Raw genomic sequence first — 57,671 nt, 5'->3', positions numbered from 1 at the left:
GGCGGCTGGCTGTCGCGCCAGTACGCCCTCACCGCGCTCGCCCAGCGCCGCCTGCGCCTGGGCCGCCACGACACCGAGGGCAGCACGCGCCGCCCCGGCGACGACCGGCTGGACGCCCAGGCCCTGCTGCACTGGTCGACCCGGCCCGGAGCCCTCGAACGGCTCCTCGCCCTGCGCGGTCCCGAACGCGCCGGGCTCACCGCCTACCTCGGCGAGGACGACCAGGCAGGCCTCGCCGGACGCGCCCTGCTCGCCCTCGTCGACGCCGAACGCGGCACCGACGCCGTCGCCTTCGGCCTCGTCTGCGCGGCGCTGTGGCAGCACGCCGGGCCCACCCCCGAGACCTACCGGGCCCGGGGCCGCGCCGAACGCTACTTCGGCGACCAGCCCCCGGCGACCGGCGACCAGCTCGACGCCCTGGTGACCGTCTTCGGCCGGGCCGCCGAGGAGTACGTGATCACACTGCTGGCGGCCGGACACCGCACCGGCGGCACCGACGCCGACCAGGCCCGTGAGGCACGCCGTACCACCGGGATCGTGCTCGACCGGGCGTTCGCCCTGGCCCGCCAGTTCGGGGCGGAGGACGCCGTGGCGGCGAGCCCCGTCCTGCGCGGCGGACTCGAGGCCCGGTTCACCGCTGTCGGCCGGGCCCTCGCGGCCGGCGACACGAGTGCGGTGGCGGACGCCGTCCGCCGCCTGGAGGACCATCGGCTCGCTGCCGAGCCGGGGGAGTTCGCCCGCATCGAACGGGCCCGCATGGGCCAGCGCCTCGGCCGCTGGCTGGCCGGCGACCCGCCCGCCGACGCCCACACCGTCGCCGACGCAATCAAGCGGCATGTAGCCGAGACCGGATGGGCGGATCTCGCCCTGGAGCACATCGAGGCCGGTGGCGACCCGGACCCCGTCCTCAAGGCCGCCTACGACACTCTCGGCACTCGCGTGCGGGAACGGCGCCGACAGCTCGACGCGTCCTTCGCCCGCTCCCTGGCCGACTGGACGCAGGCCGGTACTCAGCCCGGTTCCATGCTCACCGTCGAGACCTTCCTCGACCGAGTAGTCGGCCCGGTCGTACGGCGTACTGGGGAACGGCGGGTACTGCTGCTCGTACTCGACGGCATGAGCGCCGCCATCGCCAACGAACTCGGCGAGGAACTGCGACACTCATGGGCCGAGTTCGACCCGCTGCCCGAGGGCGACACCCCGCACCGGCGGGCAATGGCCGCCGCTCTGCCCACCGTGACGGCCGTGTCCCGTACCTCGCTCTTCGCGGGAACGCTGATGAAGGGCACGCAGGCGGACGAGAAGCGGCTCTTCCCTGCACTGAAACTGTGGGGCGGTGCCCCCGCCACCGTCTTTCACAAGGACGACCTGCGTACCGAGACCGCGGGTGACACCTTCGGTCCGGCGCTCACGGAGGCGCTGGACGACGGCAGGACCCACGTCGCCGTCGTCCTCAACGCCATCGACGACCGGCTCGCCAAGGAGCAGAAGCTCGGTGACGGTGCCTGGCGGATCGACGACGTACCCGGCCTGCGCGAGCTGCTGCGGGTGGCGGCCACCCAGGGCATGGCGGTCGTGATCACCAGCGACCACGGCCATGTCGTCGACCGGCACGGCACGAAGGTCGACACCGCAGGCGATCCCGCCTCCGCCCGCCACCAACTGCCCGGCGCCGGCCCGCTCGCCGAACGGGAAGTGACGCTGTCCGGGCCGCGCGTGGTCTGGCCCGAACCCGGTGCGTCTGTCATCGCCCTGTGGGACGCCGACTCCCGCTACACCGCCCTCAAGGCCGGCTACCACGGCGGCGCCTCTCTTGCCGAGGTCGCCATTCCGGTGCTCGCCTTCCTGCCGTTCGGTGCCGAGCCTCCCAAGGGCTGGCGCGAACTGGGCGACCAGCGGCCGGTGTGGTGGGCTCCGGAGGAGACCGGTAAGCCGCCACTGCCGGATGAGCACGCCGCTCGGTCGGGGACCGCCAAGGCCTCCGCTCCCAAGAAGCCGACGGCGAGGACCAAGAGGGACCAGGCCCAAGTCGCCCGGATGCACCACGGGGCGCTCTTCGACGTGGCGCTAACGCCCGGCGGAGATGACGCCCTGGTCACCCCGGCCGTCGTCTCCCGAACCGAGAACCTGGTGACGGCACTGCTCGACTCGGAGGCGTACCAGGCGCAGCTCGGCGGACTGGCCCGCAAGCCGCAGCAGGAACAGGTCCACAAGGCGCTCGCCGCCCTGCTGGACGCGGGCGGCACCTTGCCCGTGACCGCGCTCGCCCAACGGGCAGGCATGCCCGTCGCCCGGGGCGACGGCTTCGCCGCCGTCCTGCGGCAGCTCCTCAACCACGACGGTGTACAAGTCCTGGAGCCCCTGCCGGACGGCCGCACCCTGCGGCTCCACGAGGCCTTGCTTCGCGAACAGTTCGCTCTCGGAGTGGGCTGAGTAAGCGGTCCCCGCCGTGCGGGTCCCGGACCCGCACGGCTGCCACAGCACGCGACGGGCGAGGGCCGTTCCCGTCACTCTGAGAGACGTCAATGGCCCCGCCGGTTCACGTTATGGCGCGAATTCCCGCAGTACCTTCGCGAACGTCGTCAGCTGGTCGAGCATCTCCGGCGGAAGCGGCTTCTCGTCGAAATGGGCGATCCGGTTGCGGATGTCCTTCACCCGCTTCAGCAGACCGATGAACTGCTCCCGCGGCATACTGGGCCACTTCAGGGCCTCCCAGTTGCGGTCGGCCCGCTCCGCGAAGGACTGCTTGGCCTGGGCGCCGTCCAAGAGGCGCAAGTAGTCACCGAACATGAGGTCCGACACCTGGCCGGTGCGATGCTCCGCCTTCTTGTTCGTCTGGACCGCCTTGACGGCCTCGGAGTCCAGTGCCGCGCCCAGACAGCGGCGCAGCAGCGACTCGATCTCGCCCACGATGAAGAACGGGCGTGCTGCCCCCTCGAAGCGCTCCGTGACGTCCGAGGCGGTGACGATGCCCGACAGGCAGCCGTCGTCGCCGCGAACGAGCAGGTATCCGTGCTCACGGATGACCGGGAGGGCGGTGAAGAACTCCTGGCGGGCGTCTGCGACGGGCAGCGAGTCCTTCTCCATCGCGTTGTCCAGCGTCGCCTGCTTCCCGGCCTCGTACATCTTGGCCACGGACCCCCAGGTGACCACCCCGTGGACCTGCGCCATGCCCGTGGTCACCGGCACCTGGGAGAGGCCCTTCGTACGCATCAGGAAGGTCGTCTGGGACAGCGGCGTACCGGGACCCACGGACACCAGGCCACGCCGCGCCGACGGCATGTCGCCGAGCAGCAGCCGCTGTGGCAGGGCGTGCGAGGGCAACGCCTCGTCCGCCTCGTCGGCTTCGCTCTCCGGCTCGGCGGGCGTGCGCTGTGCGGGCACCGAGGCCAGTGGCACCACGTCGACGCTGCTGCGCAGACCGCACACGGCGAAGTCCGGCAGAGTGGTCAGCCCGGCGTCCGTCAGTGCCTGCGAGATGCGGTGCACCGACCGGTGGTCGCGGACCCTGACCTGGAACAGGTCGAGGATCTCCTGCACGGATACCGTCCTGCCCTTGAGCGAGGTGACGTCCCCCTCGTGCGACCTGGTCGTCATCAGGCGTCCGCCTCCGGCAGGTCACGGAGCATCGTCCTCTTGCCCATGGCCGAGTGGACGAGATCCTGCAACTGCTTGGAGCGGTCACGGTAGAAGCGCTCGTAATCGTTCTGCCGCAACGCGTCCGGATCGATCAGGTGGGTCGTCAGGAGGTCGTCGAACCACTCGGGGCGCATGTCGGACGCTGCGATCATCGTGGACAGGTACGACGACGGCGCCCCCGTCATGTCCATCGCCGCGCGGTAGGACAAGGGCGTCTTGTTCACGATCGAACCCGTGGGCAGCCCTCCGCTGTTGCCCCGACGGAACCACGACTTGGGGAAGATCTGCCGGATGTCCACCCCGTACTCGTCCAGCCTGCCGGGACTGAGCGGGGCACTGGTGTGATGCCAGTCCACCGCCCCCTGTTTGATCAGCAGCGCGTAGATCCCCTTGTAGGCGGCGCTGTTACGGGTGGTGAGGGTGTCGAGGCGGTCGGCGAAGAAGAACGCCTCCGTGACAGTCTCGGGTGCCCTCTCGTCCTGCGCGATCCAGGGGACGAGCTGCTCGACGTCCTTGGTGAAGCGGGTCTCCGTGGAGCCGCCGTACATCTCACCGAGGACCCCGCACCAGTACCACTGCTCGATCTTCTCCTCCGCCCCCAGACCGTCGGTCGTCGTGTCGAGGATGGCGCGGACCGCCGCGAGCGGCACGAGCTGCGTCTTGTACGGAAGGTCTGCCGGGCGGACGATGCACTGCCGCTCCAGGAAGTCGCCGACCCAGGTGAAGGCGTCGGCGAGCTTGGGCGCCAGGCGAACGAAGTCGGCCAGCGGCAGGTCCAGCAGGTCGCGGCGCTTGCAGGACACCGTGGTCCCGACGCCCTGCTGCTTCCGCTCCCAGGTGCGCACCAGCGCGATGGCCTGCAGAAAGTCGATGCTGCTCAGCCCGTTCTCCAGGCCGCTGTCGAGCCGCCCGAAGACCGGGTACTTGCTCGCCAGCGCCTGTTTGATCTCCCGCCACACCACCGGCAGCTGGTAGTAGTCCCCGGTCCGTTCCACGTACTCGCGGTCACCGGCATAGGTCGCGGTGAGCAGTTCGAAGACGTTCAGCGGCACGCCGCCCGTGTTGACCCGCTCGAACACCGCGCAGACGGCGTCCATGGAGGTGGATGCGGCCAGCCGGATCATCGGGACCTGGAACGCGCGCACCTGCTGGAGGACCGCCTCGTCGAACTGGCCCCACAGATCCCAGTTCCGGTCCTCGTCCGCCTTGATGTAGACCTTCTTCCACTCGTTCACCCGCTGGGCGTCGAAGACGAAGTGGAGGGGGAAGAGGCCGGCCGCGCACTCGGCCTCGGTGGTGCTCAGATCCAGCACCACGGTGCGATTGAAGTCCGTCCGGAGCACCTTGTCGGCCGGGACGGACACGATGGCTTCGTCACGGTCCGAGGACGGCCCCACGGCCTTCGCGATGTCGACGTAGTACCACCGCTGGATGGGCTTTCCCCGGGAGTCCGCCGTCTCCACCGGAGCGTCCAGCCACAGCGCCTGGAAGAGCGAGGTGAGACGCTGCTGCCCGTCCAGCAGCAGGAGATCGGCCTCCGGGTCCCCGTCCGGCCGCGCGCCGGTGAGGGTTCGGGAGCGGAAGCGGGTGGCACCGCCGGTCTGCAGCGTCATCACGACACCGAGCGGGTAGTCCAGCGTGACCGTCGCGATGATCGCCCGGATCCGGTCGTCGTCCCACTTCCAGTTCCGCTGGAAATCGGGCAGTTGTAAGGAGCCCGAGGCGACATCCGCCAGAACGTCCTTGAGCTTCACGTTGTCGAGGGCCGCCATGTGACTCCACTCCCCGCCCTGATGTCTGTACGGAGAGTGATTCCAGCAGCGCAGCCCGGTGCCAGTCAACCGATTCACGGAAGATGAGAACCGCGTCGGTACGACCGGCGCCGAAACGACGCACAAGGGGCGGCAGTGGCTCGAAGGATGGAACACTGGTACGCGTGAGCAACACCGGACCAAATCGTCCCGCACAGGTCAGCGCCGCCCGCCGCCGCACCGTCATCGACGCCCTGCGGCGCGGTGCAGTGCCCGAGAGCGGGCTCGATCTGCTCGCCACCGGACTCGACCGGTTCGAGGCCGCGTTGGACGCGGAACTGGACACCGTCGCCTCCGGTGGGTCGGTGTTCAAGGCCGTACGCGGTGAGTACGGGTCCGGCAAGACGTTCTTCACACGGTGGCTGGGGGAGCGGGCCAAGCGGCGGAACTTCGCCGTCGCCGAAATCCAGATCTCCGAGAACGAGACACCACTGCACAAGCTGGAGACCGTCTACCGACGGCTCACCGAGCGGCTCACCACCTCCAGTTTCCCGCCCAGCGCGCTGCGGCCTGTCGTGGATGCCTGGTTCTACGCCCTGGAGGAGGACGCACTCGCCGCCGGCGCGACCGAGGAGGCGCTGCCCGGCGAGGTGGAGAAGCTGCTCGTCGCGCGGCTCGCCGAGGTATCCCGGCACGCCCCGTCCTTCGCCACCGCCCTGCGTGGCTACCGGGCCGCCCTCGCCGACGGCGACGAGGCGACCGCCGCGGCCGTACTGGCGTGGCTCGGCGGCCAGCCGCACGTCGCCGCCTCCGCCCGCCGGTCCGCCGGGGTGCGCGGCGACCTCGACCACTTCGGTGCACTCGGCTTCCTGCAGGGCCTGCTCACCGTGCTGCAGGACTCCGGGCACACCGGGCTCTTCGTCGTTCTCGACGAGGTCGAGACGCTCCAGCGGGTGCGCTCCGACGCCCGGGACAAGGCTTTCAACGCGCTGCGGCAGCTCATCGACGAGGTGCACTCCGGCCGCTTCCCCGGCCTGTACCTCGCCATCACGGGCACCCCCGCCTTCTACGACGGCCAACAGGGCGTGCAGCGCCTAGCCCCGCTGGCCCAGCGGCTCGCCACCGACTTCACCACCGACCCGCGCTTCGACAACCCCCGCGCCGTCCAGATCCGGCTGCCCGGTTTCACTCAGGAGTCCCTGGTCGGTCTCGGCATCACCATCCGGGACCTGTACGCGGACGCCGCCGCGTCGCCCGAGCGCGTGCGGAAGGGCGTCGACGATGCCTACGTCGCCGACCTCGCCCGGGCCGTCGGAGGTGCGCTGGGCGGAAAGGTCGGCGTGGCGCCCCGGCTGTTCCTGAAGAAGCTCGTCGGGGACGTCCTGGACCGCGTGGACCAGTTCGACGACTTCGACCCCCGGCAGCACTACAAGCTGACCGTCGCGAGCAGCGAACTCACCGACGTGGAGCGGAACCTGGCCGCCACGGTCACCGGCGGTTCCGTCTCTGCCGACGACATCGACCTGGAGCTGTGATGGCGGACGACGACAGCTCGTCCGAGGTGGAAGGGGCCGACGTACTCGACCGGCTCGATCCTGTCGTCCTGCACCACATCGTCAACACCCTCGGCTGGCCGGATCTTCGCCCCCTCCAGCGAACGGCGATCACGCCGCTCATGGACGGCGAGGACGCCGTCCTGCTGGCACCGACGGCCGGCGGCAAGACCGAGGCGGCCTGCTTCCCGCTGCTGTCGGCCATGGTCGAACAGCGGTGGACCGGCACCTCGGTGCTCTACCTCTGTCCGCTGAAGGCACTCCTCAACAACCTCGTCACCCGCGTCGACACCTACGCCCAGTGGCTGGGCCGGCGGGCCGCCCTCTGGCACGGCGACACCAAGGAGTCACAGCGGCAGCGCCTCCGCAGCGAGGCACCGGACATCCTGCTGACCACGCCCGAGTCGCTCGAGGCGATGCTGATCGGCGTCAAAACCGACCACGCACGCCTGCTGGGGAAGGTACGGGCTGTCGTCGTCGACGAAGTGCACGCGTTCGCCGGGGACGACCGCGGGTGGCACCTGCTGGCCGTACTGGAGCGACTGGAACGGGTCACCGGGTGGCCCATCCAGCGCATCGGTCTGTCCGCGACCGTCGGCAATCCGGAGCACCTGCTGCACTGGCTGCAGGGCGCGAAGGGTGGGAGCCGTACCGGGCGGGTTGTCGCGCCGGGCGTGAAGCTTCCTGATTCCGCGGGGACAGGCGCCCGCCGGGGGGACACCACCGGACAACTCCCCCGACCGGCCGGTGAAGTGGAACTCGACTACGTCGGCTCACTCGACAACGCCGCCAAGCTCATCGCCGCCCTGCACCGAGGCGAGAAACGCCTCGTCTTCTGCGACTCCCGCCGCCAGGTCGAGGAACTGGGCGCCGCGCTCCGTGCCCGCGACGTCACCGTCTTCCTGTCCCACGCCTCACTCTCCGTCGATGAACGCACCCGCTCCGAGCAGGCCTTCGCCGAGGCACGCGACTGCGTCATCGTCTCCACCTCCACTCTCGAACTCGGTATCGACGTCGGCGACCTGGACCGCGTCATCCAGGTCGACGCCCCGTCCACCGTCGCCTCGTTTCTGCAGCGCATCGGCCGCACCGGCCGACGCACCGGCACGGTGCGCAACTGTCTCTTCCTCACCACCCGGGGCGACACGCTCCTGCAGGCGGCCGCACTCCTGCTGCTGTGGTCACGCGGATGGGTGGAGCCGGTGCTGCCGCCGCCTGACCCACGCCATCTCGTGGCTCAGCAACTCCTCGCTGTGACACTGCAACAGCACACGCTCGGCGACCAATTGTGGGATCGCCAGTGGAACGGCCTCCCGCCGTTCGACCGGTCCGCCGAGCCCATCCTTCGCCACCTCACAAAGGAAGGCTTCCTCGACAACGACGGCGGCCTGCTGTTCGCCGGTCCCGAGGCGGAGCGCCGCTTCGGCAAGCGTCACTTCATCGAACTGACCGCCTCGTTCACAGCACCGCCGCAGTTCACCGTCCTGTCCGGCCGCAGTGAGATCGGCCGCACCGATCCGAGCGTGCTCACCGAGGAACGCCCGGGCCCTCGCCGTCTGCTTCTCGGCGGACGCAGCTGGCAAGTCACGTACATCGACTGGCTGCGCAAGCGCGTCTTCGTCGAACCCGCCGACGGCGGAGGCGTCGCCAAGTGGATGAGCGGCGGCATCGCCGGGTTGTCGTACACCCTGACCCGCGCCATGCGCGAGGTCCTGCTCGGCGAGAACCCGCCCGTGTCACTCACACGACGCGCCAAGGCGTGCCTGGCGGAGCAACGGGAGAGCGACGCAGCCGACACCGTGCATCCCGCCGGCACGCTGGTCACCAGCACGGGCGGCGATGTGCGCTGGTGGACTTGGGCGGGCTACCGCGCCAACGCCACTCTTGCCTCCACCCTCCAGTCGGTCACCGACCCACTGCAACGCCCCACCGACTGCTGGCTGCGCCTCCGCGAGGGCATCACCCCCACCGACTGGCGAGCAGCCCGAGAGGATGTGGGAGAGGGTCTCGTCCTGCCGGACGTCGACCCCCGTGCCGTACGCGGCTTGAAGTTCGCCGCCGCACTTCCCGAACGCCTGGCGGTCGCCACGGTGGCCGCCCGCCTGGCCGACTTCGAAAGCGCGCGGGCCGTGTTGTCGGAGTCCGTGCGGTTCGTTGCCTCCAGCGATCGCGACTGAGGCGTGTGACGTGCGCAGCCCCAGGCAGACTCCCTATGCCAGGTCAGGGTAGCTTCGGGCCTGCCTACCTGCTCGGCCCCTGCACGCGCTCGGTGACCCCGAGATCCCTACGCATCTCGTCGCGCAGGTCGGTCAGCCTGTCCCAGAGGCCCTCCAGCCGTCGACTCAGTTCTTCGACGGTCTCCTCTCGCCGGGGCTGCCCCGAGTCCAGGCGTTTGACAAGTCCGTAGATGGAGCGCAGCGTACCGTTGGCGGCTCCCAGGACGGGCAGTACCTCATCGGACACGATCATGTGGGACTCCGCGTGCTGGACAACGTATGCACCCCAGCGTTCCTCGAGTTCGATTCTCCGCGCCTCCTCGAGAGTGCCGTCCCGCCGCAGGTCGTACATACAGCCTGCGAGGGCATCCCGGGCCGCTCGTGCCCCCGCATGCAACCGTGCGTATGCGGCACGTCGTTCCTCAAGCAGACGGTTGTCCCACTCGCGGATCCGGTCCTCCCGGCGGTGCCGCTCAAGGCGCTCTTGTTCACGAGACCAACCACGGTCAGCACCACGCTGCGTGAGAAGTACGCTCCCCAGGGAAACCCCACCCCCGAGCACCGCAGCAGCGAGTGCCAGCAATGCCGCGCCCATGATTCCTCCTTCATCCGGAATGGCGTGCGTAGTGCCGTGGTCACCCGGCTGAGCCCTCCACCGGAAGGAGCCCCGAGGTGCCGGAGATGACCAGCCCTCTGCCGATCAGCTCCTCGATGTCCTGATCGAACGCGGCTTTGATGTCCGGTCCCAGACGCAGCCAACCGAAGAAGCGGGCCGTCTCCCTGGCCAGTTCCTCGCGGCGCATGCCAGGCGATTCCGACAGCACGCCGAGCAGAGCGATTCGGCGTTCCGCGGGTGGGACCTGTGAGACCTTCTTGCGGTCGAAGTCCGGGGTCGGAGTGCGGGCAACGGTCACCTCCCGGTCGGGCAGGTCCCACACGGTGCCGGACCGCACGGCCTTCTGCTTCTTGCGCAGGCGTGACAGAGCGTCGCGCACGCTGCTCTGCACGATCTGCCCTGAGCGGTCGAGCAGCCACGCACTACGGACGCGCCCGATCAGCACGTCTTCTTCGATGGGGCCTTCCATCGTGATGATATGGCTGGCCACTTCGGCCACCACCGCCTTGGCCGCAGGATCGCGCAGATCGACACCGGGAAGTCCCGCCGCCGTGGACAGCGTGTCCTTCAGCTCGTACAACTGCTCCCATCCCAGGGCACGGTACGGACTGCTCCACTCGGAGCGGTCGGACTCGGCCACCGGAACGATCGCGATCTCAGGCGACGTCTTCTCGGGTGTGGAGACTGGCTCGGACTCGGGTGCAGGTGCGTATGGGTCAGCCGCACAGGCCGCCTCGACGGCCTCGCGCAATCTTCGCTGCGCGTCCTTACGGTTGCGGTACCAGTCGGTGCCCCAGATCCGGTGGAGGTGCCACCCCAGGCCGCGCAGGATCTCCTCCCGCAGCCGGTCGCGGTCGCGCGCGGCACGGGACGAGTGGTACATCGCACCGTCGCACTCGATTCCCAGGGCGTAGGCTCCGGGAGCCCCGGGGTGCCGGACCGCCATGTCGATACGGAACCCCGCCACGCCCACCTGGGGCTGCACCTCGTAACCCCAGTCGCGCAGGACCGCCAGCACGTCCTCTTCGAACGGGCTCTCCGGAGCCGCCTCCCGGTCGGGTGCGGCCGTGGCCAGAACGGTGGGCCCCTGTTCCGCGTACTGGAGATAGCGCTTGAGGTGCTGGACGCTCTTGTTCGCGCTGTCCGGCAGGTCCGCACCGTGGAAGGACGCCACGACTTCCACCCGGTGTCTTGCTCGAGTGACCGCCACATTCAACCGCCGCCAGCCCCCCTCGCGGTTGATCGGGCCGAACTGGGAGCGCAGCTTGCCCTGCGCGTCCGGGCCGTAGCCGATCGACAGGATGATCACATCGCGTTCGTCACCCTGCACGGTCTCCAAGTTCTTGACGAAGAAGCCGCCCAGCCGGTCCTCTGTGAAGTGCTCGTCGAGGTCGGGCCGCGCCTTGCGAGCCTTGACGACCGCATCCTCCACCGCCTCGGCCTGGGCTTTGGAGAGCGTGACGATGCCCAAGGTCAGGCGAGGGCGAGTAGAGAAGTGGTGGATGACCCGCTCGGCCACCAATTCGGCCTCGGCGACGTTGTCACGCCGGTTGCTGCGATCGTAGACCCCGTCGGCCTTGTAGAACGCCACCCCGACGTCTTGGCCGTCCGTCACCGCGCCCGGGAAAACGACCATCGAGTTGTCGTAGAACTCGTGATTGCTGAAGGCGATCAGGTTCTCGTGACGGCTTCGGTAGTGCCAGCGCAGTGACATCTCGCGCAGCACCCCACTCGCCTTGCAGGCCTCGAGGATGGACTCGAACGAGTCGGGGGTGTCCTCGTCCCACTCGTCGTCATCGTCAGAGTCACCGCCGGCGCTGAAGAACGAAGTAGGTGGGAGCTGCCTCGGGTCACCCGCCACAATCAGGGCATCGCCGCGGTAGACGGCGTTAACGGCGTCCTGCGGAAGAACCTGCGACGCCTCGTCGAAGATGACCACGTCGAAGTGGAAGTCCGGCGGAAGATACTGGCTGACCGTCAGTGGGCTCATCATGAAGCACGGCTTCAGCCTCTGGACGACGTCGCGTGTTTCGTCCAGGAGCCGGCGTACCGGCATGTGTCGTCGCTGCAGCTTTGCCTGACGACTCAGAATCGCGGCCTGGCCGGTCGTTGCTCTACGAGGACGCCGTGCGTTGCAGGCGGAGATCACTGTCGCATGGGCAGCCTGCACCAGCCCACGGTCCAGTCGGCGATAGCGCTCCCGCAACTGATCATGGTCGGCGGCACGGACCAAGGAGAGACGACTGTCGGTGGCCAACTGGTGCTCGACCCAGGCACGCAGCACGGTGCGTTCCACGGCCACCCGGAACAGCGACGCCGGTACGCCGCGCCCCGCCAGCTGGGTCGGCAACTCTTCCAGGCCGTAGCCGGCGAGGACCTCGCGGCCCTCGGCGGAACGAATCCAGGCGTCCGGTCCGTATGGGTCGTCGGCCATATGGCTGAGCAGAGTTTCCGCGGTCGGAATCCCGGTCTCCAGCTCGGCACGGACCTCCGCTGCGCGCGCCGGTGCGAAGTGACTGATGAGTACTTCCCTGCGATCCAGCCAGTCCTGGTTGCGGCGCTCCACCGACGAGTCGGATGACGTCTGCATCATCAGGTGCGCGGCTTCGGGAGTCAGGGCAGCCGCCGTGCCGTTACCGGAAGCGGTCCGCCTGGCATTGAGGGCCCAGTCAAGGGCGCTGTTGACGGATTCGCGCAACGTGCGAGTGCATTGGTACAGGTCGCCAAGGAGCCGACGGTGCTCCTCCTCCGACTTCAGGAAGTCCTCCTCGGCGGCACGCGCAGCCAACACCGCCGTCACAGAAGCACGGGCTCCGCCCAAGGTCAACCAGTCGGAACTGCCTTCCGCGGGACCGGTGGCACGAGCCACAGAATGGATCAGGGACGCCGTTTCGTCGAGTGGGTCGAGATGCGCGCGCAGCCATGACATGGCCTCGGTGAGGGTACGTGATCGCAGGCCCGAAGCGGCAGGTGTCAGCGCCGGTGCATTGGTGAAGGCCTCCCAGTCGGCGCACAGTGTCCGCAGGCGGGCGGCCGTCTCGAGCAGCCCCGCGGCGGCCGGCCGTCCGGCACACAAAGCGCGCACGACACCGCTCCGCCGTGCAGGATCCGAGAGGATCGGCCCGGCAGACCGGTGGGCGTCGGAAGCGGCGGCGAGAGCCGCTGCCAGAGCAGCGGTGCGAGGACGGTCGTCCGGTGCGTATTCGCCGAGGATCTCAGCAGCTCCACGAGCGGTTGGCTGCTTCTTCGGTCCGTCGCTCGTTGCGGGTACCCGCCGGGCACGGCGCAGCAGCTCGCTTTCAGCCGTCGCGCCACCGTCGGGGTCCGGCCGATCACCGAGACGACTGTCCAGTCCGGCGTACCAGGAGCAGAGCAATGTCCGGTCGTGGGGTTCCTGGGACGCGAACGTCGCAACTTCCCGCTGCGCCGCGTACGCGGAGGCAATGGCCGTGCGGGCCGAAGCCAGGGTGTGCCCCATGCCCTCGGCGAACTCCCTGCGACCGAGGGACTGGACAGCCTCGATGAGACTTGCGGCGCTTTCCAGCGCCGGTACATGAGACCGCAGCCACGTGGCTGCCGCCTGCGGACCGAGAAGTTCGAGCACGGTGCAGTGCGAACTCAGCCGTGGCTCGCGCAGCGCCGCCTCCCACGTACTCAGCGCGCTCTCCAGGCCGTCTCCGCACGACTGGAGTTCGCTGTCAGGAGTGGAACCGTGGGCCAACTGTGCGACCAGCCGCCGACGACGGATCGGGTCGGCCACCACCGTTGGAGCGAGCCGGTGGGCGGCTTCGGCCTGGTGCAGAGCGCCGTCCAGCGCCCCGAGATCGGGCAGTCCGTCACTGACATGGCCGCCGAGCAGCTCCGTATGCTCGGTCATCTTGGCCCGTACGGACTCGTGCGCACGCTGCCAGGCGGCTGCCTTGTCCAGATCCTGCTGCAGGCCGCTCTGCCACGATCCCCCGATGCTCACCCCACCGACGAGCTTCCGGTCGGCCCGCACTTGTGAGGAGAGTCCCGCCACGAAGCGCCGGCCGTTCTCCGAGAGCCTGCTCACTGCATCGGTCAGACCTGCCGTGTGGGGCGTTGCGGGACCGAACAGTACCTCTGCCGCCTGGCGCGCTCCGTCGAGGTTGTCCATGAGAAGGTGCAGGTCCCCCACGACCCGGCGTGCCCGCGGCAGTACCGCAGGGTCGAACCAGGCTTCGGGCGCTCGGTGCGTGGCGGTGGACAGGGCGATGAGGTCCGCTACGAATCGGACCTCGGAGGCGGTGTCCGGCAGCCCGTTTCCCAGCAGGGCTGCGGCGTTGGCGGCCCACCGCGAGGCGTCTTCCAACACGTCGGCGAGGGCACCCCAGTGGGAGGCCAGCGAACGGGCCTCGTCCCGGCCGAGGACGGTGAGATCGGCCCCGGGCGGCTCCAGGTCCCCGAGTGCGGCCTCTGTGGCCTCCGGCTGCTCAGGCATGTGCGGCGGCATGTCCGCCCAGCCAGGTCCGGCTTGTTCCAGCGCGGCGGCCCGGGCGGCGACCGTACGGTCACGCCGGTTCTCGAACTCGTGTAGCGCAGTGGCCACCAGGTCGAGGGCCGTCTGCTCGGCAGCGACGAGGCCTTCTGGGGAGAGCCACGCTTCCAGCGGACGATAGCGGGCGGCGGACAGGTCAGCCAGGTCGCACAGGGCTGTCGCCTCGGCGAGGGAGTTCGGTTCGTCAGCACCCAGGAGCTGTGTGAGTTCACGTGCCGAGGCGGTCGCGCTCGCCAGCAGGTTGGCCGCAGCATCCAGGTCTCGGCCGAGTTCCTTCGCCTCCGGCTCAGTCAGTCCGGTGAGATCGAGCCCCCGTGGTTCGAGGGAGGCCAGAGCCTGCTCGGTAGCCGACGGCTCGGCACGCAGACGTGGCGAGAGCTCCTGCCAGCGGTCGCCGACCAGATCTTGAGCGGTGTTCTGGGCACGCCTTACACGACGCAGGGCATCGAGGAAGGACTCGACCGGATCGGTCACGTTGAGCGCAACGTCTGCCTCGGTAAGCCACCATGCGGGAACGGAGGGCCGTTCGTGCAGCAGACCCAGCAGCCGGATGAGTCGCTCGACCTGGCCGGAGGTCATGAATCCGGCACAGTCGGTGTTGAGAGCTTCGTAGCCGCTCAGAGAGGAGTGGAGGCTGGTCAAGGCTGTGCGCGCTTCCTCCAGCGCCGGGCCGGGGTGGGGCCCGTCCGTCCGCAGACCGCGCCATGGGAAGCCCGGATCGGCCACTGCCTGCCAGGCGTCGCCGATGGCGTCGGCAGCCCTCAGCACGTTTTCCAGATCGACGGCTGACAAGTGCGAGGCGTCAAACCGTGTGGAGGCCCCGTCACCGGAAACGGAGAGATAGGCGACAGGCGCGTCGTCGAGGCAGCCCACCCGACCGATGACGTCGTGCAGCGTGTGGCCCAGCGGCTGGCGCACCTCGTTCATCGCGAGGGCGTACGCGGACAGCGTCTCGCGGTCCAGGCGGGCCTGGGCCCTCTCCTGATCTGGGAGCTCGGTGGACTGCGGCTGCTCGGAGAGCGCACGCCCCAGTTCCTGGGCGACGGCTTTTCGACTGGTGTTGCGGCTGTGGAGGGCGAACGCGTAGGAGCTCAGCCCGACCGACGTCAGGCGCTGCAGTACGACGTCGAGTGCCGCCGCCTTCTCACTCACGAACAGCACACTGCGCCCGGCGTGCATCAGTCCGGCGATGATGTTGGTGATCGTCTGGCTCTTGCCCGTTCCCGGAGGGCCGTCGAGGACGAACGACCGGCCGGCCACCGCGGCCGCGACGGCCTGTCGCTGCGACGTGTCCGCGTCCAGCACCAGGGGTGAGTTCTCGGGAGGCGCCAACTCGTCGACGCGCTCCGACGGTACCTCCTCGAAGTCGAAGCGGTCGGCGGCGAGGGCAGCACCAGGGCCTACCGCCACAGCTCGCACCAGATCGCTCGCGAGTAGCCGGTGCTCGTTCTCCAGCAGGTCTCGGTACATCGACTCCTTGTGAGACGCGAAGAGAGTCATGACGACCCTCTCCTCCACCTCCCACTGAGACTTGCCCGCGACGGTCTTGCGTGCCGCGTCCACCACCGCTGCCACGTCACGGCAGTCCGTCTCCGCGACCCGCGCCCAGTCGATGCCGAACTGCTCCAGCTTGATGGGCAGGGCCGGATTGAGCTGAGGATCCTCGTCGTTGTTCGCCTGAAGGAGTACCTGACCAGTGGGCGTCCGCACGAGTTCCACAGGGAAGAGGATCAGCGGTGCCTGGCTGCTTGTAGTGGCCCCGTCCTCGCGCCAGTGCAGGATGCCGACGCCCAGGTGGAGGGTCCACAGACCGTAGTCGTTGAACACCTGCGTGGCTTTGGAGCGGAGGGAGCGCAGCGCCCTCTGGAGGGCCGGTGCCGTGGTCTTCTGCGTCACGACGTCGTTCTCACCTGGAGGAGGGCATGCCGCCTCCTCGCCCTCTGCAGGGAGCTCGTCCGGCAGCGCGGCGAAGTGCAGGGCTTGGTTCTCCAGCAGACTCACCAGGACAGAGGGCGAGGGTGCCGACACTTCGAGGGTCGAGGCGCGGGTGTGCTTGAAGTTCAGCAGTCGGTTGCGGCCGCTCAGGTCCACGAGCGACGTACGCCAACCCGCCAGGATCGTCTTGAGACGTTCCAGATCGCTGCCGCCCCCGAATGCATCCGGATTCGTCGTCACCGCTACCTGCTCTCACTCTGCGCTGCTCGGGCCCGGGAGGGAGGCGATGGACTTCTCCCAGGGGCACGGCGCTGCGGGCAGGCCCGGCGTCTCCGACTGATCCCCCTGCGTGCAACACGCTCTGCTTGTCGCACTCGCCCCCACAGACAGACGAATTCTATGGGGGAAATGTGGAAATCAGAAGTGGGTCTTGTGTCTGCCGTGCTCTGAGGGTGTCGGTGGCCAGAGGCCTCGACCGGGCTGGGACGGCAACGAAGAGTGGGTGGCATCGCGCCGGATGTGACGAAATCGTGCACAACCAGAACCGGCTCTGCGAAGTCGAGGGCGACGTGCCGTCCGAGCTCGTTCGGACGAGCGCTCTGTACGGACAGCAAGGAGACGGCCCCCGATGATTCCAGTCGGACGTGAAGAGGACACCCGTAAGGTTCAGACAGCCGTGCTGGGTGGCCCCGACGGTCACCTTCCTCTCTTTCTCCCGTTCGAGAAGCACGCCGCGGACGGGCTCCGCAAGGAGCACGGGTCCAACGCCTTCACCTGCGGCACCCTCCTCGGTGGCTGCGGAAAGCTGCTGACCCTGCGGGCCTGCGACGACAAGAAGTCGCACTTCGCCCATCGTCCGCCCGTGCGGTGCACGCGCACCGCCCTCGGTGAGGACAGTGCCGACCACCTGTACATAGGCGAGGCACTTGCCAAGTGGCTGCGCGGACAGGGGCGGTCCAACGTCGGCGTCCAGTACGTCCGGCAAAAGGGTGCCCGGGGAGACTCGATCGAAGTCCGTTTCGGGCCGCGCAAGAAGCGTCGCCTGATTCATGTGCAGATGGTGCGCCGTTCATTCAAGGAATGGCAGGCCGACGGAGAGCGGCTGCGTGCCGGAGCCGGAAGTCCCTCCACCCTCCGCATGTACGGGCCGGATAGCCAGCTCGCCGCGTTCGAAGTCGACGCCACCGGCTATGCCCTACGATTCGCTTGCGTGACCGAGAACGGCACTCGTGTCGTCCGTGTCGGCACGCATCCTCCGGACCACCAGGTCAAGTGGACGACATTCGACCAGTGTCAGCTCGTCTCCGCCGGAATCCTCACCCCGTGGCTGGAGGAGACGCCGCACGGGATGCGACCCAAGGGGACCCTTTCGCGGCAGGAAGGCCGTCCTGGCGCCGACGAGCGGGAGGCGGATGCGGCCTGGACACCGGCGGGCGGGCGTGACTCTTTCGCCGGTCCTGAACTCCCGTTGATGCCGGGAAGTGTCGCCTTCACCGGAGCCACCCTGGCGTCCGAGGAACACGGACGGAGGCTCTACGACGTGGACGCGCAGCCCGTCGGATCGGCGGTGTTCCCTGCCCTGCTGTCGTTGCCGGCCTCGGTCCCGGCTCCGGAGTGCCGCCATGTCTACGCACTCACCGGTCGGGCGGCCGTGCTCGGCGGGCCTCAGGTCGCGCTCCCCGGCTCGCGGTGGATGCTCCGCGCCGAGGGTATCGTCCGCCTCGCGTCCGCGAGGGCAGCGGAATGGGCGCTGCTGACACCTTCCGCACTCACCTGTGAGGAGAGTTCAGCAGACACGGGTGCGCCGGGTCCTCCGCTCTCCGAACAACCGCCATCGGCGCCCGTGTCGCCCGCCGCCGGGGTTGACGCGCGGGAGTCGCCGGACGTGCCGAGGGTGTCGGAGGGCGCCGGCTCGGTGCACGCGGCCGACGTCTCCGGAATGCCGCCCGAGCGTCCGGGGGAGGAGCCGCTGGAGCGGCTCGGCGTGGTGCTCCAGTACCTCGACGAACGGGGCGTTGGGCTGACTACTCGCGTTCTCCACAGGGTCCTGCTGGAGGCGGAGGACATGGCGCTGCTGATCGGCCGCCGCTTCCTTCCGGCCGACCTGTCGCAGCGCCTGGGTCGCTGGCGCACCGTGTTGCGTCAGCGTCTCGAGGGAACGGATGGGCCCGATTCGTCACCGCGTGACGTGTTCGACCGGTTGGCCGACGAGTTCCGCGCGGCTCGCGACGTGGGTGACCTCGCACTGGCCAAGCGTGTCCGCGGTGCGTTGGGTCGTGTCTACGCCCTGCGCCTGTCGCCCGAGGACCGGGAGGCCGTCACCGGTGTGGTCCGTGAGTTCAAGCAGTGGGTGCGTGATCAGGAACCCGTGACGTCGGTGGACGAGTCCCGAAAGGCGCTCCAGCGCATCCTCCAGGACCTCGGCAGCCGCCGATCCACGGTGACCACGGCGGAGATCTCGGCCGCACTCAAGGAGGCCGATCGGATCCGTAGCGGCCTCGATGCCCCGTTGCCGGAGCGGATCGCTGCGGGGCTGCGGCGTTGGCGCGGAATCCTCCGTCATCGACTGCGGACGGAGAGCAGCGGCGGGCGGCGCCCTCTCCAGCGGCAGGACGCACGCGGCGGGCAAGAGGGCCGCTGAACCGACGCCGCCCGCTCCGGAACGCCGGTGACCTGGAGGGATCTGCGCCGACGCATGGGTGGGGAGTTGCCCTGCCTGCATCCGGATGACCATGGCGGCCCGGCATCCCGGTGTCCGGGCCGACGGGGCACTCGTCACGGGGGTATGTGCTGAGGGTGCTCACCGGGGGGCGGGCCGGCGTGCCGTCCTTACTGCATATGATGTGCAAGTGCGCCGATTTGACTACACCGTCCGCCAGGCAACCCCCGCCGACCTGGCCCCCGCCCGAGCCGTCATGCTCGACACCGTCTACCGCGACTTCGGCACCGGCTACGTCCCCCGCTGGCACGGCGACATCATCGACCTCGCCGGGGCCTACGTGGACCCCGCGCGGCACACGCTTCTCGTCGCCGTCGACGCGGAGGGTGGGGTCGTCGGCACCGGTGCCCTGGACTCCCGTGGGCCCGCGCACCCGCCGAACCCCGCGCACGTCGCCGAGCGCTATCCCTCCGGGGTGACCGCGCAGCTGCGGCGCGTGTACGTGCGGCCCGAGCATCGGCGGCGTGGTCTCGCGCGTCGACTTGTCGACGAGTTGATGGCGTTCGCCGTCGCCGACGGGGGATATCGCGCCGTCTACCTGCACACCGACCCCGCCGTGACCGGCGCCGAGCCCTTCTGGCGGTCGCTCGCCAAGGTCGTGCACGACGAGCGGGAGGATGCGGGCGGTGGGCAGGGGATCGTGCACTTCGACGTTCCCCTGGGGTGAGTCAAGGGTGAAAATCGTTTCCATGTAGGCTCCTGTCCTGCGCGCACCGCCGCCCGCCCCCGCCCTCTCCCGCTCCCGCTCCCAGATCGATCCGAGGACCATGCCCTCCCACCGCCGCCCCCGGCTGCTCGCCCCGCTCCTGCTCATCCCGCTCATATCGAGCTGCTTCGCCTCCGGGAGCGGCACCCCCGACCCCGGGACCGATGGTGGCGGCAAGGGCGGAGACGGGTCCCGGCTGCGCGTCGCGCTCGCGTTCCCGCCCGCCGAGAACCTGTCGCCCTACGGCGCCGACGCCACCCTCCTCAGCCGGCTCGCCGTGACCGAGGGGCTCACCTCCCTCGACGCCAACGGCTCCGCCGCCCCCGCGCTCGCCGAGTCCTGGCGCAGGGTCGGGGACAAGACCTGGGAGTTCAGCCTTCGGGACGCCACCTTCCAGGACGGGACGGACGTCACGCCCGCCGCCGTCGCCGACTCCCTCGCCAAGGCGACGGAGGCCGAGCCCGCCCCGGCCGCCCTCGAGGGCATCACCCTCACCGCCGAGGGCAGCGGCGATCGGGTGCTCCGCGTCACCACCGACGAGCCCGACCCCGTAATGCCGCTGCGGCTCTCCAGCCCCAGCCTCGCCATCCTGTCCAAGAAGGCGTACGCGAAGGACGGCCGCGTCGACCCGGTCGGCCACGCCACCGGACCCTTCGAGCTGACCAAGGTCAACGGCGCCACCTCCGCCTCCCTCGACCGGTTCGACGACTACTGGGGCGGGCGCGCCCAGGCCTCCGGCATCGACGCCCGCTTCATCGCCGACGGCACCGCCCGCGCCAACGCCCTGCGGACCGGAGAGCTGGACGTCGCCGAGGCCGTTCCCGTCGCCCAGGCGGCGAGTCTCGACAAGGCGACCCGGCGCGACACCGCCACCACCCGGACCACCAGCCTGCTGTTCAACGCCTCGTCCGGCACCTTCAAGGACGCGGGCCTGCGGGCCGCCGCCAGGGCCGGGCTCGACACCTCCGTGTTCGCCAAGGACGTCTACGAGGGGTACGGCGACCCCGGTGCCGGCGTCTACGGGCCCGCCGTGACCTGGGCCGAGGGCAAGCGGACCGCGCCTGTCGGGAGGGCGGACGCCAAGAAGCCGGCCGGCGAGACCATCAAGCTCGCCACCTACGACAACCGGCCCGAGCTGCCCGAGGTCGCCCAGGTCGTCAAGCAGCAGCTGGAGAAGGCCGGGTTCAAGGTCGAGCTCACCGTGCGGGAGTACTCGCGGCTCGAAGGCGACGCCCTCGACGGGAAGTTCGACGCCTTCGTGCTCGCCCGCAACACCCTGCTCGACACCGGCGACCCCGTCGCCGTCCTCGCGAGCGACTACACCTGCGACGGCGGCTACAACATCGCCCAGCTCTGTGACAAGGGCGTCGACCGCGCCGTCGCCGACGCCGAGAAGATCGCCGACACCGCGAAGCGGCAGGACGCCGCCATGGCCGCCGAGGCGCGCATCCTCGGCAGCGACGCCGTCGTCCCGCTCGTCCACCAGCGGATCATCACCGGCGTCACCGGCTCCGTACAGGGCGTCGTCCTCGACCCGTACGAGCGCACCCTCGTCGGCACCGGCACCCGGCGCTGAACCGTGCGGCGGCGGGTGGCCACCCTGGTGTGGCGGGTCGTGCTCGCGGGCGGGCTCGTCTGCGGGATCGGGCTGTTGCCGTGGCTCACGCACACCGACCCTGCGTACACCGTCCTCAAGGCGCGGTCCGCCGAGCGGGAGCCGACGCCCGAGGTGCTCGCCGACATCCGGCACCAGCTCGGGCTCGACGGCGGACCGCTGCACGTACTGGGCGGCTGGCTCGGGGGGCTGGTGCGCGGTGACGCGGGGCAGTCGTGGATCTCCGGCGGGGACGTCCTGCCCGGAGTGCTGCAAGCGCTCGGCGCCTCGCTTCTGCTCATGGCCCTGTCCCTGCTGGTCGCCGCCGTCACCGCCGGGCTCGTCTGCGCCCGTACGCTCCGGCTGGGCGCCCGGCGGCGGCTCGACGAGCGGCGCGTCGGAGGGGCCGGGTCCGCGGTCCTCGCCTCGCTGCCCGAGTTCCTCGTCGCGTCCGTGCTCGCCACCGTCGTCGGGGTGCAGCTGGGGTGGCTGCCCGCGCTGGGGTGGTACGGGTTCCAGTGGACCGTGCTGCCCGCGCTCGCCCTCGGGCTGCCCGCCGGGGCCGTGCTCGGGCGGCTGCTTGACGACCTGCTGCCCGGCGCGTTCGGCGAACCGTGGGCGCTGGCCGCCGCCGCACGCGGGCTGACCGGACGGTCGATCGCCCGCCAGGCCGTACGCCGGTGCGTGCCCGCGCTGCTGCCCAACCTCGGGCTGTTCGTCGTCGGGCTGACCGGCGGTGCCGTCGCCGTCGAGCAGGTCTTCGACATCCCGGGGCTCGGACGCACCACCCTTCAGGCCGCCCTCGCCCAGGACCTTCCCGTCCTCCAGGCCGGCACCCTCGCCCTCGTACTCCTCGCCGCGCTCGCCACTGGGGCCACGCGGCTCGCGGCCCGCCTGCTCACCGGGCCCGCCCTGCGCGACGGCGCCCTGTCCTCCCTGCACCGGCCCGCCGCGCCGGCCCGGTCACTGCCGCCCCTCCTCTACGCCGCCGTCCTGGCCGCCGTCGTCGGGCTCGGGCTGGCCCGGGACCCGCTGGCCCTCGACACCGGGCAGAAGTTGCGGGCCCCCTCCCTCGACCACCCCTTCGGCACCGACGCCCTCGGCCGCGACCTGCTCGCCCGCGTCGGTCACGGGGCGCTGGACACCCTGCTCCTCGCCTCCGCCATCACCGCCGCCGCGCTGCTCGCCGGCGTCCTCCTCGGGCTCGTACCCCGCGTGTCCGCGCCGCTCGTCGACACCGTCAACGCCGTGCCGCCCGTACTCGTCGCCCTCCTCGTCACCGCCGTCGCGGGCAGCGGGGCGGCCACGCCCGCGCTCGCCGTCGGCGCCGTCGCCTGGGCGCCGCTCGCCACCCACACCGCCGCGCTGCTGCGGCAGGAGCGCGCCACCCTGCACATCACCGCGACGACGGGGCTGGGCGCGGGGCGCGGGTACCTGCTGCGGCGCGAACTGCTGCCCGCCGTGCTGCCCCCGGTCCTGCGCCACGCCCTGCTCCGGCTGCCCGGCGTCGCCCTCGCGCTCGCCTCGCTCGGCTTCCTCGGGCTCGGCGCCCAGCCGCCGTCGCCCGAGTGGGGACTCCTCCTCGCCGAGAACCAGCCCTACGCCGAGCGCGCCCCCTGGGCCGTCCTCGCCCCCGCCGCCGTCCTCGCCCTGCTCGGCGCGCTGGCCGTCACCGCGGCCGGAGGGCTGCGCCGGCCCCGCCCAGCTCGTTCGGCGGCGGTCGCCGGTGAGCTGCCCGCCAGGAGGAAGGAACCGGCCGTACTCCGATGATCTCCCTCTCCAGCCGCCGGGCACCCCTGGGGGCCACCGGCCGGGGCGCCCCGCTCTCACCCTTGCTGCGGCTGCTCATCGTCACCCAACTCGCCTTCAACATCGGGTTCTTCGCCGTCCTGCCCTTCCTCTCCGAGCACTTGGGGCGGTCCGTCGGCATGGCGGGGTGGCTGGTCGGGTTCGTGCTCGGGCTGCGGACCTTCAGCCAGCAGGGGCTGTTCGTGGTCGGCGGGGCGCTCGCCGACCGGTACGGCATCCGGCCCGTGGTGCTCGCCGGGTGCGTGCTGCGAATCGCCGGGTTCGCGTGGCTCGGGTTCGCCGAGCGGACCTGGGCCGTGGTCGGCTCGGTGCTGCTCATCGGGTTCGCCGCCGCGCTGTTCTCACCCGCCGTCGAGTCCGAGGTCGCCCGCCAGGCCGTGGTGTGGGAGGCGGAGGGGAACGGGGACCGCACGCGAGTGCTCGCGCTGTTCACCGTCGCCGGGCAGGCCGGGGCGTTCGTCGGGCCGCTGCTGGGCGCCCTGCTGCTCGCGGTCGACTTCCGTACGGCGTGTCTCGCCGGGGCCGGCGTCTTCGTGCTCGTCCTCGCCGGGCACGCGTGGCTGCTGCCGCAGCACATTCCCGGGCGGGCCCGTGTCCGGTTCGGCGGCGGCGCGCGGCTGCTGCTGCGCAACCGCCGCTTCCTCGCGCTGTGCTGCGCGTACGGCGCCTATCTGCTCGCCTACAACCAGCTCTACCTCGCCCTGCCCGCCGAGGTGGAGCGGGCCGCCGGTTCACAGGCGCCGCTGGCCTGGCTGTTCGCGCTCTCGTCGCTGCTCGTGGTGGGCGCGCAGTTGCCGGTGACCCGGTGGGCGGGGGAGCGGCTGGCGCCGCGCCGGTCCATGGTGGCGGGGCTCGGGCTGATCGCGGCCGGGTTCGCCGCTGTCGCGCTCGCCCGGCCCGCCGGGTGGACGGGGGTGGGTGGTCTGGCGCCCGCCGCCGGGTTCGTCGTCCTGCTCACCCTCGGGCAGATGCTGGTCGCGCCCGTCGCCCGCGCCTGGGTGCCGGACCTTGCCGAGGACGGGCGGCTCGGGCTGTACACGGGGGCACTGTCCTCGGTGTCCGGGCTCATCGTCCTCGCGGGCAGCTCCGTGACCGGCCTCCTGCTGGACACCGGGCTGGACACGGGGGTGTCGGCCGCGGTCCCGTGGCTGGTGCTGGCCGCGGTACCGCTGGCCGCGGTGGTGTTGCTGCCCCGGCGGGACTGAGTCCCGGGTCCGGGGGCGGCGTGGACGGGGACGACACCCGCTCGGCACCCGCTCGGCACCCATTCGGGCCCGGCCCCCTCGCCGCGCCGCGAACTCTCCAACAGCCCGCCGCACGGGCGGCCGCGTCGTGCCGACGGGAGCGACGGTAGCGACGGGGTGCGGGTGCTGCGCCGGCGGGGCTTCGGGGCTGAGTCCGGCGTTGAGGCGGTGACGCGGGCGCCTCAACCTGCCGCGGGCCCCGGGGCCTCAACGGGCCGCGGGCGCGGGGGCCTCACCGTGCCGCGGGCGCCTGCGCCTCACCGTGCCGCGAGCTCCCGTACCGCGCGGCGTACGGGAGCTCGCCGAGCCCGTGAGGACTGCCGCAGCCACAGCACGTCCCGGCCGAACGACCAGACGAGGAGGCCCAGGGCCAAGGCCACCACCCCCGCGTTCACCGGGCGCGGGAGCAGGTCCGCGCCCGCCACCAGGAGGAGCACGCCCTGGAGCGCGGCCACCGTCTTGCGGGCCGTGCTCGGGGGCAGCGGGGCGGTCAGCCACGGCCACACCCGGGCCGCGGCGACGAACAGGTAGCGCATCCCGCCGATCAGCAGCACCCACGGGCCCAGGTCCATCGCGACGTACACGCTGAGGACCAGGATGAGGAACGCGTCGACCTCCATGTCGAAGCGGGCCCCCAGCTGCGAGGACGTGCCGGTGCGACGGGCCACCTTTCCGTCGACGCCGTCCAGGATCAGGGCCACGGCGGTGAGACCGACGAGGAGGGAGACGGGCGGTGCGCTGCGGAAGGAGTCCGCGACCAGCGCCGTCACCCCGCCGACCAGCGTGGCCCGGCCGAGGGTGACCCGGTTGGCCGGGCCGAACGACGCCGGCCGGGACCGGTGCAGGGCCCGTGCCAGCACCGCCCAGGTCGCGAACGCGAAGGCGAGGCCGGTCAGCCAGCCCGCCGTGCCCATCCCGATCGCCGTGCCGAGCAGCGCCAGCAGCAGGATCTGCGCGCCCGCCCCCACCGCGGTCTCCTGTTGAACGGGCCTCGCGTCGTATGCGTCGTACGTGTTGTTCAGGGCCACCGAACACCCTCCGGCCGTGTGACAGAGTCGATCAACGCCGCTACCTTGTGCGCGGCTGTGCATCCCTCGGTACGTGGGCGGCTTCCCGATCGTTCAGGAGGACATCCGATGACACGCAGGGCACGCGCGTTCTGGCTCGACTCGCCCGGCCGGGGCACGATCCGCGAGGTGGAGCTGCCGGAACCCGGTGCGGACGAGGTACTGGTGCGCACCCTCCACAGCGGTGTGAGCCGGGGCACCGAGACCCTCGTCTTCGCCGGCCGGGTGCCCGGCAACCAGTACGCGGCGATGCGCGCGCCGTTCCAGGAGGGCGACTTCCCCGGACCGGTGAAGTACGGCTACCTCAGCGTCGGCGTGGTCGAGGAGGGACCGGACACGCTCGTCGGGCGCACCGTCTTCTGCCTCTACCCGCACCAGACGCGCTACGTCGTCCCCGCCGCCGCCGTCACGCCGGTGCCGCCGGCGGTTCCCGCGGCGCGGGCCGTGCTCGCCGGCACCGTGGAGACCGCCGTCAACGCCCTCTGGGACGCGGCGCCCCTGGTCGGCGACCGCGTCGCGGTGGTCGGCGGCGGCATGGTCGGCTGCTCGGTGGCGGCCCTGCTGGCCCGCTTCCCCGGCGTCCGGGTCGAGCTGGTGGACGCCGACCCGGCCCGCGCGAAGGTCGCCGAGGCGCTCGGCGTGGGCTTCGCGTCCCCGGCCGACGCGCTCGGCGACCGCGACCTGGTCGTACACGCCAGCGCGACCGAAGCCGGGCTCGCCCGGTCACTGGAGCTGCTGCGGCCCGAGGGCACCGTCCTCGAACTGAGCTGGTACGGCGACCGGCCCGTCGCCCTCCCGCTCGGTGAGGCCTTTCACTCCCGGCGCCTGACCCTGCGCAGCAGCCAGGTCGGCACCGTCTCCCCGGCCCGCGGCGCCACCCGCACCTACGCCGACCGGCTCGCCCTCGCCCTCGACCTGCTCGCCGACCCGGCGCTGGACGCCCTCGTCACCGGCGAGTCCGCGTTCGCCGAACTCCCGGACGTGCTGCCCCGGCTGGCCTCCGGCGAGATCCCGGCCCTGTGCCACCGCATCCGGTACGACGGGGAGGGCGTCGGCGCCTGACCCTCGGCCCGGCCTCGCCCGACCTCTCCTGACCTTGAGAAAAGACGTACGGGCCGCTGAACAAGGGAAGACCTCCAGCCGTAATAGACGGCACCCCGCGCAGCGATCGGCGGGGGATCAGACGTGCCACACCTGGAGGGTCGTCCGTTGTTCAGCATCACCGTCCGCGATCACATCATGATCGCCCACAGCTTCCGCGGCGACGTCTTCGGGCCCGCACAGCGCCTGCACGGAGCGACGTTCCTGGTGGACGCCACCTTCCGGCGCGAGCAGCTGGACGAGGACAACATCGTCGTCGACATCGGACTGGCCACCCGCGAACTGGGCGCCGTCGTCAGCGAGCTGAACTACCGCAACCTCGACAACGAACCCGACTTCGCCGGCGTCAACACCTCCACCGAGTTCCTGGCCAAGGTCGTCGCCGACCGGCTCGCCGAACGCGTCCACAAGGGCGCCCTAGGCGAGGGGGCCAAGGGCCTGGCCGGCCTCACCGTGACCCTGCACGAGTCGCACGTCGCCTGGGCGAGTTACGAGCGTGCGCTGTGACCGACACGTCCGTCGAGGCGGCGGCCGGACGCACCCGGCTCACCTACGTCCCCACCCAGATCCCCACCCGCATCGCCGCGCGGGCCGCGTCCCCGAGGAACGACGGGATCATCCCCATGTCCCTGCGCTCCGTGCACTTCGTCGTTCCGGGCGGGATCGACGATCCGGCCGCGCCGAGCGGCGGCAACGCGTACGACCGGCGGGTGCGGCTCGACCTGCCCGGCTTCGGCTGGCGGGTACGGGGGCTGCCCGTCGACGGTGACTGGCCCCGGCCGGACGACACCGCCCGCGCGGAACTCGCCCGCGTCCTGCGCCGGTTGCCGGACGGCGCGGTCGTCCTGCTCGACGGCCTGGTCGCCTGCGGGGTGCCGGAGATCGTCGTCCCGGAGGCCGAGCGGCTGCGCATGGCCGTCATCGTCCACCTCCCGCTGGGCGACGAGACCGGCCTCGACCCCGCCGTCGCGGCCGAACTGGACGCCCGTGAGCGCGCGGTGCTGCGGGCCGTGCCGGCCGTCGTCGCCACCAGCGACTGGGCGGTGCGGAGGCTCGTCTCCCACCACGGCCTCGACCCGGGCCGCGTCCACGTCGCCGCGCCCGGCGCCGACATCGCGCCCCTCGCGCCCGGCACCGACGGCGTCTCCCGGCTGGTGTGCGTCGCCGCCGTCACCCCGCGCAAGGGCCAGCACCGGCTGGTGGAGGCGCTGGCGGCGGTGTCCGACCTGCCGTGGAGCTGCGTGTGCGTTGGCGGCCTCGGCCACGACCCGGAGTACGTCGAACAGTTGCGGGCCCTCGTCGCACGCCACGGCCTGGAGGACCGGCTGGTGCTCGCCGGACCCAGGGCGGGCGCCGAACTGGACGCCACCTACGCCACCGCCGACCTGATGGTCCTCACCTCGTACGCCGAGACGTACGGCATGGCGGTGACCGAGGCCCTCGCCCGGGGCATCCCCGTGCTCGCCACGGACGTCGGCGGCCTCCCGGAGGCGGTCGGACGCGCGCCCGACGGAGGGGTGCCCGGCATCCTCGTCCCGCCGGAGGACCCGGCCGCGCTCGCCGCCGAGCTGCGCGGCTGGTTCGGCGAGGCGGACGTACGACGCCGGCTGAAGAGCGCCGCCCGGGGCCGCCGCGCCGCGCTGAACGGCTGGGCGAGTACGGCCCAGAGCCTGGCCGGCGTACTGCACCGGCTGCCCGGCGAACCCGGGGGGAAGGCATGAGCGAGTCCACCGCGCCGACCGCGCGAACCGTCTCGCCCCGGCCCGGAACGTCCGGCCCCACTGGGGCCACGGACCCTGCCGAGTCCACGCGCACCCTCGAATCCCCGGACGCCCCCGAGTCCCCGGACGTCGCCCAGTCCACGACCGGCGTCATCCCCGGCGCGGGCCCGACCGGCGGGTCCACGGCCCGGCCCACCGCGTCCGCTCCGACCGCCGCCCCCGCCCCGGCCGAACGCGCCACCCTGCGCCTGCGCGAGGCCCCCGCGCCCGGCGCCCCGCACCCCGACGACCCGCCGCGCTACGCCCCCGAATGGCTGCGGCTGCGCGAGCCCGCCGACGCCGCCGCGCGGGCGCACGACCTGCTCGATCCGCTGCGGACCCACCTCGCGGGACCGCCGGGGCGGACCGGCGGAATGGTCGTGCACGACCTGGGCTGCGGCACCGGCTCGATGGGACGCTGGCTCGCCCCGCGGCTCGACGGCGCCCAGCACTGGGTGCTGCACGACCGCGACCCCTACCTGCTGCACTTCGCCGCCGTCGGCGCCCCGCGCACGGCCGCCGACGGCAGCCGCGTCACCGTCGAGACGCTGCGCGGGGACCTCGCCCGCCTCACCCCGGACGCGCTCTCCGGCGCCGACCTGGTGACGGCGTCCGCGCTCCTCGACGTCCTGACCGCCGACGAGGTCGGCACCCTCGCCGCCGCCTGTGCCGCGGCCGGCTGCGCGGCCCTGCTGACCCTGTCCGTCGCCGGACGCGTCGACCTCACCCCCGCGCACCCCCTGGACGCCGAGATCACCGAGGCGTTCAACGACCACCAGCGGCGTACCGGGCTGCTCGGCCCGGACGCGGTCACCGCGGCGACAGACGCCTTCGCCGCGCACGGCGCCACGGTGCGGGCGCACCCCAGTCCCTGGCGGCTGGGCCCCGACGAGGCCCCCCTCGCCGCGCAGTGGCTGCGCGGCTGGGTGGGCGCGGCCGTGGAACAGCGCTCCGAACTGCGGGAAAGGGCCGAGGCATACCTGGACGAGCGCCTCGCCGCCTGCGCGGACGGCACCCTGCGCGTGGTGGTCCACCACACCGACCTGCTGGCGCTGTGCCGGCCGACGGGCGGGGCCTCGTGAGCGCTCCGGCCGTACCGGCAGACCTGCGTCGCACCGCGCCCCCGGCGGACGCCGCCACCGGCGACACCCCGCCGCCCGCCCCGGCCCGCCGCGCCCTGCGTGCCCACCTCGGGACCCTGGCAGGCACCGTCATCCTCGGCGTACTCCTCTGGCGGATGGGCACCGGCGTCTTCCTGGACGGGCTGCGCCGGATCGACGCGCCGACCGTGCTCGCGGCGCTCGGCATCGGGCTGGTCACCACCGTGTTCAGCGCCTGGCGCTGGGCCCTGGTGGCCCGGGGACTGCGCCTCCGGCTGCCCCTCGGACCGGCCGTCGCGGACTACTACCGCGCCCTGTTCCTCAACGCCGCCCTCCCCGGCGGCGTCCTGGGCGACGTGCACCGCGCGGTGCACCACGGGCGGAGCGCCGGAGACCTGGGGCGCGGGGTGCGGGCCGTCGTCCTCGAACGGGTCGCCGGACAGCTCGCGTTGATCGGTGTCGGCGTCGTCGTGCTGCTCACGCTGCCGTCCCCGGTGCTGGGCGAGGCCCGGCGCGCCGCCCCGCTCGTCACGCTGGCCGTGCTGGGCGCGCTGGCCGTGCTCGTCGCCCTGCGCATGAACCGGGCGCCGGCGCGCCGCGGGCGGGCCCTGCGGGCGACGCTCGGCGAGGCGCGCCAGGGGCTGCTGTCGAGGCGGAACCTGCCGGGCGTCGCGGTGTCGTCCGTCGTCGTACTCGCCGGGCACCTGGTGATGTTCGGGCTCGCCGCCCGGGTGGCCGGCAGCGGCGCCACCGTCGCCGAGCTCACCCCGCTGGCCGTGCTGGCGCTGCTCGCCATGGGGCTGCCGCTGAACGTCGGTGGCTGGGGCCCCCGCGAGGGCGTCACGGCCTGGGCGTTCGGCGCGGCCGGGCTCGGCGCGGGCACCGGGCTGGGCGTGGCCGTGGTGTACGGGGTGCTCAGCTTCGTGGCGAGCCTGCCCGGTGTCGTCGTCCTCGTCGTCCGCCGGTTCGCGCGCCCCGACGGCTCCTACGGGCGCCCCGGCCTCTCCCCGGCGGTCGGATCGGCTGCCGGATCGGCGGTCGGATCGCCGGTCGGATCGGCGGTCAGGAAGGAGAAATACGTCCCGAAGGAATCCGCGAGGCTCGCCAGCAGTTCCTTCCCCTTTTCCGCCGAACCCAGCGAAGGGCGCCCGATGACACCGGAATCGGTATAGGCGGACATGCCGAGGGAGAGCAGATGACGCCGGTCGTCAGCGAGGAAGTCGGCGGTCTCGTAACCGGGCCGGACCGATTCGGGGTGCGCGTGCAGAAGAATGGAGGTCTCTATTTCCCCCGCGTGCATGTCGGAGAGCAGCGAGGTGGCCACCCCCGCCCGCTGCCGCGCCGCCTCCCAGTCCTCCGCGGCCGGGAACAGCGCCATCCGCTCGCCGCGCGCGGAGGACTCCTGGACGACGTTGCCCAGTACGTAGTTCCCGCCGTGTCCGTTGACCACGACCAGGGCCTCGACACCGGACCGGCGCAGCGAGGAGGCTATGTCCCCGACCATCGCGTGGAGGGTCACCGAGGAGATGCTGACGGTTCCCGGCCAGTCCGCGTGCTCGTGCGAGCAGCCGATGGTCACCGGCGGGAGCAGGTGCACCGGGTACGCGGCGGCGATCTCCCGGGCGACGGCGCAGGCGACGAGCGTGTCGGTCGCCAGCGGCAGGTACGGGCCGTGCTGCTCGAAACTGCCCACCGGCAACACGGCGACCTGCCGCGGGAGTTCGGCGCCCCGCCTGCGCACGTCCTCCGAGGTGTCCGCCGGCACAAGTGAAGCATCCATTCCCGCACGGCCTTTCGTCGCTGTTGGGCAACCTGTTGAGAGATCTGCTGAGAGATCCGCTGAGAGATCTGTTGAGGAACGCGAGAATCATGACAGAAAAAATTGGTGTACTCGGCAAGAAGGCATCGCAGCGCACGGACGTGGAACGCGTGGTGGTGACGCCGCTGCCCACCGTGTACGGGGAATTCCGGGCTTTCGGCTATTTCGACCACGAGCGCGGCGACGAGCAAGTGGCGCTCGTGTACGGCGACCTGGGCGCCGAGGGTGTGCTCACCCGGCTGCACTCGGAGTGCCTGACCGGCGACGCCTTCGGCTCCCAGCACTGCGAGTGCGGTGACCAACTGGCCTCCGCGCTGCGGTCGGTGGCCGCCGCGGGCAGCGGTGTCGTCGTCTACCTGCGCGGCCACGAGGGGCGCGGCATCGGGCTGCTCGCCAAGCTCCGCGCGATGGCGTTGCAGGCGGAGGGCCTGGACACGGTGGAGGCGAACCTCGCCCTGGGCCTGCCGGTGGACGCCCGGGACTACGGCGTCGCCGCCCGCATCCTGGGCGACCTCGGGGTGCGGTCGGTGCGCCTGATGTCCAACAACCCCCGCAAACGCGAGGCGTTGGTGCGGCACGGCATCCAGGTCGCCGAAGAGGTGCCGCTGCTGATCCCGCCGTGCGAGAGCAACATCACCTATCTGCGGACCAAGCGGGAGCGCCTCGACCACCACCTGCCCCACCTGGACGCGCTGGCCCATCTGACGTCCTGAGCCCGGCGGCCGGTTCAGTCCGTGAGGGCCTCGTGCACGAGCCGCTTCAGGTCGGGATACACGGTGTGGGAGGACCGGGGCCGCACCTGGGTCATGAACTGCACCGTCAGGTCACGGCCCGGGTCGACCCAGAAGGTGGTCGTGGCCACCCCGCTCCAGCCGTAGGTGCCCGGGCCGGACGGCGACTGCGTGCGGACCGGGTCGGTCACCACGGAGACGCCGAGACCGAAGCCGACGCCGTCGTTGCCGGGCCGGTCGTGCGCGGGGCGGCTGCCGAGGGCGCGCAGGTCGGCGCCGCCGGGGAGGTGGTTGCGGGTCATCAGGTCCACCGTCCCTGGGGCGAGCACCCGGACGCCGTCGAGCGCGCCGCGGCACCGCAGCATCTCGGCGAAGCGGTGCACGTCGTACGCGGAGGAGACCAGGCCGCCGCTGCCCGACAGGAACCGCGGCCGGCCTCGCAGCGGCAGGCCGGGCACCGGCTCGATGGAGCCGTCGTCCGTCTCGCCGTACAGCTCGGCCAGCCGCTCCGCCTGCTCGTCGGTGACGTGGAAGCCGGTGTCCGTCATGCCGAGCGGGCCGAAGATCCGGGCGGCGAAGAACGTGTCGAGGGGCTGCCCGGACACCACCTCGACCAGCCGTCCCAGTACGTTGCTGGCCACCGAGTAGTTCCACTCGGTGCCCGGCTCGAACTGGAGCGGCAGGCTCGCGTACAGGTCGACGGTCTCGGCCAGGCCCGCGCCCGGCCGCACCGACGACTCCAGACCGGCCGCCCGGTACAGCCCGTCCACGGCGTGGGAGTGGTAGAAGCCGAAGGTCAGCCCTGCCGTGTGGGTCATCAGGTGCCGGACCAGGACCGGACCCTCGGCGGGCCGGGTGACGGTGCCGTCACCGGACCCCCGGACGTACACCCGCGGTTCGGCGAAGGCCGGCAGGTATCGGGCCACCGGGTCGTCCAGGGACAGCCGGCCCTCCTCCACCAGCGTCAGCACGGCGACGGACGTGACCGGCTTGGTCATGGAGTAGATCCGCCACAGGGTGCCGGCCGTCACCGGCAGGCCGGCCGCGAGGTCCCGCAGGCCGTGCACCGTCAGATGCGCGACGCGTCCGCCGCGGGCGACGGCCACCAGGAAGCCGGGCAGCCGTCCCTCGTCCACCTGCCGGGCGAAGTGCAGGTCGAGCCGGTCCAGCGCCTCGGCGTCCAGCCCGGCCGCGCCCGCGTCGGTCTCCTGCCGCAGGGGTGGCATCGCCATCGTTCTCCTCGGTCGTTCGTCGAAGACCCGTCCGGCATACCCCGCGTACCCCCCTTCGGAACTCGGGATCCCCACTCATGATCCACCGGCCACGGCGGTCAGGCCGTGACCCTCTCCGGTTCGGCCGCCTCGCGGCCCGCCCGCTCGCCGAGCCGCTCCGTCGGCACCTTGTGGGTCTCGCGGGCCGTGAGCGCGGCGATCACCGGCGGGACGCACAGCGCGGCCGTGAACAGCGCCACCGCGAACCAGTCGTCGCCGTCCGGACCGGCGATCTGCGCCGCGAAGGTCACCGCGAACCCGGCCACCGCGAAGCCGATCTGGGTGCCGATCGCCACACCCGACAGGCGGACCCGGGTGGAGAACATCTCGCCGTAGAAGGCCGGCCACACGCCGTTCGCGGCGCTGTAGACCACACCGAAGGCGATGATGCCCAGCAGGAACGTCAGCGGGTAGGAGCCGGTGGAGATCGCCCACAGGTACAGGAACATCGTCACCGCGCTGCCGACCGCGCCGATCAGGTACACCGGACGCCGTCCGATCCGGTCGGACAGCGTCGCCCACAGCGGGATCGCGCCGAGCGCCACGACATTGGCGAGGGCGCCCACCCACAGCATCGCGGTACGGGACATGCCGACCGAGTCGCTCGTGGCGTACGCCAGCGCCCAGACCGTGAAGATCGTGCTGACCGAGGCGATGAGGGCCGCCGCGACCACCCGCAGGACGTCCGCCCAGTGGTCCCGGGCCAGCACGGCGAGCGGCATCTTCACGACGCCCTCCGTGGCCGCCTGCTGCTCGAAGGCCGGCGTCTCGTCGAGCTTGCGGCGGATGACGTAGCCGACGACCGCGACCACCACGCTCAGCCAGAACGGCACCCGCCAGCCCCAGGACAGCAGGTGTTCCTCGGGGAGCGCGGCGACGGGCAGGAAGACCAGGGTGGCGAGCAGTTGCCCGCCCTGGGTGCCGCTGAGGGTGAAGCTGGTGAAGAAGCCGCGTTTGTGCCCCGGCGCGTGTTCCAGGGTCATCGAGTTGGCGCTGGCCTGCTCGCCCGCCGCCGATATGCCCTGCAGGATCCGGCACAGCACCAGCAGGACCGGGGCGAGGGTGCCGACCTGGTCGCGCGTGGGCAGACAGCCGATGAGGAACGTCGAGACGCCCATCAGGATCAGCGTGAACACCATGATCTTCTTGCGGCCCATGCGGTCGCCGATGTGGCCCAGGAAGAGCGCGCCGACCGGGCGGGCGGCGTACGCCACGCCGAACGTGGCCAGTGACAGCAGGGTCGCGGTGGCCGGGTCGGACTCGTCGAAGAAGACCTCGGGGAAGATCAGTGCGGCGGCGCTGCCGTAGATGAAGAAGTCGTAGTACTCCAGCGCGCTGCCGATCCAGGCGGCGGTGGCTGCCTTCTTCGGCTGGCCGGGCGGGGCGGCGCCCTGGGACGCGGGGGCGGGGACGGACACGGCTTGCTCCTTCGGGGGACTCCACCGTAGGCGGAGTGAGCGGAGGGGAGGACGGCGCGGAGGGTGCCGTCGGCCGCTCGGCTAATTAACCCACTGGGTAGTTAGTCGCGGTTGGGAAGGGATGTTGCGCGCAGGTTTCCCACGTGTCAAGGGGTCCGGTCGTCCCGAGGCGCCGGTGTTCAGTCCGCCGCGCGCTCCGCCGTCAGATAGGCGATCACCATGTCGCCCAGCATCGCCCGGTAGTGCTCGCGCTGGTCCGGCGCGACCAGGTCGCGCCCGAACAGGGCGCCGAAGGTGTGCCGGTTGGCGACCCGGAAGAAGCAGAAGGAGCTGATCATCGCGTGCAGGTCGACGGCGTCGACGTCGGCCGTGAAGAGGCCGGACCGCTGCCCCTCGTCCAGGATCCGGCGGATCACCTCGAGCGCCGGGGAACCGATGCTGGCCAGCATCTCCGAGGACGCGATGTGCTCGGCGTCGTGGATGTTCTCGATGCTGACCAGGCGGATGAAGTCCGGGTGCCGCTCATGGTGGTCGAAGGTCACCTCGGCGAGGCGCCGGATGGCCGCCACCGGGTCCAGGTGGTCGACGTCGAGCTGCTGCTCGGCCTCCCGGATCACGCCGTACGCCCGCTCCAGCACGGCCGTGAACAACTGCTCCTTGCCGCCGAAGTAGTAGTAGATCATCCGCTTGGTGGTGCGGGTGCGGGCGGCGATCTCGTCGACCCGGGCCCCGTCGTAGCCGGCCCGGGCGAACTCCCGCGTCGCCACGTCGAGGATCTCGGCCCGGGTGCGGGCGGCGTCGCGGGTGCGCGTGCCGGTTCGTGCCGGTTCGTCGACGCTGGTCATCGGATTCCTTCGGCTGCGGGCGGCTTGGGCCTGGGGCGGGACTGCGTGCTGGGGCGTGCCGGTGATTGTAGAAGCCTCCGCCTTCCCTCACGCCCCGCCCTCCTGCTATGACTAACGTACTGGTTCGTACATTGCTCGCTCGGGCAGCACCCCGAGCCGCTCAGGAGGTCGTCCCCGGTGGCCAAGGACTCGTTTCTCGTCGGACTGATCGGTTCCGGCATCGGCCCGTCGCTCAGTCCGGCACTGCACGAGCGGGAGGCCGGCCGGCAGGGCCTGCGCTACCTGTACCGGCTGATCGACATCGACCGCCTCGGTGTCCCGCCCGAGGCGGTGGGCGACCTGGTGCGCGCGGCCCGGGACCTGGGCTTCGACGGGCTGAACATCACCCACCCGTGCAAGCAGCTCGTCATCGAGCACCTGGACGCGCTCGCCCCGCAGGCCGAGGCACTCGGCGCGGTGAACACCGTCGTCTTCGACGACGCCGGCCGCGCGACCGGCCACAACACCGACGTCACCGGGTTCGCCGCGTCCTTCGCCCGCGGGCTCTCCGACGCGCCGCTGGAGCGGATCGTGCAACTCGGCGCCGGCGGGGCGGGCGCGGCCGTCGCCCACGCCACGCTCACCCTGGGCGCCGGACGCGTGACCGTCGTCGACGCGCTGCCGGAGCGGGCCGCCGCCCTCGCCGCCCAGCTGAACGGGCACTTCGGCGACGGGCGCGCCGCCTGCGCCGGCCCGGACGCGCTGTCCGGCCTGCTGACCGGCGCCGACGGCATCGTGCACGCGACCCCCACCGGCATGGCCGCCCACCCCGGCCTGCCGCTGCCCGCCGGACTGCTGCACCCCGGGCTGTGGGTCGCCGAGGTCGTCTACCGCCCGCTGGAGACCGAGCTGCTGCGCACCGCCCGCGCGCTGGGCTGCGCCACCCTCGACGGCGGCGGCATGGCCGTCTTCCAGGCCGTGGACGCGTTCCGGCTGTTCACCGGGCGGGAACCCGACGCCGTGCGGATGCTCGCCGACATCACCGGCCTGGCCGGCGCCGTGGCCGCCCCCAAGTAAGGACCCGAGTAGGAAGAGGTACCGACGTGCGGACGTCCATCGCCACCGTCTCCCTCAGCGGATCCCTCACCGAGAAGCTCACGGCCGCCTCCCGGGCCGGCTTCGACGGCGTGGAGATCTTCGAGAACGACCTGCTGGCCAGCCCGCTGACCCCCGAGGAGATCCGCGCCCGCTGCGCCGACCTCGGCCTGACCATCGACCTCTACCAGCCCATGCGGGACGTCGAGGCGCTGCCCGAGGAGGAGTTCGCCCGCGCGCTGCGCCGCGCCCGGCACAAGTTCGAGCTGATGAACAGGCTCGGCACGGACACCGTCCTGGTCTGCTCCAGCGTCTCCCCGCACGCCGTGGACGACGACGACCTCGCCGCCGGGCAGCTCAGCCGCCTGGCCGGCCTGGCCGGGGAGCACGGGGTGCGCGTCGCCTACGAGGCGCTCGCCTGGGGCCGCCACATCAGCACCTGGGACCACGCCTGGCGCGTCGTCCGGCGCGCGGACCACCCCGCGCTCGGCACCTGCCTGGACAGCTTCCACATCCTCTCGCGCGCGAGTGGCCCCAAGGACCTCGAAGGAATCGAGGACATCCCCGGCGACAAGATCTTCTTCCTCCAGCTCGCCGACGCCCCGCTGCTCGCGATGGACGTCCTCCAGTGGAGCCGCCACTACCGCTGCTTCCCCGGACAGGGCGGCTTCGACGTCGCCGGACTGCTGCGCCACGTGCTGCGCGCCGGCTACACCGGCCCCCTGTCGCTGGAGGTCTTCAACGACGTCTTCCGGCAGTCGGAGGCCGGACCCACCGCCGTGGACGCCCGGCGCTCCCTGCTCACCCTCCAGGAGAGCGTCGGGCTCGCGGCCCCGCCCGCGCCCGCCGCGCCCACCGGGGTCGCTTTCGCCGAGCTGGTCACGCCCGACGCCGCGCCCGTCTCGGCCGTGCTCGGCGCGCTGGGCTTCGCCCGCACCGCACGGCACCGGGGCAAACCCGTCGACCTCTGGCAGCGCGGCGAGGCCCGGGTCCTGGTCAACACCGGTCCTGGCGAACGGCGCGACGGCACCCGGCTGGCCGCCGTCGGCCTGGAGTCGCCGGATCCGCGGGGCGCGGCCCGACGCGCCGAGGCCTTGCTCGCCCCCGTGCTGCCGCGCCGTCGCGCGCCGGGCGACACCCCGCTGGAGGCGGTGGCCGCTCCCGACGGCACGGAGCTGTTCTTCTGCGCCACCGGGCGCCCCGGACTCCCCGACTGGCGGGCGGACTTCGAGAAGACCGGGGCCGAGGTCGGGACCGAAGCCGATGCCGCCTGGCGGGTCGACCACCTCTCCCTCACCCAGCCCTGGCACCAGTTCGACGAGGCGGCGCTCTTCCACCGGGCCGTCCTCGGGCTGCGCCCGCAGGAGAGCGTGGACGTCGCCGACCCCTACGGACTGCTGCGCAGCCGTGCCGTCAGCACGGACGACGGCGCCGTCCGGATCGTCCTGACGGTCGGCGCGGCACCCGTCGACGACACCGCGCACGCCCAGCACATCGCCCTGGCCACCGACGACGTGGTCGCCGCCGCCCGCGCCTTCCGCGCCGCCGGCGGCACGCTGCTGCCCATCCCCGCCAACTACCACGACGATCTCGCGGCCCGCTTCGAGTTCGCCGACGGCGAGCTGGAGACATACCGGGAGCTGGGCATCCTCTACGACCGCGACGCGCACGGGGAGTTCCGGCACTGCTACACCCGCACCGTCGGCCGGGTCTTCTTCGAACTCGTCCAGCGCGACGGCGGCCACCGCGGCTACGGCGCGGCCAACGCGCCGGTGCGGCTGGCCGCCCAGCACGCGGCGCGGGGCCTCACTGGCGGCTGACGGTGCGGGTCAGGCCGGTGATCACCGTCGTGGCCAGGATCCAGCCCGTGATGATCAGGACGTAGGACAGGGTCTGATACCAGCTCTCGGGCGAGAAGGCGTTCTCCTGGCCGAAGGAGATCACCGGGAGCAGCAGGTCGAGCGTGTAGAACACCGGGTTGAAGTCGGGGGCCTCCTGCGGCTTGAGCGGCGGCGGGTGGTGCAGCCCGTACGCGAGGGAGCCGACCGCCAGCAGCGACAGCAGCCAGCCGCCCGCGCGCAGCGGCCGGAAGCCGTAGCCGACCGTGACGTCCTGGAGGTGCCCCCACAGGCGGCCGTACCAGGGAAGGGTGCGGCGGCGCCGCCGCTGCTTGGCGAGCTGCACCAGCCGGGCCGCGTCGTCGTCGCCGATCCGGCGGTAGGCGGCGGTCAACTGCTCGTAGGTGAAGGGGAGGTAGCTGTCGCCCATCTCCAGCATCGGCAGCCGGCGCTCGGCGGGCTCGTGGGGGATGAGCGTCGTGTAGGTGAGGTCGTTGAGCTGGACCCAGTCCACCACCACGTCCGGCTGGACGAACAGCACGTCCACCTGGGCGCGGCGCAGATTGAGCGTGCCCCGCACCACCGGGCCCTCGCGCAGCCAGAGTTCACCGATCACGCAACTGCTGGCGCGCAGCGCGGTACCCCCGGGGTTGGCCAGCCGGGCGTGCGACAGGTCGAGGCGGCCGGGTATCCGCGCGCCGCGCAGCTCCAGCCGGCCCCGGACGTCCGCGTGCCGCATCAGCACGTCGGCCTCGGCCGTGAGCGTCTCCGCCTGGAGGGCGGTGCCGCCCGGCCGGTCGAGCACCGCGTCGGTGAGGTTGACCGTCCCGGTCACCCGGGCCCCGTTGAGCCGTACCTCGCCCCGCGCGTGCAGGCCCGGCGCCCACAGGTCGGCCGCGAGCACCGCCTGGTTCAGCTGGAGTACCGGGCCCTCGGCGTCCGGGGCGTGGATCCGGGTGCTCTCCAGGTACACGCTGCCGCTGATCTCCGCCCCGCCGAGCCGCACCATCCCCCCGAACCGGGCGCGGGTCAGCCGCAGTACGCCGTCCACCCGCGCGGCGTGCCCGATCAGTCCGGGCAGCACGGACTCGCTCAGGTTCAGCTCGCGCAGCCGCGCCGCGTACAGCCGGGGAGCCTCGTCGAAGTGGCAGTGCCGTAACCGCACGGGGTGGTCGACCTCGGCGTACTGCAGCTCCAGACGCCCGGTGACGCGGGCGCCGGCCACGCTCAGCGCGGGCACCTCGCCGTCCTCCCGGGGGCCGTCGAGCAGAAGGGCACGCAACACCGCCGCCCGCACGGTCCGTTCCGGCCCCCAGGAGGCGCCGCCGGCGGGGTCCTCGTCGTCCGCGGCGCGGAAGTCCACCGCCGTGCCCGTGGCGAACGCCCGCCAGACGCGCGCCTCGGCCGGTGTCAGGTCGTTGATCTCCATCGCGGGGACTCTGACCCGAACCGGCCGGTCGCGTCAACGTGTTGTCGGCGCGGCGCGCTACTTCTTCGACGCCTCCACGGCGTGCCCGCCGAACTGGTTGCGCAGCGCGGCGACCATCTTCATCTGCGGCGAGTCGTCCTGCCGGGACGCGAACCGAGCGAAGAGGGAGGCCGTGATCGCCGGCAGCGGCACCGCGTTGTCGATGGCCGCCTCGACGGTCCAGCGGCCCTCACCGGAGTCGTCCGCGTAACCGCGCAGCTTCTCCAGGTGGTGGTCCTCGTCGAGGGCGCTCACGGCCAGGTCGAGGAGCCAGGAGCGGATCACGGTGCCGTCCTGCCAGGAGCGGAAGACCTCGCGGACGTTGTCCACGGAGTCCACCTTCTCCAGCAGTTCCCAGCCCTCGGCGTAGGCCTGCATCATGGCGTACTCGATGCCGTTGTGGACCATCTTGGAGAAGTGCCCGGCACCGACCTTGCCGGCGTGCACGAACCCGTACGGGCCGTCCGGCTTGAGCGCGTCGAAGATCGGCTTGAGGTCGTCGACGTGCTCCTTCTCGCCGCCGACCATCAGGGCGTAGCCGTTCTGCAGGCCCCACACCCCGCCCGAGACGCCGGCGTCGACGAAGTTGACGCCGTGCTTGGCCAGCTCCTCGGCGTGCTTCTCGTCGTCCGTCCAGCGGGAGTTGCCGCCGTCGATGACGGTGTCGCCGTGCCGGAGCAGCGTGCCCAACTGGTCGATCACGTGCTGGGTGGCGGCGCCCGCCGGGACCATCACCCAGACGGCGCGCGGCCGGTCCAGCTGCTCGACCATGTCGACCAGGCTGTTCACGTCGGCCCGCTCGGGATTGGTGTCGTATCCGACGACGGTGTGGCCGGCGTTGCGCAGACGCTCGCGCATGTTGCCGCCCATCTTGCCGAGACCCACAAGACCGATCTGCATGTCAGTGCACTTCCTTCAGTTCGCGGTAGGCGGCCACCAGCGCGGCCGTGGACGGATCGAGGCCGGGTACGTCCGCCCCCTCGGTCAGGGCGGGTTCGACGCGCTTGGCGAGCACCTTGCCGAGTTCGACGCCCCACTGGTCGAAGGAGTCGATGTTCCAGACGGCGCCCTGCACGAACACCTTGTGCTCGTAGAGCGCGATCAGCTGGCCGAGGACGGACGGGGTCAGCTCGGTGGCCAGGACGGTGGTGGTGGGGTGGTTGCCGCGGAACGTCTTGTGCGGGACCAGCTCCTCGGGCACTCCCTCGGCGCGCACCTCGTCGGCCGTCTTGCCGAAGGCGAGGGCCTGGGTCTGGGCGAAGAAGTTGGCCATCAGCAGGTCGTGCTGGGCCTTCAGCCCGTCGCTCAGCTCGCCGACCGGCTCGGCGAAGCCGATGAAGTCCGCCGGGATGAGCTTGGTGCCCTGGTGGATCAGCTGGTAGTAGGCGTGCTGCCCGTTGGTGCCGGGCGTGCCCCAGACCACCGGCCCGGTCTGCCACTCCACCTCGCGGCCCTCGCGGTCCACGGACTTGCCGTTGGACTCCATGTCGAGCTGCTGGAGGTAGGCGGTGAACTTCGACAGGTAGTGCGAGTACGGCAGCACCGCGTGCGACTGCGCGTCGAGGAAGTTGCCGTACCAGACGCCCAGCAGGCCGAGGAGCAGCGGCGCGTTGGCCGGGGCCTCGGCGTTCTGGAAGTGCTCGTCGACGATGCGGAAGCCGTCGAGCATCTCCCGGAAGCGGTCCGGGCCGATGGCGATCATCAGGGACAGCCCGATCGCCGAGTCGTAGGAGTACCGGCCGCCGACCCAGTCCCAGAACTCGAACATGTTGGCCGTGTCGATGCCGAACCCGGAGACCTTCTCCGCGTTCGTCGACAGCGCCACGAAGTGCTTCGCGACCGCCTTCTCGTCACCGTCGAACGCGTCGAGCAGCCAGGAGCGCGCCGAGGTCGCGTTCGTGATCGTCTCGATCGTGGTGAACGTCTTGGACGCCACGATGAACAGCGTCTCGGCCGGGTCCAGGTCCCGCACCGCCTCGTGCAGGTCGGCGCCGTCCACGTTGGACACGAACCGGAAGGTCAGCGAGCGGTCGGTGAAGGCCCGCAGCGCCTCGTACGCCATCGCCGGACCGAGGTCGGAGCCGCCGATGCCGATGTTGACGACGTTGCGGATGCGCCGGCCGCTGTGACCGGTCCACTCGCCCGAACGCACCCTGTCGGAGAAGGCGGCCATCCTGTCGAGGACGGCGTGCACCTTCGGCACGACGTTCTCGCCGTCCACCTCGACCACCGCGTCCCGCGGGGCGCGCAGCGCGGTGTGCAGGACCGCCCGGTCCTCGGTGATGTTGATCCGCTCGCCGCGGAACATGGCGTCGCGCAGCCCGAACACGCCGGTGGCCGCGGCCAGGTCCTGGAGCAGCGCCAGGGTCTCGTCGGTGACGAGGTGCTTCGAGTAGTCGATGCGCAGGTCGCCGACGCGCACGACGTACCGCTCCGCGCGCCCCGGGTCGGCGGCGAACAGCTCGCGCAGGTCCGGTCGCGACATGGCGTCCGTGCGGTGGTCCGCGAGCGCGGTCCACTCGGGGCGCCGGTTGAGCTTCGGGGAGTCAGACATGGACGGGGGTCTCCTTGCCGGCCTCGCCGCGCAGGGCGATGGCGTACATCTCGTCGGCGTCGAGGCGCCTGAGCTCCTCGGCGATCAGTTCGGAGGTGGCGCGCACCTTCAGGGCGAGGGAGCGCGGGGGCTGACCGGGCAGGGTCATCGTGGCGAGCGGACCCTCCGGGCGGTCGATGACGATCTCGCCGTTCGCGGTGCCGAGCCGGACGGCCGTGACCACCGGTCCGTCGGTGACCACGCGATCGACGGTGACGCCGAGGCGTGCCTCCAGCCAGCGGGCCAGCAGCTCGGCCGCCGGGTTGTCCGCCTCGGCCTCCACCACCGCCGAGGTCACCGGCACCCGGGCCTGGTCCAGCGCCGCGGCCAGCATGGACCGCCACAGGGTCAGCCGGGTCCAGGCGAGGTCGGTGTCGCCGGGCGCGTAGCAGCGGACCCGGCGGGCGAGGACCTCCATCGGCCGCTCGACCGCGTACAGGTCGGTGATCCTGCGCTGCGCCAGCGCCCCCAGCGGGTCGCCCGCCGGGTCGTCCGGCGCGTCCACCGGCCACCACACGACGACGGGGGCGTCCGGCAGCAGCAGCGGCAGCACGACCGAGTCGGCGTGCTCGGACACCTCCCCGTACATGCGCAGCACGACGGTCTCACCGGTGCCGGCCTCGGAGCCGACCCGGACCTCGGCGTCGAGGTGCGAGCGGGTGCGGTCGCGCAGGTTGCGGGGGTGGCGCTTGATGACGACCAGGGTGCGCGAGGGGTGCTCGTGCGAGGCCTCCTCGGCCGCCTTGATCGCGTCGTAGGCGTTCTCCTCGTCGGTGACGATGACCAGCGTGAGCACCATGCCCACGGCCGGGGTGCCGATGGCCCGGCGGCCCTGCACCAGCGCCTTGTTGACCTTGCTTGCCGTGGTGTCGGTCAGGTCGATCCTCATGGCCTGCGCCAGCTCCGTCCGTCTCGTGCGAGCATCTCGTCGGCTTCCCGCGGTCCCCAGCCGCCCGAGTCGTACTGGGCGGGCCTGCCGTGCGTGTCCCAGTACTCCTCGATCGGGTCGAGGATCCGCCAGGACTCTTCCACTTCCTGGTGGCGCGGGAACAGGTTGGCGTCGCCCAGAAGGACGTCCAGGATCAGCCGTTCGTACGCCTCCGGGCTGGACTCCGTGAAGGACTCGCCGTACGCGAAGTCCATGGACACGTCCCGGATCTCCATCGACGTGCCCGGCACCTTGGAGCCGAAGCGCACCGTCATGCCCTCGTCCGGCTGGACGCGGATGACGATCGCGTTCTCGCCCAGCTCCTCCGTCGCGGTGGAGTCGAAGGGGGAGTGCGGGGCCCGCTGGAAGACGACCGCGATCTCCGTGACGCGGCGGCCCAGCCGCTTGCCGGTGCGCAGGTAGAACGGGACGCCCGCCCAGCGGCGGTTGTCGACGCCCAGCTTGATCGCCGCGTAGGTGTCGGTGGTGGAGGCGGGGTCGATGCCGTCCTCCTCCAGGTAGCCCGGCACCTGCGCGCCGCCCTGCCAGCCGCCCGCGTACTGTCCGCGCACCGTGTGGTCGCCGAGGTCCTCCGGCAGCCGTACCGCCTTCAGCACCTTCAGCTTCTCGGTGAGCAGCGACGCCGCGTCGAAGGAGGCGGGCTCCTCCATCGCGGTGAGCGCCATCAGCTGGAGGAGGTGGTTCTGGATGACGTCGCGGGCGGCGCCGATGCCGTCGTAGTAGCCGGCCCGGCCGCCGATGCCGATGTCCTCGGCCATCGTGATCTGCACGTGGTCGACGTAGGACCGGTTCCAGATCGGCTCGTACATCTGGTTGGCGAAGCGCAGCGCCAGGATGTTCTGGACGGTCTCCTTGCCCAGGTAGTGGTCGATGCGGAAGACCTGTTCCGGGTCGAAGACCTCGTGCACCAGCGCATTCAGGTCGCGGGCGCTGTCCAGGTCGTGCCCGAACGGCTTCTCGATCACCGCGCGCCGCCAGGAGCCCTCCGGGGCGTCGGTCAGTCCGTGCTTCTTGAGCTGCTGGACGACCTTCGGGAAGAACTTCGGCGGCACCGAGAGGTAGAAGGCGTAGTTGCCGCTGGTGCCGCGGGAGGCGTCCAGGTCGGCCACGGCCTTGCGCAGCTGTTCGAACGCGTCGTCGTCGTCGAAGTCGCCGGGGATGAACCGCATGCCCTCGGAGAGCTGCTGCCAGACCTCCTCGCGGAACGGCGTCCGGGCGTGCTCCTTGACCGCGTCGTGCACGACCTCGGCGAAGTCCTGGTCCTCCCAGTCCCGGCGGGCGAAGCCGACCAGCGAGAAGCCGGGTGGCAGCAGGCCGCGGTTGGCCAGGTCGTACACGGCCGGCATCAGCTTGCGGCGCGAGAGGTCGCCGGTGACGCCGAAGATGACCAGTCCGGAGGGGCCGGCGATACGGGGGAGACGGCGGTCCTGCGGATCGCGCAGGGGGTTGCTCCAGTCGAGCGGTGTCTCGGGCGTGACGGCCTTCGCGTCCGCCGCTTTCGCCCTCGCCCCCTTGGCGGCGCGGGCCGGCCCGGTCTTCTTCGCGCTCCGCGGTGCCTTGGCCGGCCCGGCCGCCTTCGCCGCCCCGGCGGCCTTGGACTCCTCGGCCTCCTCGGCGTGCAGCGGCCCCGCGGCCTCCCGGGCCGTGCGGGCCTCCTTGGCTTCCTTCGTCGCCTTGGTCTCGTGGACCGTCGTAGCGGGAAGCTCCTCGCTCATTCCCCGTCAACTCCCTTGCTGTCGAGGGACTTCGTCACGGCACCGAGCAGGTCCTGCCAGGCGTCCTCGAACTTGGCCACGCCCTCCCGCTCCAACTGCTCCACCACCTCGTCGTACGGGACACCGAGCCGCTCCACGGCCGCGAGATCCGCCCTGGCCTGGGCGTACCCGCCGGTGACCGTGTCGCCCCGGACGTCGCCGTGATCGGCGGCGGCGTCCAGGGTGGCCTCCGGCATCGTGTTCACGGTGCCGGGAGCGACCAGCTCCTCCACGTACAGGGTGTCCCGGAATGCCGGGTCCTTCACCCCGGTCGACGCCCACAGGGGACGCTGGGGGTTGGCGCGGGCTCCGGCCAGCGCGGTGAAGCGGTCCCCCGCGAAGACGTTCTCGTACGCCTCGTAGGCCAGTCGCGCGTTGGCCAGCGCCGCCTTCCCCCGCAGGGCGAGGGCCTCCTCGGTGCCCAGCAGCGTCAGGCGCTTGTCGATCTCGCTGTCGACGCGGGAGACGAAGAAGGAGGCGACGGAGTGAATGCCCGAGAGGTCGAGGCCGGCCGCCCGCGCCTTCTCCAGACCGGCGAGGTAGGCGTCCATGACCTCGCCGTAGCGCTCCAGGGAGAAGATCAGCGTGACGTTGACGCTGATCCCGGCGCCGATGACCTCGGTGATCGCCGGGAGGCCGGCCCTGGTCGCCGGTATCTTGATCATCACGTTGGGGCGGTCGACCAGCCAGGCCAGCTGGCGGGCCTCGGCGATCGTGGCCCGCGTGTCGTGGGCCAGGCGCGGGTCGACCTCGATGGAGACCCGGCCGTCCCGGCCGCCGGTCGCGTCGTACACCTCGCGCAGCACGTCGGCGGCGGCGCGGACGTCGGCGGTGGTCATCATGCGGACCGCCTCGTCGACGGTGACGCCGCGGGTCGCCAGGTCGGCCAGCTGCTCCTCGTAGCCCTCGCCGGAGCCGATGGCGGCCTGGAAGATCGAGGGGTTGGTGGTCACGCCGACGACGTTCTTCGTCCTGATCAGCTCGGCGAGGTTGCCGGACTCGATCCGCCGCCGCGACAGGTCGTCCAGCCAGACGGAGACGCCCTGGTCGGCCAGGCGCTTGAGTGCTCCCGCGGTAGCGGTTGCTTCGGTCACAGTGATCATCTTCTCTTTCTGCGATCGGGCCGGGGCCCGGATCGGGGTGGGCTCCGGTCGGCTCAGCCGCGGGCGGCGGCCAGGGATTCCCTGGCAGCGTCGGCCACATGGCCGGCGGTGAAGCCGAACTCGGTGAACAGGGTCTCGGCGTCGGCGGAGGCGCCGAAGTGCTCCAGGGAGACGATGCGGCCCGCGTCCCCCACGTAGCGGTGCCAGGTGAGGCCGATCCCGGCCTCCACGGCCACCCGGGCCCGTACGGACGGCGGCAGCACGCCCTCGCGGTACGCGCGCGGCTGCTCCTCGAACCACTCGACGGACGGCATGGACACCACCCGGGTGGGCGTGCCCTCCGCCTCCAGCGCCTCCCGCGCGGCCACGGCGAGCCGGACCTCGGACCCGGTGGCGATCAGGACGACGTCAGGGGTGCCGGTGGACGCCTCGGCGAGGACATAGCCGCCGCGCGCCGCGTCCGGGTTGGGCTCGTACACCGGCACGCCCTGGCGGGTCAGGGCGAGGCCGTGCGGGGCCGGGTGGGTGGAGTGGCGCCGGAGGATCTCGCCCCAGGCGGTCGCGGTCTCGTTGGCGTCGGCCGGGCGGACGACGTTCAGACCGGGGATGGCGCGCAGCGCGGCCAGGTGCTCGACCGGCTGGTGGGTGGGGCCGTCCTCGCCCAGGCCGACGGAGTCGTGCGTCCACACGTAGGTCACCGGCAGCTGCATCAGCGCGGACATGCGCACCGCGTTGCGCATGTAGTCGGAGAAGACCAGGAAGGTGCCGCCGTACACGCGGGTGTTGCCGTGCAGCGCAATGCCGTTCATCTCCGCGGCCATCGAGAACTCGCGGATGCCGAAGTGGATCGTGCGGCCGTACGGGTCGGCCTGGGGGAGGGGGTTGCCCTCGGGGAGGAAGGACGACGTCTTGTCGATCGTCGTGTTGTTCGACCCGGCCAGGTCGGCGGAGCCGCCCCACAGCTCGGGCAGCACCGGGCCGAGCGCCTGGAGCACCTTCCCGGACGCGGCGCGGGTGGCGACGGACCTGCCGGTCTCGAACACCGGCAGGGCGTCCTCCCAGCCGTCGGGCAGCCGGCCGGCGACCACGCGGTCGAACAGCGCGGCACGTTCCGGCTGCTCGCCGCGCCACGTGGCGATCCGCTTGTCCCAGGCGGCGTGCGCCTCGGCGCCCCGGTCCAGGGCTTCGCGGGTGTGGGCCAGGACCTCGTCCGCGACCTCGAAGGACCGCTCCGGGTCGAAGCCGAGGACGCGCTTGGTGGCGGCGACCTCGTCCGCGCCGAGGGCGGAGCCGTGGGAGGCCTCGGTGTTCTGCGCGTTCGGGGCGGGCCAGGCGATGACGGTGCGCATGGCGATGATGGACGGCCGCCGGGTCTCGGCCCGCGCCGCGGTGAGTGCCTCGTACAGCGCGCGCACGTCGACGTCGCCGTTCTCGGCGGGCCGGACGCGGTGCACGTGCCAGCCGTAGGCCTCGTACCGCTTGAGCACGTCCTCGGAGAACGCGGTCGCCGTGTCGCCCTCGATGGAGATGTGGTTGTCGTCGTAGAGGAGGACGAGGTTGCCGAGCCGCTGGTGCCCGGCGAGCGAAGACGCCTCGGCGGAGACGCCCTCCTGGAGGTCGCCGTCGGAGACGATCGCCCAGACGGTGTGGTCGAAGGGGGACTCGCCCGCGGGCGCCGCGGGGTCGAAGAGGCCGCGCTCGTAGCGGGCGGCCATCGCCATGCCGACCGCGTTGGCCACGCCCTGGCCGAGCGGTCCGGTCGTCGTCTCCACGCCCGCGGTGTGCCCGTACTCGGGGTGGCCGGGTGTCTTGGACCCGTGCGTGCGGAAGGCCCTGAGGTCGTCCAGCTCGACCTCGTACCCGGCGAGGTAGAGCTGGGTGTAGAGGGTCAGGGACGTGTGGCCGGGGGAGAGGACGAAGCGGTCACGGCCGGTCCACTCCGGGTCGGCGGGGTCGTGCCGCATCACCTTCTGAAAGATCGTGTAAGCCGCCGGGGCCAGCGCCATCGCCGTGCCCGGGTGTCCGTTCCCGACCTTCTGCACCGCATCGGCCGCCAGGACGCGGGCGGTGTCGACGGCACGCCGGTCGAGTTCGGTCCATGCGAAGCGGTCCGCGCTGTCCGCTGTCTGCGTGCTCATCTTCAAGAAATCCTCGATCGGAGCGAGAGAACTGGCCTGACGCGTTCAAACTTAAAAGTCTGACTTTTGAGAGGGAAGGTCGTCCTGTGCCAGCCTGTGGTGAAACTGGGACACGCCCCGGCCCCGGGGTGCACGGGCGGGACGGCACGAGAAGGACATGGCGGACGAAAACAGTCAAGACGGCGCCGACGGCAGTGGCGGCGACGGGATCAGAACGTTTCCCTTCCCGGTCGATCTCAGCCTCCTCGGCGTCGGTATGCAGATCGGTCCCATGGGCGCGGGCCGCACCTGGCACGCGCACGCCCCGCTGCACCGTGTCCACCGCATCGACTTCCACGTCGTCATGCTCTTCACCGGCGGCCCGGTCCGGCACATGATCGACTTCACCGAGTACGAGGCCACGGTCGGCGATCTGCTGTGGATCCGGCCCGGACAGGTCCACCGCTTCTCGCCGGACAGCGAGTACCGCGGAACCGTGCTGACCATGCAGCCCGGCTTCCTGCCACGCGCCACCGTGGAGGCCACCGGCCTCTACCGATACGACCTGCCCCCGCTGCTCCGCCCCGACGAGGCGCGGCTGGCCGGCCTGACCGCCGCCCTCGGCCAACTGCGGCGCGAGTACGAGGACGCGACGACCCTGCCGCTCAGCCTGCACACCGCGGTGCTGCGCCACACGCTCTCCGCGTTCCTGCTCCGCCTGGCGCATCTGGCCGTCAGCTCCGCCCAGGCGGCCCGCGAGGGACGGGCGGACACGCCGTGGGACACGACCTTCACCCTGTTCCGCGAGGCGGTCGAGCGGGGCTTCGCCACCAATCACAGCGTCAGCGCCTACGCCGACGCGCTCGGTTACTCCCGCCGCACCCTGGTCCGCGCGGTGCGCGCGGCCACCGGCGAGACGCCCAAGGGGTTCATCGACAAGCGCGTGGTCCTGGAGGCCAGACGGCTCCTCGCCCACACCGAGATGCCGATCGGCCGGGTCGGCGCGGCGGTCGGCTTCCCGGACGCGGCGAACTTCTCCAAGTTCTTCCAGCAGCACACCGACCAGACGCCGGCGGCCTTCCGCGCCGAGCTGCGCTGAGCGGCCGGTCGCCGGCGCCGGCCTACGCACGACGAAGGGGCCCCACGGTGCGTGGAGCCCCTTCGCCCTCCTGCGGGGGGCTTGTGGCCGGGCCGCTCGCGGCTCAGCGGCCGAAGCTGAACCAGTTCACGTTCACGAAGTCGGCGGGCTGGCCGCTGGTGAACGTCAGATACACGTCGTGGGTGCCCGTCACCGACCCGATGTTCGCCGGAATCGTGCGCCACGACTGCCAGCCGCCCGTGTTGCCCACGGCGAAGCTGCCGACCGGCGTGCCGGTCCTGCTGTCCAGGCGCACCTCCACCAGACCGCTGACACCGGCCGGAGCGCCGCTCGCCACCCGGGCCTTGAACTGCGTGGCCGGCGTCGAACCGAAGTTCACGCCCTTGTACTGGACCCAGTCCCCGTTGGCGAGGGCGCCGAGGTTGCGACCGCCGCCCGCGTCCGAACTGCCCTCGGTCATGGTGCCGGACTGGGCGTCGTACGACTCGGCCTCGACGGCGCTGTAGGCGTCGCGGCCGCCGCCGGACGGCGGGGGTGTGGTGCCGCCCCCGCCGGCCGACAGCACCTGGACGTAGTCCACGAGCATGGAGTGGCCGGGCTGGGTGCCGGCGTCCGGGCCGCCGCCGAAGGCGTCCGGGAAGCCGCCGCCCATCGCCACGTTGAGGATGATGAAGTAGCCGTGGTCGGTGGCGTTCGCCCACGTCGTCGCGTCGACCTGGTTGGCACGGACGGTGTGGAAGTTGTTGCCGTCGACGTAGAAGCGGATCTCCTCCACGCTCGTCGAGCGGTCCCACTCCACCCGGTAGGTGTGGAAGGCCGCCTGGCAGGTGGCGCCGGGACAGGCGGTGCTGCCGCCGATGCCGCTGGTCTCGTTGCAGGGGCCGCCCGGCGAGGTGCCGCAGTGCATCGTGGACCAGACGGTGTTGAGGCCCTGGGTGTTCTCGAGGATGTCGATCTCGCCGACCGCGGGCCAGTTCCAGTAGTTGCCGCGGTAGGGGCCGCCCAGCATCCAGAACGCGGGCCAGTAGCCCTTGGCCGCGGCCCCGGTGACGTTCGGGACCTGGATGCGGGCCTCCACCCGCAGCTTGCCGCCGGCCGGGGGTTCGAAGTCGGCCCGCCTGGTCTCGATGCGGCCGGAGGTCCAGTTGCCGGCGGCGTCGCGGCGCGGGGTGATGCGCAGGTTGCCGCCGCCGTCCAGCGACACGTTGCTGGTGGACGACGTCATCGTCTCGATCTCGCCGGTGCCCCAGTTGGCGGGGCCGCCGGGGTACGAGGTGCCGGTCGCGTACTGCCAGTTGGAGGTGTTCACGCCGGAGCCGGCCGCGCCGTCGAAGTCGTCGGCGAAGACCTGGGTCCAGCCGGACGGGGGCGGCGGGACCGTCGCGTTCGCGGACGGGCCCGTCACCGCGGTCGCGGTCGCCGCGAGGGCGAGGGTGCCGACGACGGCCACCAGCGCCCGGCGCAGCGGCCGACGTCTGGGCGGGTTGCCGGAGGTCTCTCTCATGGGGGTCGCCTCTCAGGTGCGGGAGTGGGAAGCGGTACGCCCGAGCGCGCTCCTGGGGACGGAGCTTGAGAGCGCTCTCAGAGTGCGGCCAATGTGCTCTCGACCGCCGCCGCCGTCAAGAGGTGAAGCCGAGAAAGTCCCTGACGAGCAGGGGAGTTCAGCTCGTGAACGTCGCGAACCTCGCGAATGCGTGCAACCGCGCGGGGCGCGCCCGGGTCACGAGGACCGTGCGGGACCCTCCGTACCACGGCCCCCCGCCCCGGCTTCCGGACGCCACCCCAGCGCCCGGGAGATCCCCCGCGCCGCCACCCGCACCGCCGGGACGAGCGTCGGCACCCGGGCGCCGGCGTGCGGTACGACGACCGAGACGGCCGCGGTGACGGTCCCGTCCGCGCCGTACAGGGGAGCGGCCACCGACAGCGCATCGTCGGTGATCTGACGGTCGCTCACCGCCGCGCCGGTGCGCCGCACCTCCGCCAGCACCCGGCGCAGCAGCCCCGGGTCGGTGATCGTGTACGGCGTGAAGGAGGCGAGCGGTCCCGCGCGGTACGCCTCCTGGAACTCCGGTTCGCCATGCGCGAGCAGGGCGAGTCCGACCCCGGTGGCGTGCAGCGGCCAGCGGGCGCCGACGCGGATGTGCACGCCGACCGACGAACGTCCGGCCAGCCACTCGATGTAGACGACCTCACCGCCGTCCCGCACCGCGAGCTGCACGTTCTCGTGCGTCGCCTCGTACAGGTCCTCCAGGTACGGCAGCGCGACCTGCCGCAGCGCGAGGCCGCGCGGGGCGAGCGCGGCGACCTCCCACAGCCGCAGGCCCACGTGGTAGACGCCAGACGCGTCCCGCTCCAGCGCGCCCCACCGGGTCAGGGCGCGTACCAGTCGGTGCGCGGTGGTCAGACTCAGTCCGGCCCGGCGGCTGATCTCCGTCAGGGACAGCGCCGGGTGCTCGTGATCGAAGGCGGCCAGCACGGAGAGCAGTCGTTCGGGAGCGGTGAGGGTGTACTCGCCCGGACGGGGCTGGGAGCGGGGGAGGGCGGTCATGGCCGGGCGTCCTCCGGAAGGGAGGGGAAGGGGGAGGGGCGCGGAGCCGAGCGTACGGGGCCCGCCGGGGGGAGGACAGGCCTCGGCGGCGTATCCGGCTCCAGGGCGCGCACGGGAGGGACGCACCCCTGCTGCGGCCGCCCTGCTGGACAGGTGCATGATGAAGCCGACATCTGGGGGAAGGGGCGGGAATGGCGCACTTGACGGTGGGGAGACAGGGAGCGACGGCTCCCGCGGGGCCGGAGCGGGTCGGCGGCGCGGGCTGGACGGCCGCGTGGCTGACCGGGGCGGTGACGCTGTCGGCGGAGGGCGCGCTCGCGCTGGTCCTCTACTTCCTGGCGGGCTTGCGGGACGAGCACTATTTCGCGGCCGGCTTCCCGGCCTACGTCGGGTATCTCCTCGTGGCCGTGGTCGGCGTGGCCGCGCTCGGCCTGGCGGGGATGGTCGGCTCGGCGGCGGTCGTCCTGCCGGTCGTGCGGCTGGCGCGCCGGTCAGCCCGCAGGACTGGGCGGCCGGAGACGGTGCGCCGGTCTCTGGCCGCCTGCGGGGTGTTCGCCACGGTGGCCGCCGTGTGCTCCGGGGTTCCGACGGGGCTGCTCGGCGGCGGTTGGACGGTGCTCCCGCTGGTTCTTGTCGCGGCTTTCCTCGGCCTGGTGCCCGCCGTCCTGTGCGCACGGGCCGTGACCGTCATGCGCGGCACCGGTCGGCGGTTTGGTCTGGCCGGGGTGGTGTCCGTCTGCGGAGTGACGTTGCCGGCGGCGGTCCTCGTTGGTGGCCTGGTGGCCTACGGGACCGGCCTGATCCAGGGATACGAGCCGCCACGGCCCACCGCCGCGAAGCTCGTCGGTACCTGGACCGACGACCAGGGCGGCACCCTCGCCCTCCGGGCGGACGGCACCGCCGTGGCCGACGATCTGGGCGTCCCCACAGCGGAGGCGGCGTCGGGCGGGGGAGCACCCGAGCAGTGCAGTGGCTCCGGCTCGTGGGCGCGGAGCGAATCGCCGTCCGGAACCCCCCAGCTCGACCTCACTGGCAGCGGCTGTGTCGAGGGCATCGGCTGGCAGTTCGGCGGCACCGAGGAAGAGCCCACCCTCTTCTACTGGATCGGCGACCCTGACTCACTCGACCGGTACGTCTTGCACCGCGGATCGCCGGCGTCGTAATCCTGGCCGGGGGCGGGCAAACGCGAGGCCGACGACCCTTCCGGCGCGGCGGCTACGAGAACGTGGCGCCGGCTCTGTGCGAGCCGGCTCGGCATCCCGATCCTCCGTCCGCAACAGCGGCACCCGGTCGGTCCTCGACCCCGATGCCGACTCTCACACGAGGTGGCGGGGCCCCTCAGCCCCGCACCCCTCGTCGACGGCCGCACCGCGGGTACGCCCCATGCGGGCGTACCCGAGGCAGGCCCCCTACGCCGGAGCCCCCGCGGCCGGGTCCGGTGCCGAGACGTCCAGTGGGCGGGCGGACCGCGCCGCGAGCGGGACCGGGGCCACCGGGGCGGGCGGCTGGGCCGGCCCGGTGGTGAGGTCCGTGCGCTGCGTGGGCAGCGACACCGGTCGCAGGGGACGCGGGCCGGACACCACCGAGTAGTCCTGGCCCAGGAAGGGCGGCTCCAGCTCGCCCGGGTCGTCGCCCAGGGCCAGCCGGACGGCCGCCCACGGCACGTTGATCCCGCACAGCGCCAGTTGGTGCAGCCCGCCGGCCGGACGGGTGTTGACGTCCATCAGCACCGGCCGGTCCCCGTACATCCGGAACTGCACGTTGGACAGGTGGTGCAGCCCGAAGGCCTCCGCGATCCGCCGCGCGGGCGCCAGCCACTGCTCGTGGAGGGTGAAACCGCGGCGGCGGCCGTTCTTGGTCCGGCCGATCGCGAGCCGCACCCGGTTGTCGGGTCCGGTGAGGCAGTCCACCGACACCTCCGGCTGTTCGAGCCGCGGCATCACCAGCCAGTCGACCGGCTCCTCGGCCGCCCGCAGCGCCTCGAGGACCAGCGGCAGCGGAACGGACGGGCTCGGAAACCCGTTCAGGTGCGCGAGGGAGAAGGAGTCCCGGGTGACCATCCGGAAGCCCACGCCGCCCGCGCCGGAGGCCGGCTTGAAGCACGCCCGGTGACCGTGCGCCTCCAGCTCCTCCACCGCGACGACGAGTTCGTCGGCCGTGCGGACCCGCCACCACGGCGGCACCGGCACGCCGATCGCGCGGACCGCCTCGTAGGCGATCACCTTGTCCTGGAAGACCGCCACCGCCTCCGGGGGCGGCGCGAGCAGTGCCGTACCGGCGGCCTCGAACTCGGCGCGGTGGGCCACGATCGCGGACTGGTGCAGCCGGGGCACGAACACGTCGATGCCGCGTCGCGCGCACTGGGCCAGGGCGTACTCGACGTAACCGGCCGGGGACAGACCCTCCGGCTCCAGGTCGGCGGTGTCCGCGGCGGCCAGCACCGGGGAGTCCGGGTCGCCGTGCGTGGCATGGATCTCGACGGCCCGGTCGGCGGGATTTCTGCGCAGCTGATCCATGAAGAAGACGTTCTCCGCGTACGTACGGTTGAGCCAGACGCGTACGGGAGAAACCATGCAAGCCGCCTTTCGGGGTTCGCGGGCAGGGCGAAGCGGGCCGTGCCCGGCCAGGGGAGTGGAGGGACACCGGGGCCGCTCTGCGTGAAGGGAGAGTCGTGGCCGTGGTGTTGGGGCGATCATAGGGGTACCCGCGCCCCCGAGCGCAACGAGCGTCACACGGATGCTCCGGGCCGGCGCGGGCCGCTCTTGTGACGGCGTGGGGGATGTGATCTCGTGGCGTGCAAACGCGCACGCCGAAGGGGTGGGGGATGACGTCGACGTCCGGTGGCCGGGGGCAGCTGTGGGCCATCAGCGACCTGCACGTCGGATACGCGGAGAACCGGGCGCTGGTCGAGAAGATGCGGCCCGGCTCCGACGACGACTGGCTCCTGGTCGCCGGTGACGTCGCGGAGACTGTCGCCGACATCCGCTGGGCCCTCGGCACCCTCGCGGACCGCTTCCGCCGGGTCGTCTGGGCCCCCGGCAACCACGAACTGTGGACGCATCCCAAGGACCCGGTCACCCTCCGCGGCGTCGCGCGCTACGAGCACCTGGTCGAGGTGTGCCGAGAGCTGGGCGTGACCACACCCGAGGATCCCTACCCAGTGTGGGAGGGAGCGGGCGGACCGGCGGTCGTCGCACCGCTGTTCCTGCTCTACGACTACTCGTTCCTGCCCGACGGGTGCGCCACCATGGAAGAGGGGCTGGCGTACGCGCACGGCACCGGCGTGGTCTGCAACGACGAGTTCCTGCTGCACCCCGACCCGTACCCGAGCCGCGAGGCCTGGTGCCGGGCGCGGGTCGCGGACACCGAGCGCAGACTGGCCGCGCTCCCGGCGGAACTGCCGACGGTCCTCGTCAACCACTACCCCTTGGACCGTCACCCCACCGACGTCCTGTGGTACCCCGAGTTCGCCATGTGGTGCGGCACCGACCGGACCGCCGACTGGCACCGCAGGTTCCGGGTCGCCACCATGGTCTACGGGCATCTGCACATCCCGCGGACCACCTGGCACGAGGGCGTCCGCTTCGAGGAGGTCTCGGTGGGCTATCCGCGCGAGTGGCGGGAGCGGACCGGCCCGCCGGGACAGCTGCGCCGCATCCTGCCGTCGCCGGCGTCCGAGGAGGCGTCCCCTTGACCGCTCCCCTGATCGAGGAACTGCTGCCCGACACGGTCGTGGCCGTGGAGGCGCGCGGCCTCGACGACACCGGGCACCTCCCGCTCCTCCCGGAGGAGGAGCCGCTGATCGCACGGGCGGTCGCCAAGCGGCGGCGCGAGTACACCGTGGTCCGGTCCTGCGCGCGCCGGGCCATGGAGAAGCTCGGCGTGCCCCCGCAGCCCGTGCTGACCGGGGAACGCGGTGCGCCGCGCTGGCCGGCCGGCCTGACCGGGAGCATGACTCACTGCGACGGCTACTGCGCCGCCGCCCTGGTCCGCCTCACCGACCTGGCCTCCCTCGGCATCGACGCCGAACCCGACGGGCCCCTCCCGGAGGGCGTCCTGGAGGGTGTGGCGCTGCCCGCCGAGGTGGAGCGGCTGCGGCTGCTGACGGAGCAGCGGCCCGGCATCCACTGGGACCGGCTGCTGTTCAGCGCCAAGGAGTCGGTCTACAAGGCGTGGTTCCCCCTCACCGGGCTGTGGCTGGACTTCTCGGAGGCGGACATCGAGCTGACGGTGGACCCGGCCGATCCGCGCCGAGGCACCCTGCGCGCCGCCCTCCTCGTGCCCGGCCCGACCGTGGGCGGGCGGCGCCTGACCCACTTCGACGGCCACTGGAACGCCCGCGACGGCCTGGTCGCCTCGGCGGTCACGGTGCCGCACGCCTGACGGGGCGTCAGGGGCGGGGGCACCAGCTTCTCAGCAGCCGGAAGAACTCCTCCTCGTTCCCCGTGAGGCCCGCCGCCTCCAGGGCCCGGTCCGCCTCGGCGAGTACCGAGGGCGGGACGATCGGCGGGCGGGCGGCGCCGGGCGGTCCCGACGCGGTGTCGAAGCCGGCCCGCACCGTGTGCAGGAGGCGAAGATAGGCCTGCACGGCGGCGCGCTCGTGGTCGGTCAGTACGGTGGCGGTGGTCATCGCCCGGCTCTCCCCACAACGACGTCGGCGGTCACGTGCCCCCGCACGGCGGTGGCACCCTTCCAGCTTGCCGTCCACCACTGACAATCCCGCCGAACCGCGCCCCGCGCACCGGCCGGCACCGCCCGCTCGGGGGCCGTCAGCCCAGGTAGCCGAGCGACGCGCCGATCCGCCCCGCCAGATGGTCCCGCTGCACCGGTCCGCGCAGCGCCGAACCGGCGAGCCACGTCCGGCACTTGCTGGCGAGCAGCAGACCGAAGGCCTCCGCCTCCTTCTCCTCGGCGAGGTCGAAGTGGGAGCGGGCGGCGACCGCGCGCACGGTGGCCCGCAGCGCCTCCTCGTCCCGGTCCGCGCCGTCCCCGTCCAGCAGCCGGGCCGCCACCGCGGCGCCCTCGACGTGGTGGCCGCGGTGCCCGGCCTTCATGTGCCACAGCTCATGCCCGAGGATCACCAACTGGTGTTCCGGAGCGGTGCGTTCCTCAACCACGACCAGGTCCCGGTCGGCCATGTCGAGCCACAGTCCGCTGGCGGTCCCGGGAGGAAAGGCGGCCATGCGGAACACCACGGGACGGCCCCGTCGCCGGCTCATCGCCTCGCACAGGGCCGCGTACAGCTCGGTGGGCCGCGCGGGTGCCGTCAGGGCCAGCTCCTCGACCAGTTCGCCGCACAGGCGGCGCATCCCCTTGCCGATGCCCACGGTTCTCCCCACGCTCACGACGGGCTCACGACTCGGGCCGCTTGACGCTCTCCAGGAGCATGTCCAGCCACTCGGCGACCTTGTCGCGGTGCTGGTCGGTGGGCAGTTGGGCGGCGCGCCAGGCGATGCCGCGCACCCCGTGGTCCTGCAGCAGCCGCTCCAGCGGGTCGTCGGCGACGGCCGCCGCCCTCCGCTCCCGGTCGGCGAGCTGCTGGAGCAACTCCTGCTCGGTGTGCTGGAGGGCGCCCACGAGCGCCTCGGAGTCCTCGGCCGTGAGGAACCCGGCGTGCACCCGGAAGAAGCGCTGCAGGGCGTCGCAGTGCTCCATGGTCGGCCGCCGGTCGCCGTTGATGAGCGCGCCCGCCTGCTGCCGCGACATGCCGGCGCC

The 57,671-nt window shown here is 72.1% G+C and carries 41 protein-coding genes and 1 pseudogene (2 of these 42 cut by a window edge); 20 read left to right on the top strand and 22 right to left on the bottom strand.

All coding sequences use genetic code 11. From position 1 onward, the window contains the following. On the top strand, positions 1-2,433 hold the 3' portion of the coding sequence (pglZ, locus tag ACGF3J_RS30260) for a BREX-2 system phosphatase PglZ (protein WP_393855203.1). It extends 492 nt beyond the left edge of the window; the window shows 2,433 of its 2,925 coding nt (coding positions 493-2,925); its start codon lies off the left edge, out of view; its stop codon occupies positions 2,431-2,433. A gap of 111 nt (positions 2,434-2,544) precedes the next feature. Here the strand turns inward: pglZ and ACGF3J_RS30255 are convergent, their stop codons facing one another. Then, on the bottom strand, positions 2,545-3,597 hold the full coding sequence (locus tag ACGF3J_RS30255; RefSeq protein ID WP_161325796.1) for a CBS domain-containing protein: 1,053 nt from the start codon (positions 3,595-3,597) through the stop codon (positions 2,545-2,547). Then, positions 3,597-5,411, bottom strand: a complete 1,815-nt coding sequence (locus ACGF3J_RS30250) for a DUF262 domain-containing protein (protein ID WP_161325798.1) — start codon at positions 5,409-5,411, stop codon at positions 3,597-3,599. Before ACGF3J_RS30250 ends, ACGF3J_RS30255 begins: the two co-directional genes overlap by 1 nt. 164 nt (positions 5,412-5,575) lie before the next feature. Between ACGF3J_RS30250 and brxD the strand changes: the two genes are divergently transcribed. Continuing rightward, entirely contained in the window at positions 5,576-6,925 is a 1,350-nt protein-coding gene (brxD, locus tag ACGF3J_RS30245) for a BREX system ATP-binding protein BrxD (protein WP_161325800.1), read from the top strand. After that, the gene (locus ACGF3J_RS30240) at positions 6,925-9,120 is read left to right on the top strand and encodes a DEAD/DEAH box helicase (protein WP_393855202.1); all 2,196 of its coding nucleotides are present in this window, start codon (positions 6,925-6,927) and stop codon (positions 9,118-9,120) included. Before brxD ends, ACGF3J_RS30240 begins: the two co-directional genes overlap by 1 nt. 64 nt (positions 9,121-9,184) lie before the next feature. Here ACGF3J_RS30240 and ACGF3J_RS30235 read toward each other — a convergent pair whose 3' ends face one another. Together ACGF3J_RS30235 and ACGF3J_RS30230 are read right to left on the bottom strand one after the other, a co-directional pair. Further along, positions 9,185-9,412: a hypothetical protein gene (locus ACGF3J_RS30235; RefSeq protein WP_393855201.1), complete on the bottom strand. Its 228-nt coding sequence runs from the start codon at positions 9,410-9,412 to the stop codon at positions 9,185-9,187. Between the two features lie 382 nt (positions 9,413-9,794). Next, positions 9,795-16,469: a DUF3320 domain-containing protein gene (locus ACGF3J_RS30230; protein WP_393855200.1), complete on the bottom strand. Its 6,675-nt coding sequence runs from the start codon at positions 16,467-16,469 to the stop codon at positions 9,795-9,797. A 388-nt stretch (positions 16,470-16,857) separates the two neighbouring features. Here ACGF3J_RS30230 and ACGF3J_RS30225 point away from each other — a divergent pair, with 388 nt between their 5' ends. From ACGF3J_RS30225 to ACGF3J_RS30205, 5 genes are all read left to right on the top strand, one after another. Further along, on the top strand, positions 16,858-18,870 hold the full coding sequence (locus ACGF3J_RS30225; RefSeq protein ID WP_393855199.1) for a hypothetical protein: 2,013 nt from the start codon (positions 16,858-16,860) through the stop codon (positions 18,868-18,870). Between the two features lie 208 nt (positions 18,871-19,078). After that, positions 19,079-19,615 (top strand): GNAT family N-acetyltransferase, encoded by a 537-nt coding sequence (locus ACGF3J_RS30220; RefSeq protein WP_393855198.1) that lies wholly within the window; start codon positions 19,079-19,081, stop codon positions 19,613-19,615. Positions 19,616-19,715: 100 nt separating this feature from the next. Then, entirely contained in the window at positions 19,716-21,230 is a 1,515-nt protein-coding gene (locus tag ACGF3J_RS30215; RefSeq protein WP_393855197.1) for an ABC transporter substrate-binding protein, read from the top strand. 3 nt (positions 21,231-21,233) lie between these two features. After that, positions 21,234-23,018: an ABC transporter permease subunit gene (locus tag ACGF3J_RS30210; protein ID WP_393855196.1), complete on the top strand. Its 1,785-nt coding sequence runs from the start codon at positions 21,234-21,236 to the stop codon at positions 23,016-23,018. Continuing rightward, on the top strand, positions 23,015-24,262 hold the full coding sequence (locus tag ACGF3J_RS30205; protein WP_393855195.1) for an MDR family MFS transporter: 1,248 nt from the start codon (positions 23,015-23,017) through the stop codon (positions 24,260-24,262). The genes ACGF3J_RS30210 and ACGF3J_RS30205 overlap by 4 nt, the downstream gene beginning before the upstream one ends. A gap of 296 nt (positions 24,263-24,558) precedes the next feature. On the opposite strand, the gene ACGF3J_RS30200 is transcribed toward ACGF3J_RS30205, so the two are convergent. After that, on the bottom strand, positions 24,559-25,329 hold the full coding sequence (locus ACGF3J_RS30200; RefSeq protein WP_393855194.1) for a CDP-alcohol phosphatidyltransferase family protein: 771 nt from the start codon (positions 25,327-25,329) through the stop codon (positions 24,559-24,561). 108 nt (positions 25,330-25,437) lie between these two features. Here ACGF3J_RS30200 and ACGF3J_RS30195 point away from each other — a divergent pair, with 108 nt between their 5' ends. The 5 genes from ACGF3J_RS30195 to ACGF3J_RS30175 all read left to right on the top strand — a co-directional run bounded on the left by ACGF3J_RS30195 (position 25,438) and on the right by ACGF3J_RS30175 (position 30,501). Beyond that, positions 25,438-26,430: a dehydrogenase gene (locus tag ACGF3J_RS30195; protein WP_393855193.1), complete on the top strand. Its 993-nt coding sequence runs from the start codon at positions 25,438-25,440 to the stop codon at positions 26,428-26,430. Positions 26,431-26,577: 147 nt separating this feature from the next. Beyond that, positions 26,578-26,976, top strand: a complete 399-nt coding sequence (locus tag ACGF3J_RS30190) for a 6-carboxytetrahydropterin synthase (protein ID WP_122619063.1) — start codon at positions 26,578-26,580, stop codon at positions 26,974-26,976. After that, positions 26,973-28,190 (top strand): glycosyltransferase family 4 protein, encoded by a 1,218-nt coding sequence (locus ACGF3J_RS30185; protein ID WP_393855192.1) that lies wholly within the window; start codon positions 26,973-26,975, stop codon positions 28,188-28,190. The genes ACGF3J_RS30190 and ACGF3J_RS30185 overlap by 4 nt, the downstream gene beginning before the upstream one ends. Beyond that, entirely contained in the window at positions 28,187-29,311 is a 1,125-nt protein-coding gene (locus ACGF3J_RS30180) for a methyltransferase domain-containing protein (protein ID WP_393855191.1), read from the top strand. The genes ACGF3J_RS30185 and ACGF3J_RS30180 overlap by 4 nt, the downstream gene beginning before the upstream one ends. After that, positions 29,308-30,501 carry a lysylphosphatidylglycerol synthase transmembrane domain-containing protein gene (locus tag ACGF3J_RS30175; RefSeq protein ID WP_393855190.1) on the top strand — a complete coding sequence of 398 codons (1,194 nt, stop codon included), beginning with the start codon at positions 29,308-29,310 and terminating at the stop codon, positions 30,499-30,501. The genes ACGF3J_RS30180 and ACGF3J_RS30175 overlap by 4 nt, the downstream gene beginning before the upstream one ends. On the opposite strand, the pseudogene ACGF3J_RS30170 reads toward ACGF3J_RS30175, so the two are convergent. Beyond that, positions 30,384-31,109: pseudogene (locus ACGF3J_RS30170) on the bottom strand (creatininase family protein); the annotation flags it as partial. The gene ACGF3J_RS30175 and the pseudogene ACGF3J_RS30170 overlap by 118 nt on opposite strands. 89 nt (positions 31,110-31,198) lie before the next feature. On the opposite strand from ACGF3J_RS30170, the gene ribA reads away from it, so the two are divergent. Next, positions 31,199-31,861, top strand: coding sequence for a GTP cyclohydrolase II (gene ribA / locus ACGF3J_RS30165; protein ID WP_161327816.1), 663 nt, complete (start codon positions 31,199-31,201; stop codon positions 31,859-31,861). Between the two features lie 14 nt (positions 31,862-31,875). Here the strand turns inward: ribA and ACGF3J_RS30160 are convergent, their stop codons facing one another. The 3 genes from ACGF3J_RS30160 to ACGF3J_RS30150 all read right to left on the bottom strand — a co-directional run bounded on the left by ACGF3J_RS30160 (position 31,876) and on the right by ACGF3J_RS30150 (position 35,413). Beyond that, positions 31,876-33,105, bottom strand: a complete 1,230-nt coding sequence (locus tag ACGF3J_RS30160; RefSeq protein WP_161327819.1) for a serine hydrolase — start codon at positions 33,103-33,105, stop codon at positions 31,876-31,878. Between the two features lie 104 nt (positions 33,106-33,209). Next, entirely contained in the window at positions 33,210-34,568 is a 1,359-nt protein-coding gene (locus ACGF3J_RS30155; RefSeq protein ID WP_393855189.1) for an MFS transporter, read from the bottom strand. 179 nt (positions 34,569-34,747) lie between these two features. Continuing rightward, on the bottom strand, positions 34,748-35,413 hold the full coding sequence (locus ACGF3J_RS30150; protein ID WP_161330781.1) for a TetR/AcrR family transcriptional regulator: 666 nt from the start codon (positions 35,411-35,413) through the stop codon (positions 34,748-34,750). Between the two features lie 177 nt (positions 35,414-35,590). Here ACGF3J_RS30150 and ACGF3J_RS30145 point away from each other — a divergent pair, with 177 nt between their 5' ends. Both ACGF3J_RS30145 and ACGF3J_RS30140 read left to right on the top strand, forming a co-directional pair. Continuing rightward, positions 35,591-36,469 carry a shikimate dehydrogenase gene (locus ACGF3J_RS30145; protein ID WP_393855188.1) on the top strand — a complete coding sequence of 293 codons (879 nt, stop codon included), beginning with the start codon at positions 35,591-35,593 and terminating at the stop codon, positions 36,467-36,469. A gap of 26 nt (positions 36,470-36,495) precedes the next feature. After that, a complete protein-coding gene (locus ACGF3J_RS30140) occupies positions 36,496-38,307 on the top strand; it encodes a bifunctional sugar phosphate isomerase/epimerase/4-hydroxyphenylpyruvate dioxygenase family protein (protein WP_393855187.1) in 1,812 nt (603 codons plus the stop codon). On the opposite strand, the gene ACGF3J_RS30135 is transcribed toward ACGF3J_RS30140, so the two are convergent. The 7 genes from ACGF3J_RS30135 to tkt are packed head-to-tail and all read right to left on the bottom strand — an operon-like array spanning position 38,294 to position 48,330. After that, a complete protein-coding gene (locus tag ACGF3J_RS30135) occupies positions 38,294-39,754 on the bottom strand; it encodes a membrane-associated oxidoreductase (protein ID WP_161330110.1) in 1,461 nt (486 codons plus the stop codon). The two genes, ACGF3J_RS30140 and ACGF3J_RS30135, sit on opposite strands and share 14 nt — an antisense overlap. Before the next feature lie 57 nt (positions 39,755-39,811). Beyond that, on the bottom strand, positions 39,812-40,693 hold the full coding sequence (gnd, locus tag ACGF3J_RS30130) for a phosphogluconate dehydrogenase (NAD(+)-dependent, decarboxylating) (RefSeq protein ID WP_161330109.1): 882 nt from the start codon (positions 40,691-40,693) through the stop codon (positions 39,812-39,814). Between the two features lies 1 nt (position 40,694). After that, positions 40,695-42,347 carry a glucose-6-phosphate isomerase gene (gene pgi, locus ACGF3J_RS30125; RefSeq protein WP_393855186.1) on the bottom strand — a complete coding sequence of 551 codons (1,653 nt, stop codon included), beginning with the start codon at positions 42,345-42,347 and terminating at the stop codon, positions 40,695-40,697. Next, entirely contained in the window at positions 42,340-43,275 is a 936-nt protein-coding gene (gene opcA, locus ACGF3J_RS30120; protein WP_161326341.1) for a glucose-6-phosphate dehydrogenase assembly protein OpcA, read from the bottom strand. Before opcA ends, pgi begins: the two co-directional genes overlap by 8 nt. Continuing rightward, on the bottom strand, positions 43,272-45,050 hold the full coding sequence (zwf, locus tag ACGF3J_RS30115; protein WP_393855185.1) for a glucose-6-phosphate dehydrogenase: 1,779 nt from the start codon (positions 45,048-45,050) through the stop codon (positions 43,272-43,274). The genes opcA and zwf overlap by 4 nt, the downstream gene beginning before the upstream one ends. Beyond that, positions 45,047-46,192 carry a transaldolase gene (gene tal, locus ACGF3J_RS30110; protein WP_161329760.1) on the bottom strand — a complete coding sequence of 382 codons (1,146 nt, stop codon included), beginning with the start codon at positions 46,190-46,192 and terminating at the stop codon, positions 45,047-45,049. The genes zwf and tal overlap by 4 nt, the downstream gene beginning before the upstream one ends. 53 nt (positions 46,193-46,245) lie before the next feature. Further along, positions 46,246-48,330 carry a transketolase gene (tkt, locus tag ACGF3J_RS30105; protein ID WP_393855184.1) on the bottom strand — a complete coding sequence of 695 codons (2,085 nt, stop codon included), beginning with the start codon at positions 48,328-48,330 and terminating at the stop codon, positions 46,246-46,248. 157 nt (positions 48,331-48,487) lie between these two features. Between tkt and ACGF3J_RS30100 the strand changes: the two genes are divergently transcribed. Next, positions 48,488-49,408: an AraC family transcriptional regulator gene (locus ACGF3J_RS30100; protein WP_393855183.1), complete on the top strand. Its 921-nt coding sequence runs from the start codon at positions 48,488-48,490 to the stop codon at positions 49,406-49,408. Between the two features lie 103 nt (positions 49,409-49,511). Here ACGF3J_RS30100 and ACGF3J_RS30095 read toward each other — a convergent pair whose 3' ends face one another. Then, complete coding sequence (locus tag ACGF3J_RS30095) at positions 49,512-50,912, bottom strand: glycoside hydrolase family 16 protein (RefSeq protein ID WP_161329763.1); 1,401 nt, start codon at positions 50,910-50,912, stop codon at positions 49,512-49,514. 216 nt (positions 50,913-51,128) lie between these two features. After that, on the bottom strand, positions 51,129-51,956 hold the full coding sequence (locus tag ACGF3J_RS30090) for an IclR family transcriptional regulator (protein WP_161329764.1): 828 nt from the start codon (positions 51,954-51,956) through the stop codon (positions 51,129-51,131). 191 nt (positions 51,957-52,147) lie between these two features. Here ACGF3J_RS30090 and ACGF3J_RS30085 point away from each other — a divergent pair, with 191 nt between their 5' ends. Further along, positions 52,148-53,119 (top strand): hypothetical protein, encoded by a 972-nt coding sequence (locus ACGF3J_RS30085; protein WP_393855182.1) that lies wholly within the window; start codon positions 52,148-52,150, stop codon positions 53,117-53,119. 246 nt (positions 53,120-53,365) lie between these two features. On the opposite strand, the gene ACGF3J_RS30080 is transcribed toward ACGF3J_RS30085, so the two are convergent. Next, positions 53,366-54,529, bottom strand: a complete 1,164-nt coding sequence (locus tag ACGF3J_RS30080) for an ATP-grasp domain-containing protein (RefSeq protein ID WP_393855181.1) — start codon at positions 54,527-54,529, stop codon at positions 53,366-53,368. A gap of 251 nt (positions 54,530-54,780) precedes the next feature. Between ACGF3J_RS30080 and ACGF3J_RS30075 the strand changes: the two genes are divergently transcribed. Together ACGF3J_RS30075 and ACGF3J_RS30070 are read left to right on the top strand one after the other, a co-directional pair. Further along, positions 54,781-55,650: a metallophosphoesterase gene (locus tag ACGF3J_RS30075; RefSeq protein WP_161328362.1), complete on the top strand. Its 870-nt coding sequence runs from the start codon at positions 54,781-54,783 to the stop codon at positions 55,648-55,650. 8 nt (positions 55,651-55,658) lie between these two features. After that, positions 55,659-56,339 (top strand): 4'-phosphopantetheinyl transferase, encoded by a 681-nt coding sequence (locus tag ACGF3J_RS30070; protein WP_161328377.1) that lies wholly within the window; start codon positions 55,659-55,661, stop codon positions 56,337-56,339. Between the two features lie 7 nt (positions 56,340-56,346). On the opposite strand, the gene ACGF3J_RS30065 is transcribed toward ACGF3J_RS30070, so the two are convergent. The 3 genes from ACGF3J_RS30065 to ACGF3J_RS30055 form a co-directional block, all read right to left on the bottom strand. Beyond that, positions 56,347-56,586, bottom strand: a complete 240-nt coding sequence (locus ACGF3J_RS30065) for a hypothetical protein (RefSeq protein WP_386930769.1) — start codon at positions 56,584-56,586, stop codon at positions 56,347-56,349. 139 nt (positions 56,587-56,725) lie between these two features. Beyond that, positions 56,726-57,265, bottom strand: a complete 540-nt coding sequence (locus tag ACGF3J_RS30060) for a toxin-antitoxin system, toxin component (protein ID WP_202557985.1) — start codon at positions 57,263-57,265, stop codon at positions 56,726-56,728. Positions 57,266-57,308: 43 nt separating this feature from the next. Next, positions 57,309-57,671: the 3' portion of a helix-turn-helix transcriptional regulator gene (locus ACGF3J_RS30055; RefSeq protein WP_161328379.1), read on the bottom strand. 294 nt of this gene lie beyond the right edge of the window; the window shows 363 of its 657 coding nt (coding positions 295-657); the start codon falls outside the window, past its right edge — the gene reads right to left on this strand; the stop codon is at positions 57,309-57,311.

This window comes from Streptomyces sp. NPDC048171, from assembly GCF_043202655.1.
Classification (GTDB): domain Bacteria; phylum Actinomycetota; class Actinomycetes; order Streptomycetales; family Streptomycetaceae; genus Streptomyces.
The sequence above is the reverse complement of the archived record's forward strand: the minus strand, read 5'-3'. Positions and strand labels throughout refer to the sequence as shown.

What these genes read in the sequence shown, in the direction of transcription:
- ACGF3J_RS30180 (WP_393855191.1), top strand. Translation starts at nt 28,187, where the DNA reads ATGAGCGAGTCCACCGCGCCGACCGCGCGAACCGTCTCGCCCCGGCCC.
- ACGF3J_RS30060 (WP_202557985.1), bottom strand. Translation starts at nt 57,265, where the DNA reads ATGCGCCGCCTGTGCGGCGAACTGGTCGAGGAGCTGGCCCTGACGGCA.
- ACGF3J_RS30095 (WP_161329763.1), bottom strand. Translation starts at nt 50,912, where the DNA reads ATGAGAGAGACCTCCGGCAACCCGCCCAGACGTCGGCCGCTGCGCCGG.
- ACGF3J_RS30080 (WP_393855181.1), bottom strand. Translation starts at nt 54,529, where the DNA reads ATGGTTTCTCCCGTACGCGTCTGGCTCAACCGTACGTACGCGGAGAAC.
- ACGF3J_RS30065 (WP_386930769.1), bottom strand. Translation starts at nt 56,586, where the DNA reads ATGACCACCGCCACCGTACTGACCGACCACGAGCGCGCCGCCGTGCAG.
- ACGF3J_RS30240 (WP_393855202.1), top strand. Translation starts at nt 6,925, where the DNA reads ATGGCGGACGACGACAGCTCGTCCGAGGTGGAAGGGGCCGACGTACTC.
- ACGF3J_RS30205 (WP_393855195.1), top strand. Translation starts at nt 23,015, where the DNA reads ATGATCTCCCTCTCCAGCCGCCGGGCACCCCTGGGGGCCACCGGCCGG.
- gnd (WP_161330109.1), bottom strand. Translation starts at nt 40,693, where the DNA reads ATGCAGATCGGTCTTGTGGGTCTCGGCAAGATGGGCGGCAACATGCGC.
- ACGF3J_RS30215 (WP_393855197.1), top strand. Translation starts at nt 19,716, where the DNA reads ATGCCCTCCCACCGCCGCCCCCGGCTGCTCGCCCCGCTCCTGCTCATC.
- ACGF3J_RS30195 (WP_393855193.1), top strand. Translation starts at nt 25,438, where the DNA reads ATGACACGCAGGGCACGCGCGTTCTGGCTCGACTCGCCCGGCCGGGGC.
- ACGF3J_RS30225 (WP_393855199.1), top strand. Translation starts at nt 16,858, where the DNA reads ATGATTCCAGTCGGACGTGAAGAGGACACCCGTAAGGTTCAGACAGCC.
- tkt (WP_393855184.1), bottom strand. Translation starts at nt 48,330, where the DNA reads ATGAGCACGCAGACAGCGGACAGCGCGGACCGCTTCGCATGGACCGAA.
- ACGF3J_RS30160 (WP_161327819.1), bottom strand. Translation starts at nt 33,105, where the DNA reads ATGCCACCCCTGCGGCAGGAGACCGACGCGGGCGCGGCCGGGCTGGAC.
- ACGF3J_RS30250 (WP_161325798.1), bottom strand. Translation starts at nt 5,411, where the DNA reads ATGGCGGCCCTCGACAACGTGAAGCTCAAGGACGTTCTGGCGGATGTC.
- ACGF3J_RS30135 (WP_161330110.1), bottom strand. Translation starts at nt 39,754, where the DNA reads ATGGAGATCAACGACCTGACACCGGCCGAGGCGCGCGTCTGGCGGGCG.
- tal (WP_161329760.1), bottom strand. Translation starts at nt 46,192, where the DNA reads ATGATCACTGTGACCGAAGCAACCGCTACCGCGGGAGCACTCAAGCGC.
- ACGF3J_RS30085 (WP_393855182.1), top strand. Translation starts at nt 52,148, where the DNA reads ATGGCGCACTTGACGGTGGGGAGACAGGGAGCGACGGCTCCCGCGGGG.
- ribA (WP_161327816.1), top strand. Translation starts at nt 31,199, where the DNA reads ATGACAGAAAAAATTGGTGTACTCGGCAAGAAGGCATCGCAGCGCACG.
- opcA (WP_161326341.1), bottom strand. Translation starts at nt 43,275, where the DNA reads ATGAGGATCGACCTGACCGACACCACGGCAAGCAAGGTCAACAAGGCG.
- ACGF3J_RS30100 (WP_393855183.1), top strand. Translation starts at nt 48,488, where the DNA reads ATGGCGGACGAAAACAGTCAAGACGGCGCCGACGGCAGTGGCGGCGAC.
- zwf (WP_393855185.1), bottom strand. Translation starts at nt 45,050, where the DNA reads ATGAGCGAGGAGCTTCCCGCTACGACGGTCCACGAGACCAAGGCGACG.
- ACGF3J_RS30150 (WP_161330781.1), bottom strand. Translation starts at nt 35,413, where the DNA reads ATGACCAGCGTCGACGAACCGGCACGAACCGGCACGCGCACCCGCGAC.
- ACGF3J_RS30075 (WP_161328362.1), top strand. Translation starts at nt 54,781, where the DNA reads ATGACGTCGACGTCCGGTGGCCGGGGGCAGCTGTGGGCCATCAGCGAC.
- ACGF3J_RS30090 (WP_161329764.1), bottom strand. Translation starts at nt 51,956, where the DNA reads ATGACCGCCCTCCCCCGCTCCCAGCCCCGTCCGGGCGAGTACACCCTC.
- pgi (WP_393855186.1), bottom strand. Translation starts at nt 42,347, where the DNA reads ATGTCTGACTCCCCGAAGCTCAACCGGCGCCCCGAGTGGACCGCGCTC.
- ACGF3J_RS30255 (WP_161325796.1), bottom strand. Translation starts at nt 3,597, where the DNA reads ATGACGACCAGGTCGCACGAGGGGGACGTCACCTCGCTCAAGGGCAGG.
- ACGF3J_RS30235 (WP_393855201.1), bottom strand. Translation starts at nt 9,412, where the DNA reads ATGATCGTGTCCGATGAGGTACTGCCCGTCCTGGGAGCCGCCAACGGT.